Below are 57,076 nucleotides of genomic sequence, written 5' to 3'. Positions count from 1 at the left end.
CGAAAGTCAATTTGATTACAGGGTTTCTGGGTAGTGGAAAAACCACCACGATTCGTCATCTTCTGTCGCAAAAGCCTGAAGACGAAGTCTGGGCGGTGCTGGTCAATGAATTCGGTGAAGTAGGCATTGACGGTGCGCTACTGGCAGACAGCGGTGCGGTGTTGAAAGAGATTCCCGGCGGCTGCATGTGCTGCGTAAACGGCTTGCCGATGCAGGTTGGCCTGAATATGCTGCTGCAACAGAAGAAGCCCCATCGGTTACTCATCGAACCTACGGGACTCGGCCACCCAAAACAAATTCTCTCCTTGCTGACAAGTGATATCTATCAGCCCTGGCTGACATTACAGGCTACGTTGTGCCTGTTGGATGCTCGCCAGTTAAGTGAAACGCGTTACACGGAAAATGAGAATTTTCGCGATCAGCTTGCCGCCGCTGACATGATTATCGCCAACAAGCGCGATACTTATACCGCCGACGATCTCGCTGCCTTAGAGCAGTGGCAGCAGGCGAACGGCGATGGTCGACAAATTATTGAGGCCAGTCAGGGAAATGTTGACCAGCAGCTGCTCGATCAGCCTCGCCCCCCTTCCTCGCAAGAGCGTATGCGCGAACTTCCAGATGGTGCTCACCACCACGCGCATCAGCCAAAAAATAACTTGGCTGCGCTGCAATTACCGAGTGGTCAATCCTGGCGACGCTCTCTCAATCAGGGACAGGGATACCACGCCTGTGGCTGGATATTCGCCCCTGAGACCGCTTTTGATACCGCCGCACTGCTGGACTGGGTCCGCCTTTCTCCCGTGAATCGGGTTAAAGGGGTGATGCGTATAAAAGAAGGGACGCTCGTCGTGAACCGTCAGGGACACGATCTGCATATAGAAACCCGATCGATGGCACCGATTGATAGCCGTATCGAAATCATTAATGAAACACCAGCAGAATGGAATACGTTACAAGCCTCATTGTTAAAGGCTCGTTTAGCTAACGTGGACTAAACTGGAGTTTTTTCGTCTTTGTTTGGATATTTAGCCTTATGTCATTTGCCCGTTTTTCTTCTATTTTAGTGCTCAATGTGTTGGGCATCGGTCTGTTTTTATCCTGGTATCTACCGGAAAATCATGGTTTTTGGCTCACGCTCGACAGCCATATCTTTTTCTATTTTAACCGCCTCTTGGTTGATAGCCCGATGTTTTTACATCTGGTTGCCATTACCAATAACCGCGCTTTTGATGGCTTTGCGCTCGTTGCGATGGGGCTGCTGTATCTGTCGTTTTATCTAAAAGCGACCTCCACAGAGCGCCGCCGTTTGTTGATCCTCGGTTTTATCATGCTGTTAACTGCCGTCGTGCTGAATCAGGCAGGACATTTATTACCGGTGCAACACGCGAGCCCGACGCTCTATTTTAGTGACGTCAACCGCGTTTCAGACTTAACCGGTATTCCGACCAAAGATGCGTCATCGGACAGTTTCCCCGGCGACCACGGCATGATGTTGATGATCTTTGCTGCTTTTATGCTGCGCTATTTTACCCGCACCGCTTTCGCTATCGGCCTGGCAATCATGGTGATCTTCTCATTGCCTCGCATCATGATTGGTGCACATTGGTTTACCGATATTGCCGTCGGTTCTCTGTCGGTTGTTCTGGTCGGATTGAGTTGGTGGTTATTAACGCCAGCGAGCAATGCCGCTATTGCCCTGTTAAATCGACTATTACCTAAAAAATCGACAGTATAAATCCCTATGATTTCAGATTTTTTACATCGACATTTTTTAGCTGAATACATCATTAAATCTTATAAATAAAATGGTTAAAACTTCTCGCAATCCTGCTGTTGTTGCGGTAGTCTCGTTCAGGTTTGCTTTTTAGCGCACACTGAACTATCGGCGGCAAGAGAAATAATGTGCATTCCGGCACACTTTCGCCGATGAGTGTTTGGCTAAGAAGAAACTCTGATTTAGTCTGAGTCTCGTTTTCGTTTGGCATTTATACCCCAGTGAAATGGGGACACTACATAGCGATATTTATCGTTAAGGACAGCAAGGGAACATAACAATAATGGTCAAGTCTCAACCGATTCTGAGATATATCTGGCGGGCAGTGCCTGCCGTTGCGGTAGCAATCATGCTCTCCGCATGTGGAAGTAATAGTGCATACAACAATAAAGCTCAAACTGATATGCATGCAGTTAATGACAAAGATGGTCTTTTACTGCAAGCCTCTCAGGATGAATTTGAAGCACTGGTTCGTAACGTGGACATCAAGTCTAAGTTACTTAACCAATATGCCAGTTGGAAAGGTGTTCGTTACCGTTTAGGCGGTGATAGTCGCCGTGGCATTGACTGCTCAGCTTTCGTTCAGCGCACGTTCCGCGAACAGTTTGGAATGGATTTACCGCGTTCAACCTATGAACAGCAAGAGATGGGCCAGCAAATTCAGCGTAGTAAACTGCGCGTTGGCGATCTTGTTCTGTTCCGTGCAGGTTCGACCGGCCGCCACGTTGGCATTTATCTCGGCAACGATCAGTTCGTCCACGCGTCAACCAGCAGTGGTGTCATCATTTCTAAAATGACAGAAGACTACTGGAATAAGCGTTATCAGGAAGGACGTCGTGTCCTGAGTAAAGGAAAAACCAGCTAAACAATATCGCTCCCTTGCTGTGTTATTGTTTTGTTAGTAAAAGAACTTTGCTGTTAGCCAACGAAACCAGACGACATCAACGCCGCTTATCACCATAAGCGGCGTTTTTTATGCCTACTTTTCACCCGAATATCACCGTGTTCCTCCCCTTCTGCAGCGCACTGCGCAAAATATGACTGACTCAACAACCTGAAACATTAACAGGCCGTGATTAAGGTAGGTTTATCACCTGATTTCATGATAAAAAGAAAATACGCAACTTCCCGATGGGAATGTTAATTATTTCAAGAACTTTATGCCGAGGAAATCGGCATTGTTGACGTTACGATATGGCGTGTCTACATCAGACGATGCCTAGCCAGATAACGTCTACTCGCAGGAGATTGCCGTCAGATGTTAAAACGCGTTATCGCTGCCGTATTGCTTTGCACGGCCCATTTTGGGGCGCATGCAGAGACGATTGAAAACAGCACCAGCTTTGCCCTATTGGGTGAACCCAAATATGCCGAGAACTTCAGCCATTTTGATTACGTCAATCCTGATGCTCCTAAAGGCGGCAGCATCACCCTAAGTTCGCTGGGTACCTTTGACAATTTCAACCGTTACGCGCTACGTGGTGTGGCAGCGGCACGTACTGAACGCCTCTACGATTCACTCTTCACGTCTTCTGATGACGAACCCGGCAGTTATTATCCGCTGGTCGCACTGACGACACGCCACTCGGCGGATTTCCGCTGGATTGAAATCGAGATGAATCCCAAAGCCCGCTTTCATGACGGCTCACCGATCACCGCCGCTGACGTCGCGTTCACCTACAATATGTTTATGACGCAGGGCGTGCCGCAGTTCCGCATCTATTTTAAAGATGTCACTGCCAAGGCCGTTGCACCGCTGACTGTGCGCTTCGATTTTCCCGTATCCGACAAAAACCGCATGTTCAGCCTGCTGACGCTGCCAATCATGCCGGAGAAGTTCTGGAAGAATCATAAATTCAACGAACCGCTAGCGTATCCGCCCCCGGCCAGCGGGCCTTACCGCATCACCGCCTATCGTACCGGACAATATGTCACCTACTCCCGCGTGAAAGACTATTGGGGTGCCGATCTGCCGGTTAATAAAGGTCAGTACAATTTCGATAAAATCCGCTACGACTACTATCTCGACGACAGTGTTGCACTGGAAGCCTTTAAAGCCGGCGCTTTCGACCTGCGTGAGGAAGGATCGCCAAAACATTGGGCGACCCAATATCAGGGCGGCAATTTTGCACGTGGCTACATCATCAAACAGGATCAGGTCAACCAATCTGCACAAGATACACGCTGGCTGGCATTCAATATCCAGCGACCACTGTTTCAGGATCGCCGGGTGCGTCAGGCGCTAGCGCTGGCATTTGATTTCAACTGGATGAACAAGGCGCTGTATTACAACGCCTATCAACGGACCGACAGCTATTTCCAAAACACCGAGTATGCCGCTAAAGGCGAACCCAGCGCAGAAGAATTGGCCTGGCTGACGCCGCTGAAGGACAAAGTGCCCGCCGAGGTCTTTGGCCCCAGCTATCAACCGCCCTCCTCCGACGGCAGCGGCTATGACCGACAAAACTGGCTTAAGGCACTCAAACTGCTGGAAGAAGCCGGTTGGGAATTGAAAGATCAAAAGCTGGTCAATAGCAAAACCGGACAGCCGTTTACATTTGAACTGCTATTGCCAAGCGCCGGCAATTCGCAGTATGTCCTGCCCTTTCAGCAGAGCCTGAAAAAGCTCGGTATCACCATGAACGTACGCAACATCGACAGCACGCAGTTCAACAATCGCCTGCGCAAGCGTGATTTCGATATGACGGCCACGATGTACAGCGCGTCCCTCTACCCCAGTGCCGACTTGCAAATCCGCTGGAGTTCACAGTATATCGACTCAACCTATAACAGACCGGGTGTCAGCGATCCCGCTATTGATTCGCTCATCGCGGACATCGTTAAGCACCAAGGGCAGAAAGTCCCGCTGCTGTCATTAGGCCGCGCACTGGACAGGGTATTGACCTGGAATCAGCTCATGATCCCCATGTGGTATTCCAATCATGACCGTTTCGCCTATTGGAACAAGTTTGCCATGCCCGCTGTACGCCCGGCTTATTCGCTTGGCTTTGATGGCTGGTGGTTCGATACCAAACAGGCAGCCACGCTGCCCGCAGAGCGACGTTAAGGAATAAAAATGGGAACGTATCTGTTACGCCGCCTCTTGCTGGTTATTCCAACCCTGTGGGCAATCATCACGATTAATTTCTTCATTGTACAAATTGCCCCCGGCGGCCCGGTGGATCAGGCCATCGCAGCAATTGAAATGGGGCACGGCAGCGGTTATACCGCCAGTAACGGAATGGATGCCGGTATGGCTCGGACGGGCACCAGCGGCGCACCGAATATCGAGAACGCTTACCGCGGTTCACGCGGCCTCGACCCGGAAGTCATCGAAGAAATAACCAAACGCTACGGCTTCGATAAGCCGATTCATGAACGTTATTTTAAGCTGCTGTGGGATTACGTGCGCTTTGACTTCGGTGACAGCCTGTTCCGTGGTTCTTCGGTGATGCAGCTCATTAAGGAGAGCATGCCGGTTTCGATTACGCTGGGGCTGTGGAGTACGCTGATCGTCTACCTGATTTCCATTCCACTTGGCATCAAAAAAGCCGTGAAGAACGGCACACCGTTCGATACCTGGAGCAGCACGTTAATCATTATCGGCTATGCCATTCCGGCGTTTTTGTTTGCGATCATTTTGATTGTGCTATTCGCGGGCGGCAGTTACCTAGACTGGTTCCCGCTTCGAGGGCTGGTTTCCAGCAATTTTGATACCCTGCCGTGGTACAGCAAGATTACCGACTATTTGTGGCATATCGCGCTACCGGTTCTGGCTTCCGTGATTGGCGGGTTCGCCACGCTAACGATGCTCACCAAGAACTCCTTTATGGATGAGATTCGCAAGCAGTACGTTGTTACCGCGCGCGCTAAAGGGCTGGATGAAAAGAGCATTCTCTACCGCCACGTGTTCCGTAATGCCATGCTGCTGGTGATTGCCGGCTTCCCCGCCACGTTTATCAGTATGTTTTTCACCGGCTCGCTGCTGATTGAGGTGATGTTCTCGCTCAACGGGCTAGGTCTGTTGGGCTATGACGCCACGCTGCAACGTGACTACCCCGTCATGTTCGGTACGCTGTACATCTTCACGCTGATCGGCTTATTGCTGAATATCGTCAGTGACATCACCTATACGCTGGTGGATCCGCGTATCGATTTTGAGGGACGCCAATGAGCCGCTTAAGCCCGATTAATCAGGCGCGCTGGGCGCGTTTTAAAAGTAATCGTCGCGGTTACTGGTCGCTGTGGATTTTCATGGTGCTGTTTATCGTCAGCCTGTTTTCCGAACTGATCGCCAACGACAAACCGCTGCTGGTGAAGTATGACGGCCAGCTCTATACGCCAGTGCTCATTGACCACAGCGAGAGGACGTTCGGCGGACAGTTGGATACCACCGCTGACTTCCGCGATCCTTATATCGCCGAACGCATCAGCAGCCACGGCTGGGCGATCTGGCCGCTGATTCACTACAGTTACGACACCATAAACTATGCCACTACCGCATCCTTCCCCTCTGCACCAAACTGGCAGAACTGGTTGGGCACGGATAGCCAGGGGAAAGATGTGGTTGCGCAGGTGCTGTATGGCTTCCGTATCTCACTGCTGTTCGGTCTGGCGCTCACAATCCTGTCCAGCGTGATTGGTATCGCCGTCGGTGCCACACAGGGCTATTACGGCGGGCGTCTCGACCTATGGGGTCAACGCTTTATCGAAGTCTGGTCCGGTATGCCGACGCTGTTTCTGATTATCCTACTGTCCAGCGTGATTCAACCGGACTTCTGGTGGCTATTGGGTATTACCGTCCTTTTTGGCTGGATGAGTCTGGTTGGCGTGGTACGGGCAGAATTTCTGCGTACCCGCAACTTTGACTACATTCGTGCCGCGCAGGCGATGGGCGTCAGCGACCGCGCTATTATGTTCCGCTGCATGCTGCCAAACGCGATGGTCGCTACGCTGACCTATCTGCCCTTTATTCTTTGCGGCTCGATTACCACGCTGACATCGCTGGATTTTCTCGGCTTTGGTCTGCCGATGGGCTCGCCATCATTAGGCACTTTATTGCTGGAAGGGAAAAATAACCTTCAGGCACCGTGGCTGGGCATTACCGTGTTTATGGTGCTTTCCATCGTGCTTTCCTTACTCATTTTTATCGGCGAAGCGGTGCGCGACGCCTTTGACCCCAGCAAGGCGCATTAATATGTCCAGTTCACCTTTATTGCAGATAGATAATCTCAGCATTGCCTTCCGCAAAGGCGGTCAAGAGCAGCGCGTTGTCGACCAGCTTTCACTGGCGGTGAACGCGGGTGAGACGCTGGCGCTGGTCGGTGAATCAGGTTCGGGGAAAAGCGTCACCGCGCTGTCGGTTTTGCGTTTGCTCCCCTCCCCGCCCGTAGTTTATCCGCAAGGGGATATCCGCTTCGCAGGGCAGTCGCTGCTGCATGCTGATGAAAAAACACTGCGTCAGATACGTGGCAATCGGATCGCGATGATCTTTCAGGAACCGATGGTGTCGCTTAATCCCCTGCAAAGTATCGAAAAACAGCTGATTGAAGTGCTTTCGCTCCACCGTGGTATGCGTACCGAGGCAGCCCGCAGCGAAGTCATCACCTGTCTGGATCGCGTGGGTATTCAGCAGGCTAAAAGCCGATTGAATGATTTCCCACACCAGCTTTCCGGCGGGGAGCGCCAGCGTGTCATGATTGCGATGGCGCTGCTGACACAGCCGGATTTACTGATTGCCGATGAACCGACAACGGCGTTGGACGTGACCGTTCAGGCACAAATATTGAAATTGCTGAACGAGTTGAAGCAGGAACTGGGGATGAGTTTACTGTTCATCACCCATAACCTGAATATTGTCCGCCAGTTGGCAGATAACGTGTCGGTAATGAAAGCCGGTCAGGCCGTGGAGCATAATAGCTGTCAGCAGCTTTTCAGCGCACCGCAGCATCCCTACACGCGCCAATTGCTGGATGCAGAACCGTCGGGTGATCCGCTTCCGGTAACCGATGACGGTGAACCTCTTTTACGGGTGGAAAAACTGCACGTTTCGTTTCCCATCAAACGCGGCCTTTTGCGCCGTACCGTTGACGAAAAGCAGGTAGTGAGCAATATCAATTTCACCTTGCGACGCGGCGAAAGTCTGGGTCTGGTGGGGGAATCCGGCTCAGGAAAAAGCACGACTGGACTCGCGCTGCTGCGCCTGATTCAATCACGCGGCGATATCTGGTTTGACGGCCAGTCTTTGCAAGGGCTGACCCGTAAGCAAATGCTGCCTTTCCGCCACCGGATTCAGGTTGTCTTTCAGGATCCGAACTCCGCGCTGAACCCACGGCTGAATGTGGAACAAATTATTGCCGAGGGATTGACCGTCCATCATAAGCTGAGCAAAGAGGCGCTCGACCAGCGTGTGGTTGAGGCGATGCAGGAAGTCGGGCTGGATCCCACGACCCGCTACCGCTATCCCTCCGAGTTTTCCGGCGGTCAGCGTCAGCGTATCGCTATCGCTCGTGCCCTAATACTGCAACCCGAGTTACTGATCCTTGATGAACCGACATCCTCGCTGGACAGAACGGTTCAGGCACAAATTCTGGCGCTGCTGAAGTCATTACAGGAAAAGCACAAAATCGCCTACCTGTTTATCAGCCATGACTTACAGGTTATCCGTTCGCTGTGCCATCAGGTTATTGTATTGCGACAAGGCGAAGTGGTCGAACAGGGGGAATGCAAACAGGTATTCGCGCACCCTGCCGAACATTACACGCGCGAACTGCTACAGTTTTCATCCTATTCGGCGGAAACGCAGTCAGCATAAATGAGGGAATACCGCAGCGTCAGTCTGCTGACGCTGCGGTTTAAAAAGGGTATTGGGCTGATACGGACTCAGCGATAGCGACACCAACATTCTTCAGACGGCACATTGCTGTGCTTTCATCATTGCGATGTAAAAACAGACACGGCTCGCCTTCCCACTCCAGAACGGCGCATTCAACCTGTATTTCAGACAGGGATTGATTCAGCTGGCGCATGATATTCCATGCGATATCGCCATCGTGGCTCAACAGTTTGAGACCAATCAGGTTGTTGTCTTCTTCTCTGCCGCTCAGCGGAATCGGTTCAACATTGATACCTGCAAAACCCGATAACCAGCGATAACTTTGCGGCAAACGATGAACTACCGAAAGTTGGAAACTGTCCACTACTGTTTTCCTCAGGTAATAATTCACAAAATAGTAACATATTTATCATAGTAGCGTGTTCACACCATTTCCTGCCACTTTTAGCGAACAAAAAAACAACAAACACGCCTTTTCATATCGTGATAGTGGCTAACAGTTCTGATTGCAAGGACTATTAATGCCAAATTGATCACGAATTTTTCTTCTTTTCCGGCTATATGTAACCTTTTCTATTTAATATCTCAACCCTTTTCAGCCCACTTGTTCACTTTTGGGTCAAATATTTTACATTAGCAAAACAAAAAGCTATGCCTGGGTATCGCATTAAGAAGGAAAATGAGGAATCAGAGAGAACAGACTCAGATGCAGGAACATCTTTCCTGCATCTGAGAAGAAGGGAAAATCAGGATGCGGGAGAACGGTTCGCGTACAGATATAGCAGAAAAGCAGCTACCGAACAGATTGCCATCGATAACACCATCGGCCAGGCGCTATTGAATGAGGCTAGCGATAGGATAACGCCTACGATCGCACCCAGACCGAAGCGTAGCGTGCCAGCCAACGACGATGCCGTCCCTGCCATATGCGGGAAACCATCGAGAATCACCGCCATCGCATTCGACGCCACCATCGCAATACAGCCGACAAACAGTGCCACGCCAAATACCAGCGGTAAGAATCCGAGATCGAACAGACAGACAATAACCAGCCATATTCCCATCGCAAACTGGATCACCAGCCCTGCGCGGAACATCGCCAGCGCACCCAACCGCCGTACATTGCGGCTGTTAAACAACGTCACTACAAAGAGAAAGACGACGTTCAGGGCAAAGTAGTAGCCAAAATTCTGAGGAGAAACGCCATACAGATTGATATACACAAACGGCCCGGCGCTCAGGAAGGAGAACATGCCGCAAAACGACAGCCCGCTTGCCACCATATAGCTGAACACCCGCTTGTGGCGGAACAGGATAGCGAAATTCCCGATGGTGGTGCGCAGATGAAATTTCTGCCGCTTAGCGGGCGGTAAGGTTTCTTTGATAAAAAAGAAAATCAGCGCTGATGCCAGAAAAGCCGCACCAGAGATCGTCCAGAAGATGGAATGCCAGCTAAACCACAGCAGCAGCCAGCCACCAGCAATGGGCGCAATGAGCGGCGCGACGGTCATCACCAACACGACAAACGACATCATGCGAGAAAAATCATCCCGCGAGAACATATCGCGCATCAGGGCATTGATCACCACTGCAGCCGCAGCCGCGGAGACACCGTGCAGAAAACGCATGTAGATAAGCTGCTCTACCGTTTGTGCCAGCGCACAGGCCACGCCTGCAAACGCAAAAACCAGCGTACCGCCGAGAATCACAGGCTTACGTCCCAGACTGTCCGCCATCGGCCCGTAGAACATCTGGCCAATCGCAAAGCCCAGCACATAGGTACTGAGCGTCATTTGGACATGCCCGTCCCCCACGCCAAATTCGTTAGCAATGGTCGGCAACGCAGGTAAATACATATCGATAGCTAACGGCATTAGCATCGAAATCAGGCCGAGAATAAAAATCAGCCCGAAATGAGAAGAGCGGCGTAATTGCACTAATAACTCCAGATAAGAAAAAAGGTCATGCTATGCAGCATTATTTTACGCTAGCGATCTCCTCAGCACTTAACTCCCGGTATTCCCCCGGTTCCAGTTCACTATCCAGACAGATGCCACCGATACGTTCGCGATGCAGCTCAACGACCCGATTACCGATCGCCGCAAACATTCTTTTCACCTGATGGTAGCGACCTTCGCTAATCGTCAGTCGAACGACATAATCCGTTATCTTCTCAAGCGTAGCGGGTTTGGTGAGGTTCTTCTCGTTATGCAGTTGCACGCCTGCCGTAAATTGCGCGGCAGTGTCCTCGGCCAGCGGCTGTTCCAGCGTCACCAGATACGTTTTTTCACACTGGTGCTTAGGCGAAGTAATGCGATGTGACCATTGCCCGTCGTCAGTTAGCAGTACCAGTCCAGTGGTATCGATATCCAGACGCCCTGCCGCGTGCAGTTTGTACGCCACTGGGACATCCATAAAATACAGAATAGTGGGATGATCGGGATCGTCCGTTGAACAGACGTAGCCCTGAGGCTTATTCAACATGAAATAGCGCGGGCCATTCTGTTGTTTCAGCGGTTCGCCATCAAACTCAACCTGATGCTCAGGGGATAACTTGAACGCGCCGCTTTTTACCACTTCACCATCAACGGTAACACGCTCTGCATGGAGTTCACGCGCTACCAGTGAGCGGCTAATTTCCAACTGCTGGGATAAAAATTTGTCCAATCGCATTAACACTCACTACCTATCTCAAATAACTGCCAATCTCAAATCGTGAGACCCTAAATTGTGAAAGGATAGTATAACGGGGCTTTGCCCACTCGTCCTGCAATTCACTGCCCCTACATCGCTCTTTTTAGCCGACTTTCAGGCTGCACGCCCTTTGTTTATCCCTCGCACCAGATATTATCAACAGGCATAATACGGGTAATTTTTTATCTCTTGAGGGCAACCGCATGTCATCTATCCACGGTCATGAAGTTTTGCAAATGATGCTCGCGTCCGGCGAGTCGTTTACCACTGAACAGCTGATTACCACCATAGAAGATCGCTTCGGCAGCGCGGCGCGCTTTCATACCTGCTCCGCCGAAAATATGACGGCCTCAATGCTGGTGCAATTTCTGTCTGAACGCGGGAAATTCATCCCGCACGATGCAGGCTTTACCACCAGCGCCAGTAAAATCTGCCAGCACTAGTTATGTCGTTCACGCTACGGCCTTACCAGCGTGAGGCTGTTTCCGCCACACTCGACTATTTTCGCCGACACACCCAACCGGCCGTCATCGTTTTGCCTACTGGTGCGGGGAAAAGCCTGGTTATCGCCGAGCTGGCGCGGCTTGCTCGTGGTCGTGTACTGGTGCTTGCACACGTCAAGGAACTGGTCGCGCAGAACCATGCCAAATACCGTGCCTTAGATTTGGAAGCGGATATCTTCGCGGCAGGGCTACAACAGCGAGAGAGTCAGGGAAAGGTGGTCTTTGGCAGCGTGCAGTCCGTCGCGCGTAATCTTGACCAGTTCGATAGTGCCTTCTCTCTGCTGATCATTGATGAATGCCACCGCATTAGCGACGACGATAACAGCCAATATCAACAAATCATCCAGCATCTGCAAAAGACTAACCCACAGCTGCGGCTGCTCGGCTTAACGGCAACGCCCTATCGGCTTGGCAAAGGCTGGATATATCAGTATCACTATCACGGCATGATCCGTGGCGACGAACGCAGTTTGTTTCGCGACTGCATCTATGAGCTGCCGCTGCGTTATATGATCAAGCATGGCTTTCTGGTGCCGCCAGACAGACTGGATATGCCAGTGGTGCAATATGATTTCAGTAAGCTCGTCGCCCGCAGCAACGGGCTATTCAGCGAAGCCGACCTGAATCTCGAACTCAAGCGTCAGCAGCGCGTCACGCCGCATATCATCAGCCAGGTCATCGATTATGCGCAAACGCGGCGCGGCGTGATGATTTTTGCGTCCACCGTCGAGCATGCCAAAGAAATTACGACCTTGTTACCAAACGGTCAGGCTGCGCTGGTCAGCGCCGATACGCCGGCGGCCGAGCGTGATGCACTGATTGAGGCTTTTAAACAGCAGTCGCTACGCTATCTGGTCAACGTAGCGGTACTGACAACCGGGTTTGATGCCCCGCATGTCGACCTTATTGCTATCCTTCGCCCAACAGAATCCGTCAGCCTGTATCAGCAAATCGTCGGACGCGGCTTACGTTTGTATCCGGGGAAAACGGACTGCCTGATTCTGGATTACGCGGGTAACCCACACGATCTCTATACGCCAGAAGTCGGCAACAGCAAACCGCATGCTGGCAGCCAGCCGGTACAGGTCTTCTGCCCCGAATGTGGCTTTGCCAATCTGTTCTGGGGAAAACCACCCCAGACGGCGACATCATCGAACACTATGGCCGCCGCTGTCAGGGCTGGGAAATGGCGGAAAGCGGCCAACGCCAACAGTGTGATTTCCGGTTTCGGTTTAAAGTCTGTCCGCACTGCGGCGCGGAAAACGACATTGCCGCGCGGCGCTGCCATCAGTGTGACGAAGTATTGGTCGATCCTGACGATATGCTGAAAGCGGCGCTGAAGCTAAAAGATGCATTGGTTTTACGCTGTAGCGGCATGAGTTTCGAGCAGGGGCAGGATGCGAAGGGAGAATGGTTGAAGATTACCTACCATGATGAGGAAGGTGCCGACGTTAGCGAACGTTTTCGCCTGCACACTACCGCTCAGCGCCACGTCTTCCTGCAACAATTTTTGCGTGTTCACCAACGCGCACCGGGAACCCCGTTTAACTGGCAAAATGCCGCTGACGTCATCTCACAGCAACCTTTATTACGCGCGCCTGATTTTGTCGTCGCCCGCAAACACGGAAAATTCTGGCAAATACGCGAAAAGCTCTTTGATTATCAGGGACGCTTTCGCCGCGCCAACGAGCTCCGCGGCTAAGGTATACTCTAAATAATTCGAGTTTCAGGCAGGCGGCAAGTGAGGGAATCCCGATGAGCTTACTCAGGTAAGTGATTCGGGTGACAGAGCGCTGCCAACGCACATGCAACTTGAAGTATGACGAGTAATTTTGGGATTCATTTGCCCGCAGAGCCATATTCCGCTAGAATTCAGCCCGCTTTTGTTCGCAAAAGCTGAATAGTCCCACCTGTTGCTGGGTCGCCTGTAGCAGGAATACTTTATATAAGTAGAGAAGAAAATGATTACTATCAAAGCAGAAGCACGTCAAGGTCAGGGTAAGGGTGCGAGCCGCCGCCTGCGTTCAGCTGGTAAATTCCCAGCCATCGTTTACGGTGGTTCAGAAGCACCAGTATCTATCGAACTGGATCACGATTCAGTAAAAAACCAAGAAGTGAAAGATGGCTTCTACGGTGAAACACTGATCCTGTCTATCGATGGCAAAGAAGTTCAAGTTAAAGTTCAGGCTGTACAACGTCACGTTTACAAGCCAAAACTGACTCACATCGACTTCGTTCGCGTTTAGTTTGCGCTGAAGTTGTTTTCCGGGACGCCGGAAAAGAAGAGCGCCGCTTATGCGGCGTTTTTTTTGTGCCCAGAAAACCCCAGCTAGGCTGGGGGTTCAGTAAAGCTTTCAGCTTTGAGCCAGTTATAAAAACCCCTTTTGATTTGTTAAAACAGTTTGCGGTCTGGCAACTGCAAACGTTCAACAAGAAATCAAAAGGGGGTCCCAATGAGGGACGAAAAGAGCTTAGCGCACACCCGATGGAACTGTAAATATCACATAGTTTTTGCGCCGAAGTACCGAAGGCAGGTGTTCTACGGGGAAAAGCGCAGAGCGATTGGCAGCATTTTAAGAAAGCTGTGCGAATGGAAAAACGTGAATATTCTGGAAGCGGAGTGCTGTGTGGATCACATCCACATGCTTCTGGAAATCCCGCCCAAGATGAGTGTCTCGGGATTTATGGGATACCTGAAGGGAAAGAGTAGCCTGATGCTTTATGAGCAGTTTGGCGATTTGAAGTTCAAATACCGTAACAGGGAGTTTTGGTGTCGAGGGTATTATGTTGATACGGTAGGGAAAAACACGGTCAAGATACAAGAATACATAAAGCACCAACTGGACGAGGATAAAATGGGAGAGCAACTATCGATCCCGTATCCTGGTAGCCCGTTTACGGGCCGTAAGTAATCCATAGATGCAAATGTCAGATCGCGATGCGCCTGTTAGGGCGCTGCTGGTGACAGAGCCTTATAGGCGCATATGAAAAACCTCCGGCTATGCCGGAGGATAGTTTTTTATAAAAAATTTATTCATTCACAAAGGAATGTGAACATGTCTCGTGATATCTCACAGCGACTTATCGCTATCGATGCCCTGCGCGGTCTGGTTATGGTACTGATGCTACTGGACCATGTGCGGGAAACCTTTTATCTGCACCTGCAACTCGCCGATCCGATTGATGTCACCAGCACCGATCCCATGCTCTTCATCAACCGTACACTAGCGCACCTGTGTGCTCCCGTGTTCATTTTTTTAACCGGGCTTTCTGCCGCGCTTTACCACCAAAAAGTGCAAGATCGCCGACAAACGGCTCTCTTCCTGTTCCAGCGCGGCTTAATTCTCATTCTTCTGGAGCTAACGCTGGTCAATTTTGGGTGGACGTTCCAGTTCCCTGCGCAGGTTCTCTATTTACAGGTCATCTGGGCAATCGGCATGAGTATGCTCGCCCTCAGCGCGCTGATCTGGCTCCCCGCAGGGCTGATTTTGATGCTGGGCATCGTGATTGTGGCCGGACATAATCTGCTGGATCCGCTACATGCTTCCGCAGACTCCATTTGGTCTATTCCGTGGGCGATTCTGCACGATCGCGGCTGGTTAGAAATCGGTGAGACGCTCCGTGTGCGGACGTCCTATCCCGTATTGCCCTGGATTGGTGTGATCTCACTTGGCTACGTGGCGGGCGCGCTGTATCAAAAATCGGTGTCGCCACTTCAGCGCCAGAAAATCTTGTTCATGCTGGCTGGCATTACGCTAGCGCTGTTTTTCGCGCTGCGTAGCATTAATCTGTATGGCGATAGACCCTGGCAACAAGGCGAAATCATCACGCAGACGCTCATGAGCTATTTCAACATCACGAAATACCCGCCATCGCTACTGTTTCTCTGCTTAACGCTGGCAATCGGGCTTTATCTGCTCGCCGTATTTGAACGTCAGCAACAACGGCGCTGGCTCGTCATACTGGCGAGCTTCGGCGCCGCACCGATGTTTTTCTACCTACTGCATCTGTATGTTTTAAAAGGGATGTATTTAACCGCTGTCGCGATCTGGGGAAAAAATCAGGGAGAATGGTTCGGCTTTTCCGCCGTCTGGCAATTGTGGGTGTGTACTCTGGTGCTGATGGTCGTGTTATTTTCGCCAGTTCGCGCGTTTGCCCGCTTAAAAGCACGCCGCAGAGACATCCGCTGGCTTAAATACTTCTAATCACTATCATTTCAAACCATTATCAGCTACGGCCCTTTTCCTGAAGTCAGAAAAAGGGCCGTGTCGTCTTCTGGCGCGATGTCTACTGCTTACCGCTGCTCGTCCGACGCTGTAACTGATCGCGCAGATTCGGTGGCGTGCCTTTAATCGTCAACGTATCCGTCGCCGGATCCCAGAAAATTCGCTCGCCAAGCAATAACGCATCAAAATTCAGGCTGATGCCGCCGCCGCTGCCAGCAAATTTGGTCAACTGGCGCAGTGTCCCGCGATCGGCAGGGAAACTCTCTTCCAGCTCATAGCCCTGATCGGCTGAAAATTGCTGAAAGGTTTTCTCACCCAGCGGCGGCAGTTCCTGCGACAGCGATGCCAGTTCGATTTCCTCACCGGACTGCAACTGCTCATTGCAGTAGCTATACACCTGCTGACGATAATTCTGGCGCTCGTTTTTATCTAGCTGTGCCTCATCACAATACTCATCGACTGCCTTCAGCAAGCCACGGTTTTGTGCTTTGGTGTCCAGCCCTTCTGACGCTGCCAGAAAATCCATAAAGAAGTCAGAGACTTTACGCCCGACGCGGCCTTTGAGGAACGTCAGATAGCGAGTGGATTCCGGATTAACTTCCCATTCCGTCAAGTCGATACGCGCAACGATATCAGCATGATTGATATCCAGATAGTGCGTGGTACTGATATCGAGCTGTTCATTAACTCGCATACTGTTGCAGCTATTGAGCACCGATATCAGTAAATACTCAACCGCCAGATAACGATACTGGCAGAACAACACGATACCACCCTCGGCAAACGGGTACTTCGCCAGCTCGTCACGCAAGCGTCCGGTCGCAGCGCGTGAGAAACTGAGAAAATCCTCATCCCCTTTGCGACAAGCCCGCAGTGCATCCGCCAGCTCGCTTTGCTCATTAAACAGCCCATAGGCCTTACTCTTGGCGCTGTAGACGCGATGCAGTTCAGCCATCATCTCTTCTACTGCCGCATTGGTTGGCAATAGGGAATCACGCAACACCATTTCCAGCGTTTGCTCGTCACGTTTAATTAGCTGATGCAGGGCAATCTGGGCGATATCCAGACTCATGATAAACTCTCCTTTTGGCAAGGCGCGTATTCAAACACTGATACGAACGCCCCGCAACACATTAAAGCTGGCCCTTTACATCTGTACGCGCACTAAGCGTCTACACTACTTATTGACAAAAGTACGCCAGTGATAAAAGTACGTTAATGATAAAAGTGCAGAAAAGCATAAGCCTATACGGTAAGATAAGCGACTTTACCAGCTTGAGATACGCCATTTTATGCCACAATCATCCCGTTATAGTGACGAACACGTTGAACAACTGCTTTCTGAGATGGTCAATGTTCTGGAAAAGCACCACGCCCCAACCGATCTTGCTTTGATGGTGCTCGGTAACATGGTGACGAACCTGATTAACACCAGCATCGCGCCTGCACAACGTCAGGTTCTGGCGCGTTCTTTCGCTGAAGCCCTACAGGCTTCGATTAAAAAAGCCGATAAAGCTCACTAAGTTTTGACCAACGTATGGTAACCAACCGTCAGCGCTACCGCGAAAAAGTCTCCCAGATGATCAGTTGGGGACACTGGTTCGCCTTATTCAACATTTTGCTCACTTTGGGGCTGGGTAGCCGCTACCTGTTTGTTGCCGATTGGCCGACGTCCCTGTTCGGTCGACTTTACGCACTGGTTAGCTGGCTTGGTCATTTTAGCTTTATCGTCTTTGCCGCCTATCTGCTGGTCATCTTCCCGCTCACGTTTATTGTGATGTCGCAGCGCCTGCTACGGTTCCTGTCTGCGGCGCTGGCAACAGCCGGGCTGACGATACTGCTAGTGGATGTGGAAGTCTTTACACGCTTTCACTTGCACCTCAACAGCACCGTTTGGGAACTCGTCGTCAACCCCGGACAAGGTGAGATTGCCCGAGACTGGCAGTGGATGTTTATCGGCATTCCGTTGATTTTCATGGCGGAAATGCTGTTCGGCACCTGGTGTTGGCAAAAGCTCCGCAGCCTGAACCGTCGCCATTTTGGCAAACCGTTAGCGGGCGTTTTCATCTCAGCGTTCTTTGCGTCACATCTGATGTATATCTGGGCCGATGCGAATTTCTATCGCCCGATTACCATGCAGCGCGCCAACCTGCCGCTATCTTATCCGATGACGGCACGTCGTTTTCTGGAAAAACATGGCCTGCTGGATGCACAGGAATATCAGCGTCGGCTGACGCAACAAGGCAATCCTGAAGCCATGACGGTGGAGTATCCGCTCAGTAACATCACCTTCCGCGATAGCGGCAGCGGCTACAACCTGCTGATGGTGATGATCGACGATACGCAGCCCGATGCCATACAAAACCGGATGCCGAATCTATCGCGTTTCGCTGAGGAAAACGTGCGTTTTAGCGATCATTACGATTCAGGATCTCAGCCAGACGCCGCCTTGTTTAACCTGTTTTACGGCCTCTCGACGACCTATATGGACGGTATTTTGAGTGCGCGTAAACCTTCCGCCTTGATCACCGCGTTAAGCCAGCAGGGCTATCAGTTTGGGCTATTTTCGGCGAACGGCTTCAACAGCCCGCTTTATCGTCAAGCGCTGCTTTCTGATTTCTCCTTGCCTGCGCCGCAGCAGCAAGGCGGCGATGCCATCATTACGCAATGGCAGGAATGGCTCAGCCGCGATAATAATCCAGCGCCTTGGTTCTCTTACGTTGAACTGAGCAGCGCACCGAAAACCGCAGATGGCAAAGCTGAGCCTAGCGGCCGCATGAATATTCAGGACGTTGACCGTCAGATTGGGCAAATCATTAGTACTCTGCAGGAAAAAAACATTCTGAATAACACGGTCGTCATCGTGACAACTGCACAAAACCAGAATGCCAATACCAGCAACGCGACACGTTTTGCCCGTACCCAGTGGCAAACGCCGCTCATTGTTCACTGGCCGAACACGCCTGCGCAGACCATTACGAAAATGACGGACAACAAAGATGTCATGACGACACTGATGCAGCGCCTGCTCCACGTTAAAAACAGCACGGATGATTATTCGCAGGGTGAAGACCTGTTCTCTGCCCAGCGACGCTACCCGTGGTTGATTAACGGCAACGGCGGCACGCTGCTCATCACGACGCAGGATCAGCTCATCGTCTTGGAAAGCAACGGCAACTACCGAGCTTACGACATGGCAGGAAATCGGTTGAATGATGAAAAACCGCAGCTTGCCCTACTCTTGCAGGTACTAACGAACGAAAGGCGCTTCATTGCCAACTAACTGCCTAAATCTAAAGCAGTCGTTCCATCCGGCTATTGCAATAAGGTCAGGAAAAGGTAGTATAAATGCCCATAGCATCGGCACGTAGCGCAGCCTGGTAGCGCACCGTCATGGGGTGTCGGGGGTCGGAGGTTCAAATCCTCTCGTGCCGACCAAATTTCCCCCAACGTTTTGTCTACTGAAGTCCAGACAAGACTATAAAGAACAGATTAAACAGTAGGTTGCATAATCCTGCTGTTTTTCTGTTGTCTACTGAATTCCATATTGATACATTGAAATCCACACTTTTTAGGCATAGATATAGGCATACGACGCAACATGTAGCCTAAACCCTATGCCTAACAGCTTTGCGGATTTGATTGGAGAGCGATATGGCACGTCAGACAAAGCCCCTGAACAATACTGAGGTCAAAAGCGCCAAGTCCACTGACCGTGCCGTCACCCTCTACGATGGAGACGGTTTAGAATTACAGGTCACTCCGAGCGGTTCAAAACTCTGGCGTTTTCGCTACTACAAACCCTTCACTCGCAAACGTGCAATGATTAGCCTTGGCGCTTACCCTTCGGTATCTCTTGCCGAAGCTCGTAAGCTCCGCGAAGATGCACGACTTCTTCTTAGCAAAGACGTTGACCCGCAGGAGCATAAGCAAGCAGAGCAATCACGGCAAAAAAATGCTACAGAGAACACATTTGAAAAAGTTGCTGCCGAATGGTTTAAAACTAAAGAATCAGCAGGTTTGGCAACACATACGTTGAACGATATCTGGCGATCCATGAGCAAGTATGTGTTCCCACACATTGGCTCTATGCCTATTGCTAATATCACGGCTCAACGATTTATTAGAGCGTTAGAGCCCACTCATGCCGCAGGCAGACTTGAAACTGTTAAACGTCTGAGTCAGCGTATTAATGAAGTCATGGATTATGCCCTCAACTCTGGTCTGGTCTCAGTAAATCCAGCCGCCCGAATCGGACGCACTTTTCATAAGCCGAAGGTGAAGCATCGCCCTGCCCTCTTGCCAGAGCAATTACCACTTCTGATGAAAACACTGTCATTTGCAAGCATTGGGAGACAAACCCGTTGTCTTATCGAATGGCAATTACTCACCATGACTCGACCAGCGGAAGCTGCCGAATCACGCTGGGATGAAATCGATTTTGACGCAAAAGAATGGCGTATTCCTGCCGGTCGCATGAAGATGAAACGTGAGCACATTATCCCGCTCTCAGAGCAAGCGCTGGGGATTCTGGAAGTTATGAAACCCATTAGTAAGCACAGGGATTATGTTTTCCCCGGATATCGCAACCCACTTGAGCCAATGAACAGCCAGACCGCGAACATGGCACTCAAACGTATGGGCTTCAAAGATATGCTTGTCGCACATGGTATGAGAGCGATTGCCTCAACGATCCTAAATGAGAAAGGATTTCCCCCTGATGTGATTGAAGCAGCGTTAGCGCATATCGATACTAATGAAGTCAGGAGAGCCTATAACAGGGCGCAGTATCTGGAACAACGTAGGGAAATGATGGCGTGGTGGGGAGAGCATGTTGAGTCAGCTTCATATGGTAAAACGAGCATCGTTTCTGTCGCTGGCTAAGTCTGAGTTTACACAAAAAGGATAGATTTAAGGCCAAGGATGGCTAAATTGTATTATCACCTCGGTTCATTGCTTTACATTCTCAGTTTCTAAACGGCAAACTTTTTAAGTCGTTGTCCAGCTTACCACTACCTTAAAAAAACCTCTTTCGAATAAAATACTTACCAACCTATTAATGTAATAAGAATGTGTTCTGGTCACTAGCCGATTCCATTACAATGAGTCTTGTGACGCAATCATGTAATTCACGGATGGAATAACAATGACTGAAGCAGACTTGGATGAACTGGCTGATGAAATAGTTCTTCTGTTTACAGCCGGTGAGTATTACAGAGGTATAGGGTCAGGAGTGGGTGAAGTCAGCAAAAACTTTGGCTATCTCACCTACTCATTTCTTGATACGGATACCCGATATGCACGGTCACGAGAAATGGAAAGAATGATCCGTGCGATACACAGAGGAATTCTTTCACGCGATAAGATCTATGAAACTGTAAAGAGGATCTTTGATAGCTTCAACAAACACACATCTGAGTCGCAGAAACGGAACATTTACCACGGCGCTGCGGGTGCGATGACCGGAAGTGTCATTGTATCTCAGGTAGTATTGCAGTTAGCAACCCGCATTGGAAATCTGGCGAGTATACCCTCTGTTTTTTCATATTACATATTGTTAGGTGGCGGAATGGCAGAGAGATCAATATATCGCTCAAGAAGCCTGAACGCTGAGAATCCAGAGGTCTATTACGCACTAAGAAAAGACGATCTTGATTTCTTATTCTTTTTAATCGAACCAATGGTGGAGCCGATCATGGTATCACTAAAAGTGAAAAGAATATATGGCGATCATATGTTTAATGAATTGATTGATAAAGTAGGAGAAAAGATTAAATCTCATGCTTAAAATCATCAAGAAAGTTTTATTATTTTTATCCTACCAGTTAGGATTTTTACTACTAACGATTTGTTTTTTCTGGATTTGCTACATTGTATTTGTTGGGTATGCGCCATGGAGAGAGAAGGTTTATCACTTGGTTGTTGCAATCATCCTGATGTTCATCTTTGGGAAATTTTGCGACTGGTATAATCGGCGAAAATAATTCTATTGGCACGGATTTTATCTGGCAGCGTTCTATGTGTAAATTTCGGGAATAGTAGTATTCTAAACTTAATGAAAATATAAATCATCTGCTAGGAGATAAATAAAAATCAGGTCTGATCTGACAGAAATTGTATCTAAAACTTATATCCCATCAGATCAGATTAATTTAGTTAGTTAATTAACTTATACTTACTATTGTAAGTCTTAGGTAAATCTTTAACCTCAAAAGCATGTGTTAGGAAAATCATAGAATAAGATCTAAGCTGATAATCATTATGAAAATTTAAAGTTACTTCCTTAAAATCTGAAGTAACAACATCACCTTTAAGAAATCTGACAAGATCATTTTGTGTGAAAGTATTACTTTCCCACATTTTATATACATGCCCCATAACATTTACTTCGCCTGTTTCTATAAAATTCATCAATTCATTAGCATGATAAACTTTTACATTATCTTTTGTCATTCCATACAAAGCTCTATTAGCATTGATAATACCATAGTGTATATTATTTACTTTATTAAAATCTATTCCAGCATTAGATAGTAGCTGCTTTAATGATGCTTCACTACTGAGAATGCCCTTGAATTTATTTATTTGATCAAAGCCTTTTAAGATATGACCGTAGGTATTTCGTAACTCAAAAGAGTTTACAGGATGATATGGGTTTTTACATTCAAAGATAAACAGTGAGTCATCAAGAAATGCCAAAATATCTATTTCATCTTTACCATATTTAAAGTCAGACTTCACATAGAAACCCGCTTTTTGAAAACTGTTTTTTATTGAATTGACCATGGAGTCTTTATCATCGAAAGATGATAGATGAACGTTTTCATTTAATGCAAAAGCCCTGATTAAATTTGAACATGAAAATATAGTAGGAAGAATAAGACTTGAATCTCCCATTTTTACTATCGGACTATACTGCAAATCTACAATCTGATCTTCATCAGAAAAATCAATGCTAATCCTAGAAATAAAATCCAGACAATCTTCTGTTGAGTGACCACATATTTTACTAAAAGTATCTGCTAATACATTCGTTTTTATAACAGGAAGAACCGATCTTTTCCTGATTATATCTGCATCTTTATCTTTATTATTAACTAGATTATTGTAAGCATAATTATAGACATAACTAAGGTATCCGAAAAATCTTTGTATTTTTATAATATCTAATGCGTTAAAGTCCTTATATAATTTTTTATTTATAAAATCAACATTATAATTCTCTAATGATAAAGTCCATAACATAGCTCTTTCTTCAAAGAAAAGATGATCTTTAGAGAATAAATCCATATTATCTACGAAAATTGACATAACTAAAACAATACGTTCAATTGGTTTTTGAACTATTGAGTATAAATGTTCTTCAGCAAAACCATTTTCACAAAAATCTTCCATAAAATAGGAGAAACTATCTTCCTTTCTAAAAGAAGGATCATTTAATAATTTTAATAATATAGATTGCCATCTTAGATCAGATTTTGCATACCCTTGACGTAATGAATACTCAAAATCTTTGTTATGAATAACAACTCCATTATCTTTTACAAGGTCAGCATCATAGCAGAAGAAATCAACATTAATTTCAGCATCATTGAATAACTGAATCAAATAAGCATCATAAAATATTTTTAAATAAGCCTCATCCATACTACATTCTTCAACATAAATACTATCCTTATTCGCGACATCAGTCTTAACCTCCTTTAATAATTGCAAAGTATATGAAATAGAAGACACGACGGTTTCCCTACTAAGATAATATAAATCATCTCTAAAATTCCTTTTATTATCTTCGTTAAGGTTATCTATATCACGAAATTTAACTTCAGCTATAGCAAGTGCATTCTTTAGAAAGTTAGGTCTTGATTTAACAAACGACTGTATTCTATTTTTAAGTGACAAAATGTCAGAGGATAATAGTGACAACGAGATGACACTTGTTATGTATCTGTTATCTTCATCTGTAAAATCTCTCCTTTGATAAATATCAAATATAATATTTGTGAGCAAATTTTTATTATAGCCATATTTTGAAGTTCTAAATGCTCCAAGTTTTCTTACTAATCCTATCTGTCCGTCAAAATTACATAAAAATATAAATCTAGCTAATCCATATGATTCCTTGAAATCTCTTTTCCTTATTGATTCTATTAAATCAATTATACATGAAGTTAATAATTTATATTTATTTCTAACTGTAAAGCCATCAAGCAAATTATTTATTTTTAGAATATTTTCTTGAAGAACCTTTTCTTCAATTTTTTTATGTGAAATATTATCTATGTATATCAAAAACTCTTTCATAAATTTCAAATCCTTTTATCTTTACTGTTTTTCAGAATGCACTATATTTAGATTACTCAATTAAAATCTTAGACAAGTAAACATAAACAATAGTGTAAGTTACATTTTTTAATAAATCATTTAAATGTTAAGTTTAATCATTATAATCTCCCACTTAAAAATTAGCTTTAAAATAACATGCTGTATATGAAATTTGAGATACTTATCTATAATTAATTTTCTACATAATTGGCATCCTTCATTTTTGGTACAAAATTCCCTAGCTAACTAGATATGGCACTGATCCACAAAAGTGTCTGTTCATACAAATAAATACAGAATTGCCTCCGAATTTGTTTAGTTCATGAACTTAGTCATTTCCCACAATGCATAACCAGATGTTCCTGCTTTGTGGTGCGTCCATGTCACATCTTTATACCTGATAGAGATATGCTCCAATATCAGGCCAGCACCATCATCAATGATATTGGGCATGACGAGGTTGATATCTGATATGAGTCCATCATTGATCTGAATGGAGAAAAATTTCTCTTGTTTGGCATGTTGCGTGGTGCGGTAAAAGTCGAGCAGCACTTTGACCTTCTCTTGCTCGTTCAATGCCATTGCCAGTAACGGCGTTGACTTATCGATAGGTTTTACCAGGGTGATCGGATTATGGACGGCATGGCCGTCATTACTCATCATATGGTTAAAAGCCAAAATCATGATTTCATCGGTGTGCCCTGCCTGATATCGGTTGCCGATAGATTCTAATGTGGAGCAGCCCTCAGAAATCAATCCCTGAGATTTACCTTCGATAGTCATGTATGCATAATTAGCCATATAAATTTCCTTTTTAATGGTTTAAGCATTGTGGATATTATCGTTAATGCACACACAAGGCCATTGATGCAATTGTAATGATTAGGATGATATGGATATCAAAGAGCTCAGTGAATCGATTTGCTCATTCGTAAACTACGATGGGCGTTCCCCGTTGACTGAGAACGAAATAACCCTAATATACGAGTTTAAGAAGCAGCTTCTTGGTAGTGAAGTTGAACCTCGTGATGTGTTTGTTGAAATGTATTTAAAGCATTACAGACATTAGCGTTTTGGTGCCAATTAACTCTAGTAGATAGCTAAGTGACAGATATAGCCCCCCTGATAATTACACTTTTAAGTGATTCAGAGTATGGATGGCTATACTTCCCTCATAGCTGCCTGATGGTGTCTCTCTAGGCTAAAAAGGATATTGTGAGTATTATTTCGTACACACCAGTGGCGCAGGAAAAGATTAATTAAGTAGTAAAATTTTAATATTACCTCTAAGTTTAAAAATTAAGACATCCCCAACTAAACAACTTCATACATTCGTGCCATTAAGTTTTATTTCGTTGACTATATAGTATATTAAGATTTTGTTTTAGATGCTTAATATTAGTTGTACTCGGTATTGGAAAAATATTAGGCGAGTAATCTAACAGCCAAGAAATTTCATTAACTGCCGCCTGCCCACTGAGTATTTCAGTACTATTCATCGCTGTATAATCGATGCACGCTCCAATTCCAAAAGGTGCATATGGTACAAATGCCACATTCTCTTCCTCGCACCACTTTATTATACCTTCTGATTCATGTCGGTATAATCTATTAAATTTATTTTGGATAGCTGCTATTTTATCTATTTTCACTGATTCTTTTATTTGATCCAAAGTTACTTTTGATAGCCCAATGTTTTTTATTTTACCTTCTTTTTTCATATTAGATAACTCACCGACCTGTTCGGATATTGGTATTTTTTCATCAACACGGTGTAGATAATATAAATCTATAGCTTCTAATTTCAACCGGCTCAAGCTGCCTTCAATACATCGTCTAAGATAAAGTGGATCGCCATTAGGCACCCACAGCCCAGGACCATCTCTCATGAAGCCCCCTTTTGTTGCGATTAGTAAATTATCATTGTAAGGATATAACGCTTTTTTAATCAGCTCTTCTGAGATATATGGGCCATATGCATCAGCAGTATCAATATGTTGTACACCTAAATCAATTGCAAATCTAATTATGTCAATGATTTCCTGCTCATTAGATGGAGGCCCCCATATGTCTGGGCCAGTAATGCGCATAGCTCCATAGCCTATTCTACAAACACTTCTACCTATTATATTTCCTGAAAGAGAGTAGTTCATTTAAGTCCTTAATGCGGTGGTTATTTCGTCGTATAACTTTAACAAGGTATTCTCATGCTCATCAGATCTAAGAATAGTAATTTTATTAGGTAGTGATTGAGTTAATTGGTGTAAATGAAAGTCCACACTTTTACGAAATTTAACATCATCATCTCTCCCAGGAGCTAGTGGGATCAGGGGATTTAACTTCGTTGCGAAAAGGTGAGTATAGTCTTTGGTATTTTCTAGAACAAGAGACTCTATTTTTTCTCTTTCTTCTGGAATCCAGTCTTTCTTGTTATAATCTATGGCTGCTTTCCAATATGCAAAAGAATCAATTTCAGGACGTTCAACAATAACTACATCTGAATTCCTCATGGCATTTTCTTTCTCTTCCAAGGTTTTATTAATAAACCAAAGTGTCGATTCGAAAGTATGATCTCTTAATAAAGGTATTCCTAATTCCAAAGCCAACTTACCAAAAGATGGAACTTTTGAAACTTTAACACCGATAGCTAATAGATTTTTACTCAAAATATTGCAAAAAGAACTTTTACCGGTTGAGTGTGTTCCTGCTATACCTATTAAAAACTTTCTCACCATAGCTCTCCTTGAGTTGGCGAATTATGTTCTTTTTTCAGAGATAAATTAATTTGAGATACTTGGCAAACTTCACTCCAATGACTGAATTTTGCTTTATCTATCAAAAACTCCAATAGTTCTGATGTGGCCTGCACATCAAAACTTGCACGATGAAAAGAGCTTGAATCATTTGATAGCAAACCAGTATAAAACATAAGTTTTTAGATTAAGATCACCTTAGACTTATTAACTCCCTGCAAAGCCTTTAAATAAAAGGCTTCCTTATAATATGTAAAATATTTTGTAAAATATATAGCCTTTATTCACGGAAATTCTTTACACTTTCAAGATTTTTCTTTTTTCGATAGCAGTCAATATCCATTCATCAATTTCATTTTCAACAAATGCGACAGCACGACTCCCAATTTTTACAGGTCGGGGAAAACGCTCTTCACTAATAAGGCGATAGATCCAGGCTTTTCCAAAGCCGGTTTTTCTCATTACTTCGGGGTTAGAATAAGGCGATTCTGGGTATTCATAGTCTCTCCCCGCTTTTAGAAGAGACTATATGAAAAGATCAGGGGATCACAAGCGAATTTCAGCACATCCAGAATTCGCCTGTTTTTAGTCCTTGTCTGCAAGCGTTATAACATCCGAAACCCGCATTTCTTTCAAATGGTTGTTCTTGTTAAGAAAATGATGAAACTGAATGATGAATGGCTTGCAGACCGCTTTTAACGCCAGTGGTCTATCGGTATCTTTTATTTGGTTATTCGCTCTGATTCTCCCTTCTTTATCCGCATGGTCATAGAGCAGTGATGAAAGATGCTCATCTGACACACGGATATCATGGTGCTTTGCCCATATCAGTATGTCGATCATCGGGATCAGCCTGTAATTGATAATTTTCTTGATCGTTCCATAGCCAAAGCGAACAGTATTTGATAAATCTTCTTCAATGCCCCATATTTTACGCCACTGTGGGAGCATCTCTCTCAGAGATCCGATGATTTCTTCGTCAGTGCCACTGGCGAAATCTATCTCAATCATTATGCTGTTTTTAAAAAATACAGGTAATGTCTTAGCGATGGGCGTATTTGCGAATTCTTTTGTCACACGATACTCATCACTTTTTGCATCCCAGGAAAACAACGAATCATTCATACCGTGTATACAAAGATCAGCCAGTCTTCCGGTCGTTGTTATAGAGAAGTGTGGGGATGGAAAAAGCATATTGTCTATTGCAAGGAGCTCCATATAGCTATCCGTAATGAGGAAGGGTTCTCCACTAAAAAGACTTTTGGTATAAATTTCTGCCAGCCTGATTTCAACATCCCCAGGGTCAGATCTAAAAAACAATGACCGCATCACTAGCTCGTGATAAAGCCGCCCAAGAGATATGTTTTCAAACTGCCGATAGGTATCGATATTTAGCCATTCTTTGATTTCTTTAATGTCTTTGTCCGACAAGTTTTTCATTATTGCCATCCAGTGTCTTCTATTCTTCCGTCCAGAAAGGATAGTTGACTTAGACTGAATGACTAGCTACTCATCACCCTTTCCAGTTTTCCTGTCACTTGAATAGCGTTGGCCTAATGTCATACTTTATCGTCTGAAGGTTCGAAGTTTGAGCCAATGTTTTCTGTTGATGGGATGACTTCGATTTTTAGGCATAGCTATAGGCATAGCCATCATGCTAATAAAACTAATAATTATTATTTTTCAAAAACTTAAACAAACAACTTTAATCCTCTCGTGCCGACCAAATAATCCCAGAAAAACCAACCTCTTACGGTTGGTTTTTTTTCGTCTGTATTTCACTGGGGGAATAACCCGTCATAAAATAAGAGATGATTAAATAAAAGCAGATTTTACGCACATGATGAAGCGTTAATAAATAAGATCTGGCCATAGCAGCGCACAAGTTTCCATTTCACATAGGCCGTAAATCTTATACCCTAGTAACTCATCTGGCACCGCCCAGTCATTTAGCTTCGGCACCGTCTGACGCTATGCTTTTGATTCATTGTCAATCGCGAGGTTGATCATGCAGCATGATGTCAGATTTGGTCGTATAGCAACCGTGTTACCCGTCAAAAACATCTTGGTTTCTCAAGAGTTCTATATCAATGGACTGGATTTTAAGAAGGTTTTTGAAAACGGGGATCCTGTTGGCTTTATGATATTAAAGCGTGAAGAGGCTGAATTACATTTGACGCTTCAACCACAGCACAAAGCGGCTTCTCATCCTATCGCACATCTTCTGGTTGATGATGCGAATGCCTTATTCACCCTTTGTCAGGAAATTGGTGCCAAGATCGTTAAAGGTGTCCAAGATAAAGATTATGGTATTCGAGCATTTGTTTTCGCTGATCCGGATGGAAATCGTATCGATGTCGGACAGATCCTGAAGAAATAATTAAGGCGAGTGTTATACGTGAACCGGTCGCCTGTAAATGACGACCGTACTGCTGTGAAGCGAAAAATTTGTGCGCATCAGGTGACAACCGTCTCATTGGTCGTAAGAAATATATGCTGTATTGGGTTCATGATTTATCTTTTCCCCGTCACGCTTTCAGCAGTAACTCACTCAACTTTTCAACCTGAGAGAAGAAAGGTTCATGCCCTGCATCAAGGGTATAAATAGTGCCAACACCCGCTTTTCCAGCCATTTGCAGCTGAAGTTTGGGAGAAATGGCAAGGTCCTTCGTACAAACAATGTAAGCCTTTGGCAAATCGATAAATCCTTCTGTCCATGTGACTGTCTCCATCAGAGGCTGAATTGGCTGATGTTTAAACTGCGCAAGGAGCGTATCAACATCGTTTCCCCCGTAATCATGAAATAATGTAGCCGCAATTTTTTCAGGAACCAGTTCCAGAACGCCTTTATCAAAATTAGGCTGCGCAACAGGTCCTTCCGTCCCCAGCTTCTGGCTTTGCTCGGCCAGAATAGCGACAGATTCACCGTTTTGCGGAATCATAGCGCAGACATAAATAAGTTTTTCAAACAGTTCTGGTGCAATCGACGCCGCTAAAGTGATTGCTGCGCCCCCCATGCTGTGACCAACCAGAGTCACTTTGCCCTGAACAGACAGTAATCTGGCAGCATCAATAATCTTATGGGCATAAGAATCGAGTGACACGGTAATCGCAGGCGTCTGATCATCACCACTTCCAGGAAGATCAATGGCTTTTACTGTATTGCCTTCAGCCTCTAGCTTCGATTGTATTTTGTTCCAGACCCATGCACCCTGCCATGCTCCATGTATCAGTAAAAAATTTTTTGACATTTTTAATCGTCTTAACAGATATGAGTGGAACCATTAAAAGTCATAGTGATGTTAAAGAACAGGCACAGTTCATACAGATAAAGCCATAACAGTAGGTATCTGGATAAAACCAACACGGAAAAATGATTGAACTAGATATAGCCTTTGCTGCAGGCGGCACATTCTTTCAGGTCAGTCACAAGAAAAATTGCAAGGTTAGCTAAAATTGAGGGCTAATCTACTCTCCGTGATTCCGAGCTAGCCCCCTGGCATCAATCGACAACAAACAGCTTGGCACCCGTCTCGGTGTAGGAGCGATGGGCTTCTGCGTTATCCGCCACCTGATAGCTCATTCCCGGTTTGAGGACAAAAACGCGGCCGTCATCTAATTCCGTATGAAGTTCGCCTTCAAGGCACAGTAAAATATGCCCTTTTGAGCACCAGTGGTCAGCCAGATAGCCTGGCGTGTACTCAACAATACGAACTCGAATGTTATCAAAACGCTGTGTTCGCCAATAGGCGATCCCCGTGTCGCCCCGGTGCTCGGTGGGCTCTATTTGCGACCAGTCAGTCGTACCAAACGGAATGTTTTTCATGTCCATATTACTGCTCCTATTGTTTAACGTTATCGGTTAACACTCCGCTTACTCTTCCGGCAAGCCATCCCGGCACATCAGCGTTTGGTGCCACGGTTCCACGGCATTTTCATCAACAGTCTTGCCATGCCACAAAAGCCCGTGATCCCGGCAAACAACAGCCCTGCACCTACAAAGCCAGAGAGCAGGAAGAAAGCGCTGTTTACGCTGTAACCCAGTAATACACCACCCAGAATAAGTACGCCAGCGGCGATTTGGACCTGCCGCATGAGTTCAATCGGCTGCTTGCGATTCACTTCTGTCGGGAATCCTGCCTTTTTCCATGCGTTCATTCCCCCTTCAAGAAGAAATACCGTTGCGGGTGAAACCGCCTGTGCCAGCAAGTCGGCATTCTGTTCCGAACGCATGCCGGATAAACAATGGAAAATCACAACCTGTCCTTCTTTGTCATCATCAGGAAGGACATACCCAGCAGAGGAGTTCAGCGGGTGCAACCTTGCCTGTGCAATGTGCTCGCGGGCATGTTCTTCCGGCTGGCGAATATCAATGAGCACCGCCCCTTCATCTAACAATTTACGGGCCTGGGCGGGTGAGATAGCAAGTGGCGTTGGCATGATCGTGATCCTCTTTTTGCGCCGCTGAAACCCGTCATCATGCATCGTTCAACATGGTATTCAGTCAGCAAGGAAGGTGGCATCGCTGATTGTTTGCGTGCCACCATTAATTTAGATAAATCTAATTAAGTAAAATCTAAATTAAATAATGGGCACACGCAACAACTTTCCACGCGGGGAAAGCAATCCAGACTGGACATCGATTTAGCGACTGATACTCTGTAAACAGAAACGCTATTTTAAAAAACAGCCATGCTGCCGCGATCGCACAAAATGGATCAGTAACAGTATGGATAAGTCACTGTATGCATAAGTACCGTGCAAAAATAATGCTATTTGCGAGCCACCTTGTGGCTCTGTTTACCGCGCCGACTGGGAAACTTGAGATACCGCCAAGACCGTTTCATGAAAAAATTAAAAGACACAGACTGGTATAAAAAGCGTTACTCCAACCGCGTTCTCTTCTGGAGAGAAATCTCACCGCTCGCCTTCCCGATCTTTATTGAAGGCCTTTGCGTCGTGTTGATGGGGGTTTTCAGCACCTTCCTGGTCAGTTGGCTGGGGAAAGAAGCCATGGCGGCCGTCGGTCTGGCTGATAGCTTCAACATGGTCATCATCGCGTTCTTTACCGCCGTCGCATTGGGAACCGCCGTTGTTGTCGCGTTCAGTCTGGGACAGCGCAACAGAAAGCAGGCGCGATCTGCCGCTCGTCAATCGATGTCATTATTGGTTCTGTCATCGTTTCTATTGGTCGCACTGGTTGAATTCGCTGGTTCAGCGATCATCGATTTGATCGCAGGACAGGCCGACATACAGGTTAAAGAACTTGCCCTCACGTTCCTTCGCTGGACGGTGTGGGGCTATCCTGCTGTCGCCATCGCGCTGGTAGGCTGTGGAGCGTTGCGGGGCGCGGGCAATACCAAGTTGCCTATGGTTATCAACATTGGGATGAACATTCTCAATATTGGCATCAGTAGCTTGCTGATTTACGGGGCATTTTCCTGGGATGGCCTTGGCTTTGTTGGCGCGGGTATTGGTATTACCATTTCGCGCTATATCGGCGCGGTATTCGTGATTCTGACGCTGATGCACGGTTTTAACGGTGCGCTGCGCATTCCCTTCAAGTCTTACTTTGCGCCTTTTACCCTGTCGATCCTCTATGAAGTGCTCAGTATCGGTATTCCCGCCAGCATTGAATCTGTGATGTTTAACATCGGCAAGCTGATCACCCAGCGTTTTGTGGCAGATATGGGAACCGAGGTCATTGCCGGAAACTTTATTGCTTTCTCCATCGCAACGCTGATCAACCTTCCCGGTAATTCACTCGGTGCCGCTGCTACCATTATCGTTGGCACAAGGCTGGGGAAAGGCCAAATCATGCAGTCCACCCGCCAGTTGAAGCACATCTTCTGGCTGTCCAATATCGGGCTGTGCGTACTTGCCGTCCTGTCGGTGCCCAGTGCCAGCTTTTTGGCGTCGTTTTACACCAATGAGCCGGAAGTTATCGAAGTGGCAAAACATCTCCTGTGGCTCAACGCGCTATTTATGCCGATCTGGGCGGCGTCCTGGGTGCTTCCTGCCGGTCTAAAAGGCGCGAAAGACGCCAGCTACACCATGTGGGTAGCAATGGCAGGCATGTGGGGATGTAGGGTCATCGCGGGATATATCCTCGGCGTGATGCTCGGTTTTGGCGTGATCGGCGTGTGGATGGGGATGTTCTTTGACTGGATTGTACGCGGGTTCTTCTATTACCGCCGCCTGATGAGCGGACGCTGGCTATGGCGCTATCGCCCACCGACAAATTGATGATAGCGAGCGGGTTTCCGCTCGCTTACAACACAACAAACCGCTTAGCGACTCGGGCTCTTCACCGGAGCAAAACGAGTCGCCATGATAATCAACACGACTACACCAACGGTCATGATCATCCAGGCCTGCTCCAGACCTGCGGTATGCTGACGAATGAAACCAGCCAGCAGCGGCATCAGGCTAGCAAGGATGTAGCCACCACCCTGCACAAAGCCCATCAGTGAACCGGTTTTATGTGACTCGGTCACCTGATCCAACGCTACGATAAGCGACAGTGGGAACAGTGCACCAATGCCAACACCCAGCATGATAATGATGGGATACGTAAACGTCAGCGGTGCCACAATCAACCCGATCATCCCCACCAGCATCACGATCAGGATAGGAAGCAGCAGTTTGCGTCGATCGGGAAAACGGTTGATGAACGTTGACACCAGCAGGCCGGAAATCACTTCCGTCAGCGTTAATCCACCCAACATCAGGCCGCTTTGCGTCGCATCTAACCCCAGTTGAATGTAATACGGCGGCAGCCATGCCAGTACCAGCGTATACGCCCCCGTACCAATACCGAAGAACACCATCAGCAGCCAGTCCATTCCGCTTCGGCGCGTTGCTACGACAGCCACTGCATCCTGCTTCGCAGTATACGCTTTAGGAATACACCGCCAGGCCACCGCAGCCACCAGCGCCACAATTCCCCAGCAGGCCAGCGCACTTTGCCAGCCCCACGCATTTGCTAGCGGAGAAACCGATGAAGCTGCAAACGCCGCCCCGCTCATAATCGCGGTGGTATAAAAGCCCATGAGGAGACTGCTATGGCGACCAAAATGGAGCTTGATAAACGATGGCACCAGCGCCTGAATCAAAGCAATCCCGATTCCGGCAAGCGCAGCGCTAACCAGCAGCGCCATACCGCTATTCAGCCACCAGCGGGCGCTACACGCCAAAGCAATGACCACGATGCCCAGCGTGATTCCCCGATATTCACCAAGACGCGCCTGCAACTGGCCGCCATATAACGCGCACCACCCCATAGCGAACACCGGGAGCGTAGTTAACATCCCCGCCATGCTGTCATCCAGGCCCGTTGCAGCCTGAATCTGATTCAGTAATGGGCCAATCCCCGCCAGAACAGGACGTAAATTTAGTCCCAACAGGATAATTGTGAAGAACAGAAAAGCCCGCGTGCGGGCCGTTGATGTCACTACCATGTATAACCTCAATAGCTTGAGTAAATCACTACAACTTGATGAACATTATCTTCACATAAAGAATCTTAACGTCAAGATAAAATCTTATGACAGACCGATACCGCATGAACTTGATCAACCGTAGCAAGAAGGACTGGATATCGACCAACTGGAAAGTGACTGGATAAATGACTGATGATACTCATCGCTGATTTAGACAAATGGCCGTAAAAAAACGTCGCTTGCGACGGTCCTCAGGATGGCGGGCAGGAAGCTCGCCATAAAAAAATCCGCCCTAAAAAGAGCGGATTCTTTCGACACATCTAACAACCAACGCTGAGGGTAAACAACCCCTACAGGGTTAGATTAGAAGCGGTAACCTACGCCAACAGCCCAGGCACCAACATCAACACTGCGGATACGGCTTTGTTCGTAACCAACATCCAGCGCAACGTCCTGCATTGGGTTGAACTGAACACCGGCACCGTAGGTGAAGCCATAATCGTCGTTGCTGCTGTTGTTCAGACCGTTGGTAGCGTTATTCGTTACTTTACCGTGGCTGAAACCAACAACACCGTACAGGCTTGCCCAGTCATTCAGACGGTAAGCTGGACCCGCAGTAAAGCCCATGTATTGGCCTTTATTGTAGTCGCTGCCATCGCTACCATTTTTTTCCAGGTAGGTGAATGAGCTAATAACGCCCAGTGGGTTATTATCTTGCTCGTAACGATATTTCAGGTTAAAGCCTTTAACTTTATTTTGTACGCCCTGAGCATCACCTTGAGCATAGCCTGCAGTTACAGTACTTTGACCAGCAAATGCAGAACCTGCGCCAACGGCTAATACACAAGCCAGAGCGGAAAGACACGCGATTTTTTTCATATTTACAGCCTCAGATTCATTTTATGAAAGACTAACTAACGAGGTAAATATAACAAAGAAATTCGGGACTTGCCGCCTTATAAATATTTATCAATTAGGCTTTAGATGTAACAAATATTGTCAAAAACAACCTATCGCTATAATTACATTGAGTTTTTTATTGTGACAGTTAGATTAAAAATAAATTCACCACAGCGCAGTAAAACAGACAATTCCGAATTCCCCGCTCAGTTTGTATGCTAATGGTATTGCGCAAAAACACGCCAGTTAAATGATGCGTAAATAAAGGTCAATAAAAGTCAATTCATACCAGACAAATTGTTTACAATTGGATATAATAGCAACGGAATGTTATACCTGTTTTAAGGCCAAAAGAATGACCTTATTTTCCCATCGCTCGCCATCATTTCTACCTGTATTGCTCATCATTATCTCGATGCTTTCTATCCAAAGCGGAGCTGCTCTGGCTAAAAGCCTGTTTCCGCTCATTGGAGCGACTGGCGTCACGGCACTGCGTCTGGGAATTGGTACGATCATTCTGTGCATCATCTTCAAGCCGTGGCGCATGCGTTTTAGCAGTAACCGCCTGCCGCTGCTGGTGTATGGCATGACACTGGGCGGGATGAACTTTCTGTTCTACCTATCATTACAGACGGTGCCGCTCGGCATTGCTGTCGCACTGGAATTCACCGGCCCGCTTGCCGTTGCGATGTTAGCCTCACGCAGACCGATTGATTTTCTGTGGGTTTTTCTGGCCGTTGCCGGGCTGTGGTTCTTACTGCCGCTGGGCCACAATATCGGCAATGTTGACTTGACGGGTGCGGCTTGCGCCGTGGGTGCTGGTGCCTGTTGGGCTCTTTATATTCTGTTTGGGCAAAAAGCGGGGGCAAATCATGGACCGGGAACCGTCGCTATCGGCTCCTTCATTGCCGCGCTGATCTTCTGCCCTATTGGGGCGTATTACGCCGAGAGCACGCTGTTTTCGCTCTCGATACTCCCGCTCGGTATTGCCGTCGCCATCCTGTCCACCGCGCTCCCTTATTCACTGGAAATGGTGGCACTAACCCGTCTGCCCGCCAGAACGTTCAGCACGCTGATGAGTATGGAACCCGCGATTGCCGCCCTCTCCGGGATCCTTTTTCTCGGCGAACATTTATCGTTTATTCAGTGGATGGCGCTGATCTTTATTATCATTGCGTCAATCGGCGCAACGCTGACAATCAAACCGGCGGGCGCAGCCAAAGTGACGACTCAAGCAGAATGAGTGCGTATTTCCTTGGGGAAGTGTTGCAGAAAAGTTTCACATTCCCGAGGAGAACGCAAAGTAATAAAACGGATATGGCGATAGCGAGGATCGGCTAAATCCGCCAAATACCGCTTCCGGTTTCTTGAATAGGTTTTCATTGTCCAGAGGATAATTGAATTCCGACTAAGGAAACTGCGGAGAAAAGACTCTTTATTACCCGTGCCGCTCCAGAGCTCCTCTTTACGCCATGCCCGAAGAAAGGCACGCTGTACCGCCTGAAAAAGCGTACGGCTAAAGCTGTAATCGACCCAAATCACGACATCAACATTGCGCCATTTGACATCACGCGTTCGATTATAGTTGCCATCCAACACCCAGCTTCCAGGCTCCAGTGCGCTTTCAAGCCGTTGAAAAAAATCGGCATCCGTCCGTTCTTGCCAGTTTTTTAACCAAAATAACGCATCCATTTCAACGTACGGAATAGCCAGCTTTTCAGACAAGCGACGAGCCAGCGTAGATTTGCCACTTCCACTGGTGCCAATAATATTCACTCTCATTCACCACGACTCCTTTTACTCGTACACACTATATTTTAAAAAAAAGCGATGCCGTCACTCTATTTAAGCAGCAGAGAATAATAACTATTTCCATCTAACTAGTGATGATATTTATCAATATACGACATTATGTTTCAATGATAATTAAAATATTACCCTGACATCACCGCAGCCACATTATTGATATCAGATAAATCCTGACCAAAAATACCCACACCATCGTTATGCTATAGCTATCCATTTGATAGGTGATTCTTTTCAATATTAATTTTTATCACTGCTATAATTAATCACATTGAACAGCAAGACTATCAATAATTAAAGAGAGGATACTATTATGCCTACCGCTAAACTCGTGAAATCAGTACCGTCCGAACTGCTTTACACTCGTAATGATTTGGACGATAGCGTTAAAACCTCGACGATCGCGCTGTTAAACCAACTAGTTGTTGATTTCATCGACCTGTCATTGATTACCAAACAGGCGCACTGGAACATGCGCGGTGCAAACTTTATCGCCGTTCATGAAATGCTGGATGGCTTCCGCACCTCGATTATTGACCATCAAGATACCATCGCCGAGCGCGTGGTGCAGATAGGCGGTGTTGCGCTGGGTACTGTGCAAATCGTGGGTAAACAAACCTCACTGAAAAGCTATCCAACCAACATCCATAGCGTTCAGGATCATCTGAAAGCGTTGGCCGAACGCTATGCGATTGTTGCCAACAACGTACGCAAAGCCATTGGTAAAACGGAAGATGAGGCCTCTGCGGACATTCTGACTGCCGCATCACGCGATCTGGATCAGTTCCTGTGGTTCATTGAATCAAACATCGAATAGTCAGCGTTATCATCCCGCGAACGCGTTCAAGGCTGCCTAGGCAGCCTTTTTACTGTCAGTCTCCCGACTCAAACTACCCTATTTTCTGGCATAACCCGCACAAACCACGCATTTTATCCGTTAAGACGCTCAAAAAATTAGCTTTTGCCCGCATTAATTGGTCATAACGCTAATCAACGGTTGTTTCCCTTCTGTAAATCAGTTAATCATAGCAGCGCCTTGCCTGAGCGACTCGGAGGTGAAAATTTCACCGCTGGCAGGGCAATAAATAAAGCAACAGGTTAAGCACAACGCAGAGTAACTGACCCAGGTTTCACTTTCGTACGATGTACTATGCTTAAAACGCCTGTAAAACAAAAAGCTCCCACAACTGCTAATAGGAAGGGTTTGATGAAATCACTACTTAAGGCCTCTTTGGCTGCACTGACGCTAATGATGAGCGTATCTAGCTATGCTGCTGAGAAAGAACTGATTGTCGCTACAGACACCGCTTTCGTCCCTTTTGAGTTCAAACAAGGCGACAAGTACGTCGGTTTTGACATCGACCTCTGGGATGCTATCGCTAAACAGCTCGACCTGAAGTACACCCTGAAGCCAATGGACTTCGGCGGCATTATTCCCGCACTGCAAACACGTAACATCGATCTGGCGCTTGCAGGCATTACGATTACTGAAGAGCGTAAAAAAGCAATCGATTTCTCTGATGGTTACTATGACAGCGGCCTGCTAGTCATGGTCAAAGCAGACAACAACGACATCAAAGGCGAGCAGGATTTGGCGGGTAAAGTCGTTGCGGTGAAGAGCGGCACGGGTTCCGTTGATTACGCGAAAGCCAATATCAAAACCAAAGATCTGCGCCAGTTCCCGAACATCGACAATGCCTACATGGAACTGGGCACCAACCGTGCTGACGCCGTGCTGCACGATACGCCAAATATCCTCTACTTCATCAAAACCGCAGGCAACGGCCAGTTTAAAGCGGTAGGTGATTCCATTAAAGCCCAGCAATACGGCATCGCGTTCCCGAAAGGCAGCAACGAGCTGCGTGAAAAAGTGAATGGCGCCCTGAAAACACTGCGTGAAAACGGCACTTATGCTGAGATCTACAAGAAGTGGTTTGGCGTAGAACCTAAGTAATTGCCGATTTAATCTGGAGATATTCCATGCAGTTTGACTGGAGCGCCATTTGGCCTTCTCTGCCCCTCCTGATGGAAGGGGCAAAAATGACGTTGTTGATTTCTGTTCTGGGTCTGCTTGGCGGCCTGGTGATTGGCGTGGTCGCGGGTTTTGCCCGCGCCTACGGCGGCTGGTTTTCCAGCCGCATTTCGCTCGTTTTTATTGAAATTATTCGCGGCACCCCGATCGTTGTGCAGGTGATGTTTATTTACTTCGCCTTGCCGATGATTTTCACCTCCGTACGAATCGACCCTTTTGCCGCCGCCGTCGTCACCATCATGATTAACTCTGGTGCTTACATCGCGGAAATCACCCGTGGTTCGGTATTGTCGATTCATAACGGCTTCCGTGAAGCGGGTCTGGCGCTTGGGCTGTCTCGCAGCGCGACGTTACGCCATGTGATTGCCCCACTCGCCCTGCGCCGCATGCTGCCGCCGCTGGGTAACCAGTGGATTATCAGCATCAAAGATACGTCACTGTTTATTGTCATCGGCGTGGCTGAACTCACGCGTTCAGGTCAGGAAATCATCGCGGGCAACTTCCGTGCGCTGGAAATCTGGACTGCGGTTGCCATTATTTACCTGTGCATCACGCTGGTCCTCAGCTTTATTCTGCGTCGTCTGGAAAGAAGACTTAAGATTATATGATTGAATTTAAAAACGTATCCAAACACTTTGGCAAGACACAGGTCTTACACAATATCGATCTCACCATCGGTCAGGGTGAAGTGGTGGTCATCATCGGGCCTTCGGGTTCCGGTAAATCCACGCTGCTGCGCTGCATCAACAAGCTGGAAGAAATTACCAGCGGTGAATTGGTTGTAGATGGCCTCAAGGTAAACGATCCGCGCGTTGACGAGCGTTTAATCCGTCAGGAAGCCGGGATGGTATTCCAGCAGTTTTATCTGTTCCCGCATCTTACCGCGCTGGAAAACGTCGCGTTCGGCCCTATTCGGGTTCGCGGCGCGAGTAAAGCCGATGCCGATAAGTTAGCGTTGGAGTTGCTGGCGAAAGTGGGTCTGTCAGAACGCGCCCACCACTACCCTTCCGAGCTTTCCGGTGGCCAACAACAGCGTGTGGCCATCGCCCGCGCGTTAGCGGTTAAACCGAAGCTGATGCTGTTTGATGAGCCGACCTCTGCACTCGACCCGGAACTGCGTCATGAAGTGCTCACCGTCATGAAAGATCTGGCCGAAGAAGGCATGACGATGGTGATCGTCACTCACGAAGTGGGCTTTGCCCATAAAGTGGCTTCACGTCTGATCTTTATTGATAAAGGCCGCATCGCAGAAGATGGCGACCCGGAAACGCTGATTACGAATCCACCCAGCGACCGTCTGCGTGAATTCCTGCAACACGTATCTTGATCAACAAGGGGGCTTTCGCCCCCTTTCTCTTACTGCAATGTCAGCGAACGTTATGCCTGCGAACGCGGATATTCTCGTTCAATAAACGCCGAAAAATCCTGGCACATCTTCTCGTCGCTCTGTTCATTATCCGCCAGCACGCGGCTACCATCGACCACGCGAATACGCGCAGACAGATCGAAATCCGCAGCAGGCTGAGGACGACCCGCCGCCTGAGTCATCATCCCTTCTGCCTGTTGCCAGGCTTCATCAACCGTCAGATTACAGGCCTGCGCCAGATAAGCGGGATTGAAGCCCTCACCGGTCAGGCTACGCAGCGTATCGTCATGACTTACGCCATTACCCGGATGCCAGTAGTGTTGTGCCAAGTCAGGGCCGATAGCCGGGTTATCCGTCAGGTAACCGTCACGTTGCAGGAAATAGTTGCGCGTCTGCTCCACCGCCATCAATGCCAGCAGGTATCCCTGATAAGAACACGCAGACTCCATAGACAGCAGATGAGGGATCGCCAGCGTCGGGCGTGGGCTACCGCTAATACCCAAAATGCGCTGCTCAGTGTCGCGCGCCAGTTGCGTCATCGCTTCTGGCGTACGCGCTTCATCGTCCCACGAATAGAGTTGCCACTCAAAATACGGCACCAGCAGGATGTGTCGCTCACTAAAGGCGCGCATTGGCTGCTGCGTGCTGATATCCGCACGGATTAATTCATCAGGAATAGTCTCTCCCTGCGCATTCTTTGCATAGCGTTTTAGCCAGTCGGCATCACCCAGCAGGCTGTCGCAGAACATGGACTGCGTTTCCGCATAAGCCATTGAGGTTGGCGGGAACTCCTGTGAAAAACAGGGCGCGTTCTGTCGAATATTGGCAAAATGCGCGGCGTGCCCACCTTCATGAAACAGCGTATTAATGCCGCTGGCACCGCTGCCAATTTGATCTGGCTTTGCCAGACTGGTGAAATTAATCCGCGCCGGAACCCATTTTCCTTCCTGCACAAATGGCGGCACAGGGCCATGCATAAAGCCGTTCTCGTATTTACCTTTTCGCACCAGCAAATCGAGCTGCATTTCTGCACCGTTAAACCCAATGCGCAGACGCTTAAAGCTGTTGATCCAACGCTCCAGCGACGCTGAGAAAGGGAAATAAGGATCGAGCTGACGCGTCACATCGCCCGCGCTGGCATAGCGAATATTCCACGGCTGCAGAGCATCCTCACCCTTTTCATCCGCCAGATTTTTCAGGCTGCGAGTATTCGCTTCACGCGTCTGTTCTTCAAAAGGATCGAGGATGGCAAAGAGCTGCTCCGGCGTCATCCGCTCCGTCTTGTTGACCTTATAGTCAAAATAGTTGCGATAGCCCATCTGACGGGCGAAGCGGTTACGCAGTGAAATCAGCTCTGGGAAGCCATTCTGCAACAGCCACTGTTCGAGGTCGCGCAGCGCCTGCTGGGAACTTTGACGATAGGCTTCGGTATCATTGGTCGTCTGGTTGGTCAGCAGTTCTCCAAGCGAGGCGGAAACCCGTTCCCCCTTGGCATCCAGATGCGTCATTTCATAGGATTTACGCTTGGCATATAACGCACTTTCGGCGGTGATAATCTCATCCATCAACGCCTGAGCCTGCGGATCTTCAATCACATTGCAATCGAAAAACCGATACCAGCCTTGCAAACCGTGCGACAGCGCCTGCTGTTGCTCATTACGTGGGCTGTTTTCCAGTGTCGCAAGATGGGTTCTTAGCTCAGCCAGACGCTGGGGCTGCGAAATAAAACGCTTATACGCACTTTCTGCGGCGGAGAAACTCTCGGACACGTCATCGTTGCCCGTTCCCATATACAGTTGCCAAAACAGTTCTTCTTTCGCCTGATGAACCGCAAGATAGTCGCGATTCAAGGCGTTAAAATAGTCCGCTACCTGTTGCATGCTATTCCTTCTCTCTTCAAATGGCAGCCGTCTGGCTGCGTGAAGTGGCGCGATAAACCGCGTCCGAACCCGCTCCGGCAAACCAATCAGCCGAGGCGTTTCTTAATCGTGGCGACAGCCTGTTCCATTGTCGCCGCTTCGCCGGTGGCAACCAGACAGCACGCCAGTTGCAGACGAATCGCCTGCGGTATAGCAATTTCACCCGTCAGACACTGTACCGTCCAGCGCGCCGTCGTTGCGGCATCCTTCGCAATCGGCAACGCATCGGGTGCGACGCTGATATCCTGCCGAAGCTGTAGAATTTTGGTATTTTGCTGATGGATAAAATGAATTTCCGGGCAGCGCTGTGGGTTAGCGTACACCTCCCCTTCCGTGCCGTGCATCAGCAGTGCGCGCCCGTTGATGTCATTAAAAAACGTCCCCACGCGGGAAACATATTCAGGATGGGAAACGCTGGCGACGCGCAGCGCGTCGCTTTCACCAAACGGCGTCGCCACCTTAGCCAGCGTGTGGCTACTGTTACGCACCCCCATCCGCCAGCGCAGCTGTAGCTGGCGATCGATGGCCGGACATAACGTCGACACAGGGATAAATACCGGACTGCCGTTATCAAGCTCCTGCTGAGCCTGCTCGGCATTCTCCGCAATCGTCACGCCGAGATTACGCAAAATTTCGGCGCTGGTGACACGGGTCGGATCGTCGCTGACGCCGTGAACCACGACAGGGAAACCCAGTTTTGCCAACAGCAGCGCCAACAGCGGCGTCAGGTTTGCCTGCTTACGCGCCCCGTTATAGCTGGGTACCACGATGGGCATAGGAAAGCCCGCAGGCGAGGTCAGGCGCAACACATGCTCGTTCATCGCCTGATAAAAACCCAGCATCTCGGCTTCGGATTCGCCTTTGATGCGAAACGCAATCAGCAGCCCACCGAGCTCCAGCTCCGGCACGTCACCGCGCAGCATCGCGCTATACAGTTCATAAGCCGTTGCCTGATCGACATCACGCGCATGATTTTTCCCGCGCCCCACTTCTTTGATAATTTTGGTGTAATCCATGCTGGCCTCTTATTTTCGGCGACACAGTAAAGAACTTATCAATGAAAATAACATGTTTACCGGGTTTCTGGTCACTGTGGCGCAGAGGAAATTGCTATTGCGCTGCTTTTTAGCCAGCGTCAGGAACGCCATCCTTACTCCGCGCAGGAAAGTATTTATAGATGGTTTTTTCTGACACGCCGACGACATTCGCCACCTGCAGGCGCGTCGCTCCTGTCGCTAACATCGCTTCGACACGGCAAAGCACATTTTGCGTCATAAGCCGTTTTCGCCCGCCGATGCGACCCTGCACCGAGCAGCATCGAGGCCAGCCCGCGTCCGTTCGACAATCAGTTCCCGTTCCATCTCTGCCAGTGCGCTCATCACATGAAAGAAAAAACGACCCGCGGGGTAGAAGTATCAATACTATCTGTCAGGCTGCGAAAATGAATGCCTTTCGCCTGCAATGCGGATACCAGATCAATCAAATCACGCACGCTACGCCCTAGCCTGTCTAGCTTCCATACCATCAGCGTATCACCACGCCGTAATCGCCTAATTGCCTTTTTTAACCCAGGTCGTTGAGCATTCTTCCCGCTAGCGGTATCCTCAAAAATCAGCTCACATTCTGCTCGAATCAGCGCTTTTTTCTGTAATTCCGTATTTTGATCGGTAGTAGACACGCGCGCATAGCCAATCAGCATTCCATAACCCCATGAAATGGTTGATTGTATTTTTATTGTGAGGTTCTCGCAAACCTCGGTTTGGGTGAGTTTGGCCTTAGCAGTACACCACTTGGAATCGTTAATACAGAAGAATACTTTAACGCTCATACACCTGACGGTAATTACATTGTCGGCGGAGATCCTGCTGTTATAAAAATTCCGATTTCAGATGCATTTTTAAATTGGCAAAAATTTATAAACAACATCGGTATTTTGTACGGTGTTCTAACAATCATCGGGTTTTATAATCCAGAAAATGGGCAATACAGACAGTTCTATAAAATTTTTAAAGACGGTGAATGGCATCAACCTATAGAAGTGTTTAATGACTCATGTCGAATCATAAATGGTGAAGTTTCAGCACAGGCCAATCCATTTAAAGCTGGAATCGGTTTTTATAACGGAGATTATGGCAACTGGTCGAGTCCATACGGCGTTGTTTTGCAGTCTTATTTAAAGGATGGTGGTTCACTCAGCCTAATGCAAGCCGCTACAGACAATGTCAATGGCGCATACAGGTTATTTGGGAGAAATATGTATGTGCGGGGGAATGGAATAGCTGAGTACGGTACACCAGTCGAATTTTACCATACAGGTTTAAACCCACTGCAGCTGATGTTGGGGCTATAGTGAAGTCAGAGGCAGATAGCCATTATATACATCAGGGTTCATCAGGTGTCGTTTATAAAAATGATGATCTTGCATGGAACAGTCCTACTGGTGCCTATTTAAAAGAGAACGAAGGATATACGTCTCTTGTTTGGCATATGGGATTAAATACAGGTCGGCATCATCTGCACAATTTTACTTTGATTATGCGAATGGTGGATTGAAGTACCGAAGTTCCCGTGATAATTATGGTTTTGAAAAACCGTGGGCACGTATTTATAGCGACCAGGATAAACCGACGGCAGATGAAATTGGTGCAATTGCATTCCACGGCGGATTATCTCAGGATTTAAACAATGTATTTACACCTGGATCTTACTGTAATGTATATGATGCTTATGCAACACCAGAGCATAACTACCCGATAGCTTTTGCAGGATCTTTATTTATCCATTTAAATTCAGCGAATGGGAATAATGGCGTTACTCAGGAATATCGGCCGTATAATAGCAATAAGTTATTTCGTCGTTTCTATTATGCGTCATCCCCTTCATGGTCAGTATGGGTTGAGGAATATAATACTCAAAATAAACCTACCGCTGAAGACGTTGGGGCATTGCCTGCTGGCGGTATTGCAATCGCTGCAACTAAACTCGCAACAGCGAGGAAAATAAATGATGTGCTTTTCGATGGTACAGCAGATATTAACATTGCATCTGGATGGAACAAAGTGGCAAGTGGTTCAGTTAACTATCCTCTTGTCAATTCACAAACAAAGTCCTTTGTTGGAACAATTGATACAGGTGTAGCAACGACATCATGGATACATGATTTAAAAAAATATGCTGTAGTACTTTCGTCAAAAGGAAACCAAGTGGTAACGAGTAACCCTAACAACTGCAGTTGGGGGCAAGCGCAGAACTCCGGTCAATGACTCGGTTTTATGGAAACTCAACAATATTCATTGATGTTTTTACTTATGGACAAAACTTACAGTCAGGTTCTGTTTCTACATGGGAATTATGGGAGGTTGTTTAATGATTAACGAAGAAAATACTTTTTTTTACTCTAGAAATGAGAAGTTATTTTACATAGGCGGAGATCCAAAAAATTACCCTAACGATGTAATAACAGTTCCAGAGAAAGAAATGTTAGATATTGTTGATAAAAATCAAAATTAAAAAGCCAAATGACAAATAAAAAACGGCCATAAAATGGCCGTGTTCATGCTTAATTTATTTTACTGATGGTATATCAGGGAAAATATTTTCTGGCGAATTAATATCAACTCGACTGAGCTGTAAGCGGTAAGTTTTCCACGCTTTCAGCTCATTTTTTTCTTCTTCTGTTGCCAGGTTTAGCTCAACGGCATCGCTGAGTACCTGAATGCGCTCACTTGCTTGAGATAACCTGGTATTAAGTTCCACTTTTTTATTTGCGACTAATACTTGACGTTGAGCTTCCAGATCGGTTACCCATTGTTCATCCTCCCATTTATCAAATTCAGAGGTCGGTACCAATAAAGTCTGATTGGCTTGCAATTCGCCCATATCCGTAACCTTATTGGGTTGACGGGTTTCCGTATTATAAACCGTCTGACCGCGATAGTCAGATACATGCTCCCACTGCTTTCCATCTGCGCTACGCCTTAGAGCCAAACCTGCCTGAGGAAGTTCTGGAACGTCAATGTAACTACCAGCAGGTACACCTACACCAATAGGCAAATATTCATAATTAGCGCTAATATACTCTCGGCTTGTTGGATGAGCCTGATAAACAGTAATCCAACCTGCCTGAAGGCTAAAACCTGATTCATTCATTTTTGCTGAGTTAACTTCAATAGAATAACTTTTCATTATGCTGCTCTCACGATGTAGTTAAATGCGATATTTCGGGGGCGATTTTCGTTTGCCGTTGGTACAACACGGGAAACATCTAATGTCGCTGGATACCATGAATTTGCCGTTGTGCTATTGCTAAGGGTTAGGTAACTATCCCTGTCGTATAGCTTCGCACTTGTATCGTAATACATGGCCCCTGAAGAAGAGTTCTTAGTTGGTGCAGTAACATCAGCATCATGCCCATAAAGTAGGCTTCCAGTTATATTTCTGATTGCATCACTTTGCTCTGAAAATAGTCCGCGCTCAGTATCCACACCGCGCCCATCATCCCAGCCACGAATAAACTCACCACGAAGATCGGGTAGTATTCCTGATGGATAAGCTTGTGCTAAAAGTGGATAGACATTTTTATCAAATGCCTGTCCGTTACACTTTAACCAACCTGAAGGTGCTGTTCCCTGTGGCCATGGCATAGGAATACCGACAATTTCATTGAGAGATAATGCCCCAATCTCCGCAGCCGTAGGTTTATCCTGGTCGGTATAAATACGCGCCCACGGTTTTTCAAAACCGCTATTATCGCGAGAGCTTCGATATTTTATTCCGCCATTAGCAAAGTCAAAATAGAACTGTGCTGATGATGCAGAACCAGAATTTAAACCCATATGCCAAATTAGGGATGAGTGTGTACCGTTATCTTTTAAATACGCACCGGTCGGGCTATTCCATGCGAGGTCGCTGTCCTGATAGATAACACCTGATGACCCCTGATGAACATAATGACTATCGGCATCCGTTTTTGTTATAGCACCCACATCAGCAGCTGTCGGTACGCGTGACGAACTGAGTGCAATCACCCAAGGCGCATTAAGACCATCATCCCATTTCTGTCGCCAGGCATAGTCTCCACTATGATTGATATATTCTTGTGCTACGAAATTACCGTGCTGAAAAACATGAAGCACACCATATCCGTATAATTTCTGCCCTTTATAAACAGGCATGTCAGAAACGGTATTGGGATCGTTTATCGCAACAACATACTCACCCGCTTTATCGCAGTTGGCGAAGGTCATACCATCACCTAACGTGCCACGTAATGTCACATTGTTATAAAACGCAGTTTTATCAGAAATATCCGCGCCATTCTTGGCTTTTTCCAACGCCCCAGCAGCAAGATTAACCGTCTCAGTTAAACCGAGGTTTGCGGGAGTCAGCGCAATATTGGCCGTGCCATCAAACGGCACGCCGTTGATTGTCCGGGGTGTTGCAAGTTTTGTCGCCGCCTGAGCGATTGCTTTCTCAGGTAATGCACCAATATCGGCCGCAGTAGGTTTATTCTTCGTATTGTAATCACGTCTCCAGCCAGGAGAATAATCAACACCGTTATAGACATAAGTAAATTGTGCATTCGCTGAGTCGCTAAACCCAGCAGGTGTTGTTGAAGGCGTAGTGACCCTGATTGTCGTGGCATCGTGTTGCCCCATAACCTCAACAACAGAGCCAGCCAGTGGTATCTGACCACACTCTGTATCAGAGATAATTTTATTGTGGGTGTACGACCACGAACCACGACACACCCAATAGGCATGAACAAAAGCGCCCTGACTTTCTAACCAGCCAATAAACTCAGCGGTTGTCCATAAACCGGCACTTCCCCGATGGGGATCGAGGAACTGTATGCACGCGATGAACCAAGATTGCGGTTAAACAGTTCTCTATCCTGAATATCTGCACCGTTTTGGTCTTTCGCCAGTTTCGTCGCACCGACCGAGCGCACAAATGCCGTCGTCGCCACCTGCTGACTATTGCTGTCAGTTGTAGGTGTTGGCGCTTTCGGGGTGCCAGTGAAGGTGGGATTCGCCTTCGGCGCATATTGCGTATGCGGATCGGCGGCGGCGGCGTGTGTTGCCAGATCGCTGCCCGTTTTTTCCTGCTCTTTTTTCAAATAGCGGGTACGACTGGCCAATTCTTTAGCCTGTCGGTTTGAAACACCGTCCGGTCCACCTACGACCGGATCTGACGTTTCGATTTGGTAAATGCCGTCAACCCATTGTGGGTTCTCTGACAAATTCGCCATGTTTAAGCGCTCCCATGATTGTAGTTACTGTCGTATGTTGCCGTCCGGTTGTAGCGGATAGGCACTTCCCAATATTCGATGCTGGCCAGATGACACCGTGCCGGGGCAAACATCCCAATGGCATTGCGCAGCATTCTGACCTGATCGTTGGTAATCGGTTGTTTTAGCAGTACGCGATAAACCGCCCACGCTGCTTTATCGCCGTGCACGTAAAGGTTGTTGTAGGTGGCTTCGCCGTCGTAGCTCAAGCGGCCAATGTTCTCGATCAGCGTACTGTCACCGAAGCCGAAGCGGCGGATGATCTCTTTAATGCTCCAGGGTGTACCTTTGTTTCGATGCAGATCGATAGCGGCCTTGATCAGCGCACGTTTAGAATCATCCGACTCAGCCAGTTCCCAGCCGTCGCCAAACAACGAGAACTGTTCTGCCAGCCAGGGCAACGCACTGCTGTCTGCAATATCAATCAGATAAACCAGCAAGGCATTTAGGTCGATGTCATCAAAGCGGTCGGCCAATTCCGCCAGCGAACGAAAGCGGGCGTCAGCCGCCAACGGCGGTGGCAGCAGTTGCAGTGAATCAGCCATTCGACACCCCGACGACGCTGACATTGATGCCCGTACAGTTCGCCCATTCACTGTCATCAAGCACCATCAATGACGGCGAAACGAGCTCCACCTGATACACGCCGGGAATGGATAACGTGGCGATAATCTGGCTTGGTACAATGTCACGCCCTAGCGTGGCGGTACGGGTTTCAACCCAGGCCTGCACCGCTTTCTCCGCAGCGGCCTGAACGACGCCAGCCTGTTCGCCGTTAAACAGCGTCAATTTGGCGCTGATGGCGTAATCCACCTGCGTGGGGGATTTGGCGGAAACAAAATCCGTCAGTGGACGCACCTGTTCGTCAGAGCAAAAACTTTCCACCAGCGAAAGCATGCTACTGTCCGGCAGGCCAGTACTGAGCAACGGATACAACACCACTTCGCCCGGTTCGGGCGACATCACCGCCACATCGACAATGTTTTGGTGTGCCCGCATCGCATGAAAGCGATATGCCAGTTTCGATCCCGCCGTACTGAACGATTCCGGAGCCAGTTGAACACGTTCACGCAGGCGATCGTCATCTTCCTCGGCGGAACCGCCGCTGCTCTTGGTGATATTGACGACGCTTAAATCACTGTCGCCAATCTCATCCAGCAGCGTACTGATTTGGGCAGGCAGCCAGTCATTGCCCACATTGCCACTTTCGGTACAGGTCGCCAGCACGGTGACACCGCTGCCGTTCGCTCTCAGCAGCGCGTCGCTGTCGGTGGTGAAAATCACGCTGTCCGACGCACTAACGCGAGTGCCCGCAGGAATCAGCAGATCGCTGACTAACGGCGTTTCAGGGGTAAAGCGAAGTTCCGCACGCGCCGGCTGCGCCGCCAAACGGTAGACGCCAACCAGTTCCGCCAGATAATCCAGCATCGGTGCACGAGCAAACGCAACCAGGTTTTGCTTGGCGGTTTCCTGGACCGCACTACGCAATAAAGTTTCCCGGTAAGCAAAGAGGTTAATCAGCAGGCGTTCGGCCTGCGCCGGATAGAGTGTTTTCCCCGAATCAGCTTCATATTTCGCGATCATTTCGGCGGTAATCTTCGCCGCATCGCGTTCAATAAAATTGGGTTCTGTCAGCGCCATAACAACTCCGTGGTCTGTGTCGCGCCATTAGCGGTTTTCCAGCTAACGTGCAGCGTCAGGTGAGCCCCATTCACAGAAGGTTTAACCGCCAGTAACTGGCAGCGAGGTTCCCATCGTTTGATCGCTTCTACCGATTCCCTAACGACATGCGGGATCGCACGTTCGATCGGATAATCGAGATACAGATGTAGATTGCTACCAAAGTCAGGCCGATGTGGGTCGCTGCCGCAGGGTGTCCGCAGGATGATGTGAATCGCCTGCATGATATCTGCCGTTCCTTCGACGATGTCGCCAGAACGTTGCAGCGCCGGTTGCCAAAAAACAGATTGAGTTTTCATAGGGGGCTATTGTCGCCCCCGGTGAGAGGAAAGAATTGTAAAGCGGTTTAGAAAAACGTTAGTGCGAGTGGTGGTTGGAGTTGCCGCCAGCATCCATGACGCTGCCGCTGGCGCTGACGTTGCCGGAGATACTGACATCACCGCTGAGGCTGGCACCACCGGAACCGGACATCCCGCTCTCGTAAGTGAGTTGCCCTTGCACCAGTAGCTTGCCAGTCACCGTCGTTTCTGGCGCATTAATAGTGACTCGCTGGGCGTTAACCATCACGTCAGCCCCGCAGCTAATCGCAATATGCTGCACGCCGCCGTTGATCGTTAACGTATGCGTCCGGCGATCGTATTCAATATGCGCGCCGTCAGCGAACGTTACCGCCCTTTTGTCCTTATCTGCCAGCGTTGGCACATCAGCGGCGGAGTAAATTGCCCCCAACACCAGGCCATCCTCGCCGTTGCCGTCCAGCAGAACTTCGACCTGTTCGCCAATATCCGGCAACCAATAATCCTTATTATTCTGCGTATTGCGCTGTAATACCGGCAGCCAGGCCGTACGCAAATTGTCACACTCGGGTAGACGAACACGTACCATCACGCGAGCCTCATCCACCGCGCTTATCGTGCCAATTCGACGAGATAAACTCATGATACCGCCCCCTTTTTACTCTTGGCCTTCTGCGTTGTTGAGCTGCCATTCGGGTGGTAAGTCACCACCGTTTTTCCGCTCTCCGACTTTCGCTTGCCCGCCGTAATCGGCCCACGAATCAACCCAATCTCCGTGGTGTAACCACTGCCACGTTCCAGAACATGGCGAGCCGATTCGATCAACCAATGGCCAGAAAGTTGGCCGAACGACACCAGCTCAACTTTATTCCCCGCCGCCAACTGCGGGCTGCCCATCAATGTCATCGACCCCTTTTGTTGCTTTTCGTTGTGCGCATCCAATGCAGCATCCGTTTTCATCCTCGCTTCAGAAGCATCCGCTGCGCGCACATTAACTTTCAATGTATCCGCACTGGTCCCAGCACCGGCAGACTTCATTTCATTGTTCACGCCACCGTCGGCTTCACAAACCATCAGTTTCTTTTCACTCCCTTTCTGATATTTCGTCTTGGCGTTTTTATAGACGTGGCTGATCGTGTCGCTCAGTGAAAAACGCGCGACGTCCGTTGGCTTAATTTGTCGAACAGACGCCTGATTACGCAGCGTTGCCAGATGGGAAAAAATCAGCTGGTCGCTAACCACTTTCACGGCATAACCATATTCACTGGCGAGCCGCTTTAGAAAAGCGACATCGGTTTCCGCATATTGCGTAACGCGATCGATCTTGATGATCTGAATCATCCCTACGAGCATCAACTGATGCTTTTTCGCGATGCGCGTCGCAATGGCAGCTAACGTCGTATCTTCAAAACCGCAGTTTGATTTGGTTCGCAACGCACGATTGACCGATGTCGCGACGCCACGAATCACTACTTCACTCGGCGGTGCGCTAATCTCAATTTCATCAATCGAGAAAGTGCCGCAGTCAAACAGCATTTCACCGAGATAGCCCAGCTTGAGCGATAGCGTATCGCCCGTACCGGGATACCACTTATCCATCCAGCGGCCATCGGTATCATCGAGCCTAACCTCGATCGAATCCGACTCGTTCTTGATGCTGTCGGTATACGTCACGCTGGTAACATACGGTGCGATATCATTGGTGATATCCTTTTGCAGATACCACAGGGTGAACGTCGGTTGCAGTACTTCCGACACCGCAGGAGAGAGTAAGGTTAGTTCTTCCGTTAACGCAGCCATGGTGGGGTGTCCTCCGCTTTAGCGGCCTCTGCCTGTTCAATAATCGGAATCAGCACCACCACACCCGATGGCAACAGCGGCACGATGGGTACATGCGGGTTAGCCGCAATAATCCGCGGATAGCCAAGCGGATCGCCGTAATACAGGTAGGACAAGGTATCCCAGCGCTCGCCCTGTGTAGTGATATGTTCAAGGTGCATATGCTTCAACCCTCTTCACAATTTCTGCCGTCAGTTTGCTCAGCGCAGGTTCAGCGCCTTTAAATGTGTCGCTCGCGGCCTCAACATGTTTACTGATGGCTTCCAGCTTCTCGATAACATTTTTGCTGTCGACGCCCTGCAACAAGGTGGCAACTTGCTTGACCTGCTTTAGCATTTCATTCGCCGCGTTATTAACCGCTGTAATTTCAGGCATCATCTTCTCTGCCTGAACCGCCGTATCAGATATGGCCTCTGCCGCTGTTTTAAACGCCGGCACCACCTGACTTAACGGCGTCAATACATTCCCGACTTGCGTTAGCAGTCCGGGAATTTGCAACAGCGCGGTTTCGGGATTGTCCTTCATCCGTTTTACAATCTGAACGGTGGTTCTCACCGCCTTAACGGCAGATTGTGCCTTCTTGGCATACGTGACAGCCGTGCGTAGTGAAGCTGAAAAATTGCTCACTTTCTGGACCGCTATGGTGATGGCACTAACATTAGGAACAGGCGTCTCTATCGCGGGCGGTTTGAGCGGATTCTTCGGATCGCCAATGTATTCTCGCAGCGTTAGCGCGGCATTCATGGCCAATACGTTGCCCTTCGCGTCGGTATGTTCGCTGGTCGAGGTCAGTGCCGTAATCACAAACCAGCCGCGATAATCCCCATTGCCGAAGACTAACGCCATTGCCTGATGCGCCCGCATCGCCTCAACCAACCGTTTCAGCTCCACATCCGGCGTACAGTACTGCTTGTGAAACACGAGGCTAATATTAATCTCGTCCAGCTTCGCGCCGATGAACTGCAGACCGGGTTTACCTTCAATGCGGCCATGCTCGGCATAATCTGCACCGAATGACGTATTAAAGCCGTCCCAGTAGGCGGTCACTTTAAATTCAATATTTCCTAATACTGCAAACATCAGGCGTACCCCCTACGCTCACGCTGGGTGAGCAGCTTGTTCAACATATTTTCCAGTTCATTCATGCTAAGCGTCAGCGTCTTCGTCATTTCAGGCGTTGGCGCTGCCTTCTGGCCGTTGAGATAAATGGTGGGTGAGAAAGCAACCTGAACACGCTCGGAAGGGGCTGCGGAGACTAACTTACCTTTTGCTCCACCAGCAGTTGGTGTCAGTGCAACACGCTGTTGCGGGGTTGACGCAGTGTTCTCAGCATTAGGTGATTCAACAGGCAGTGTTGGCTGTAGCGACAGTGCAGATACCGACGTGGGTTTTAGAACTGGTGTAGTTACAGCGCCGGCCGCCACAGGTTGACCGCTGGTTTCTACAGACACTTTTTTCGAGCCGATACCCAGAAAGTCTTTAACGCTATCGGGAATCAATTCCCCGATTTTGTTAGAAACAATTTGCAACTTCGGAAATTCGTTTGCCAACTCGCTCACAAATTTATCGATAAGCAAACTGGCTAATCCGCTTAGACTTTCAGGTAACTTGACTTTTAACTCATTAGCACCTTTAAGCCAGGTTGAATACCATGTACCCAATGGCGACCGGTCAACCAGAACACCAAGAACACCCGCCACACCTCCAGACGCGCCATTCTTGATATCAGCCCAAAACGCGTTGTGTTTCTGACTTATATCAGACCAGTGGCGACTAAAGAATGAACTGATTTGGTCCCGATATTTGTAAACCAAAGCAACTATTCCAACTAGTGCGGCAGCCGCCGCGATCGCCCACCCCACTGGCGTCGCCAGCAGCATACCCACCAGACCCCGGGCTGCCATCATAAAGCCGCTACGCAGCACACTGCTAAATATGCGTCCTAATAATGCCCATGCACGACTACCCAGCCCGCTTAGCGCCGACCGAATGCTCGGCCATAACCCCTTCAGATTTAGCCCTTTAAGCCACTGCCAGCCCTGCTGAATGCCTTTCCAAACGCTCTGCAAGGAGGGTAACAGTATGTCCATTCCCAGCTTCGCCCCGCTCAACGCCATTCTGAACGCGAAGAAACCGGCAACGGCCATCACGATCCCGCGAACCAGTTCAGGGTTCTCTGCCGTCCAGGTCACCAATTGATCCAAAATGGGAATAAGCGCATCACTCAGAGAAACCAAGACTGGCACCAACGCTTCACCCACATTGAGCGCAATATTCAGCAACGACGTTGTCATTCGGTTCCAGCGCGCAGTCAATGTGTCATTCTGTCGGGCGAAGTCGAGATCCAGCGTTTGTGTAGCCGCCGGGCTGTTCATCACCTGCTGGTTTGCTTGATAGCTCTGCCAGTTCTGCTTCATCGACATCAAATGATTGACGGCTTCTGGCGTATGGAACACCTCCTGCAACCCGTAGCGCTGCATTAAACTTTGCTGTGCGTACACGTTACCCGCAGCCATGTCCCAGTGTTTCTGGAATTGGCTACCTTTGCTGTCGATCAACTGATTGCCAATCAGAACCGCTGCATCGTACTGTGAATAGCCATCTTTCATATGGCCTTTCAGCAATGCGTTATAATCCATGCCAGCGTTGCCGTAACGGTCAGCAATGTCGGCTCGCCCCACGGCATTCATAAAGCCACTCAGCCGAGCGACCGTGTTTGCTTCCGTATCACCCCCTTTCGTGGCGCTCAGGCTGGAAACCAATTGACTCAACGCCTGATTCCCCGTCACCCCCATCGCCGTAAACCTTAGAGCCAGCGCAGGAACATATTGCGCCATCGACGCCGTGGGAAACCCCTGTTTAGTGCCCGCCAGCATGCGTGAGAGGGACTCTTTCTGCACCTCCGCACCTTTCAGGTTAAGCACCTTGTCAAGCGTGACCGAAAGTGCAGTAAGATTGGGCATCGCCGCGCCAGAGGCCGTTGACGTTTTCCCCAGCACTGCCGCAATATCCGTTGCCTGCTGCTGCGACATCTTGTTATCAAGCAGTTGTCCGGCACTGCTGAGCAACACATCCGGCGTTTGGTTCACCTGTTGAGAATATTGACGCAGGCGCTGCCCCATCAATTTTTCCTGCTCACTCGATATATCATGAGCAATGCTGATGCCACGCAACTGCGCCTCAAATGACGCATAGTGTGTGACCGACGCCACAATTGGCTTCATGACAAAACCAAACTGGTCGCGCTTAGTCTGAAAGTCATCAGCGAGTTCACCTCGACTCTTACCTGACGTTTCCTCACTCGACTTGTTACGCGTCAGCCGTTCCTGATTAGTTTCTAATTCATGTAGCGACTTATTCAGTCGGGACGTCGCCTGTGCGATGCGAGATATCGCTTGCGAACTGACAGTGCCCAGGTGCTCCAGCGACTGACTAAATTGATGCTGCCGCTCCTGCGCCTGTTTGAGGCTATCACTAAGTGACTGTATCGATTTTTTTGTGTCATCTAGCGTGGTACCGAACGCCCTGCCCAGCATGACACCGTTTAAAAACATATCCACGGTTCACTCTCATTCAGAAAAGCCCCTTGCGGGGCGGATCGGAGACGGCGGCTTGCGCCGCTCCAGCTTGGTTTCCCCATCACAAACAGGGGATAAAACGAGGAAAAGGACGGGTGATAAGCGGGAGAAGAAGACAGGTGGTGAGGGAGAAAACGGCCAGCGTCCTTATCGCTGGCCGAGTTAGGGTGGATAGTGGGCTAATTAATCCTGTCAGTAATCAGTCTTCCTCACCGTTCTCACGTTTTATCTGTTCGCTGGCTTCATCCAGCCAGCGTTCAAAGTCGTCCAGTTCCAGCGCATCAATCTCACTCGGCTGGAAGCGAAACCACCTCGCCAGCAGAGCCTGCGCTTTCCACAGCAGCGCCGGCTGCGTTATCCAACCCAAGTAGCTGCTGAAATCGTTTTTGCAGCGCCATGTAGTCCTGCGCGTCCATCTCATCGATGTCTTCCGGCACCAGACCGGTCATGCGCGACAGCAGCGCGTCGTCCCAGTTGCTTGGGTCATCGCTGATTTTTTTCACCGCTTTGATGTCTTTGACTTTCAGACGCTTGAGCGAAATGGACTCCACGCGTTGACCGGCAGAGGTGGTGTAAGGGAATTGCAGAGAATAGGTTTCAGTGTGCATAACGGCTCCTTAGTAAATGTCGGGAGCAGTATCGCGTGCAGCGAGGAATAACGATTTTAAAGTGAATTAGAAAACGAAAATGGCAGGCATAAGAAAGGGGCCGAAGCCCCTTAAAGATTGATAATGAATATCAAATGGTCATGAAGTTAATTATGACTATTCGTAATCAGCCAACTCTGCTTCAACAAAAAATTGAACGACACAGTCACTC

56 protein-coding genes, 1 tRNA gene and 3 pseudogenes (2 of these 60 only partly in view) are annotated in these 57,076 nt (G+C 48.1%); 27 read left to right on the top strand and 33 right to left on the bottom strand.

The annotated features are described in order from the left end of the window. From BJJ97_RS13750 to yejF, 7 genes are all read left to right on the top strand, one after another. On the top strand, positions 1–995 hold the 3' portion of the coding sequence (locus BJJ97_RS13750) for a CobW family GTP-binding protein (protein ID WP_095994308.1). 7 nt of this gene lie to the left of the window's left edge; 995 of the gene's 1,002 nt are visible here — the last part of the coding sequence; its start codon lies beyond the left edge, outside the window; the stop codon is at positions 993–995. 38 nt (positions 996–1,033) lie between these two features. Next, positions 1,034–1,735, top strand: coding sequence for a phosphatase PAP2 family protein (locus BJJ97_RS13745; protein WP_095994307.1), 702 nt, complete (start codon positions 1,034–1,036; stop codon positions 1,733–1,735). A gap of 322 nt (positions 1,736–2,057) precedes the next feature. Beyond that, a complete protein-coding gene (gene mepS / locus BJJ97_RS13740; RefSeq protein WP_095699177.1) occupies positions 2,058–2,639 on the top strand; it encodes a bifunctional murein DD-endopeptidase/murein LD-carboxypeptidase in 582 nt (193 codons plus the stop codon). 393 nt (positions 2,640–3,032) lie between these two features. Then, on the top strand, positions 3,033–4,841 hold the full coding sequence (locus BJJ97_RS13735; RefSeq protein WP_095994306.1) for an extracellular solute-binding protein: 1,809 nt from the start codon (positions 3,033–3,035) through the stop codon (positions 4,839–4,841). Positions 4,842–4,850: 9 nt separating this feature from the next. Then, positions 4,851–5,948: a microcin C ABC transporter permease YejB gene (locus tag BJJ97_RS13730; RefSeq protein ID WP_095699175.1), complete on the top strand. Its 1,098-nt coding sequence runs from the start codon at positions 4,851–4,853 to the stop codon at positions 5,946–5,948. Beyond that, positions 5,945–6,970, top strand: coding sequence for an ABC transporter permease (locus tag BJJ97_RS13725; protein WP_095699174.1), 1,026 nt, complete (start codon positions 5,945–5,947; stop codon positions 6,968–6,970). The genes BJJ97_RS13730 and BJJ97_RS13725 overlap by 4 nt, the downstream gene beginning before the upstream one ends. A 1-nt stretch (position 6,971) precedes the next feature. Beyond that, positions 6,972–8,588, top strand: a complete 1,617-nt coding sequence (gene yejF / locus BJJ97_RS13720; protein WP_095994305.1) for a microcin C ABC transporter ATP-binding protein YejF — start codon at positions 6,972–6,974, stop codon at positions 8,586–8,588. 40 nt (positions 8,589–8,628) lie between these two features. On the opposite strand, the gene BJJ97_RS13715 is transcribed toward yejF, so the two are convergent. The 3 genes from BJJ97_RS13715 to rsuA form a co-directional block, all read right to left on the bottom strand. After that, positions 8,629–8,973, bottom strand: coding sequence for a YejG family protein (locus BJJ97_RS13715; RefSeq protein WP_039485625.1), 345 nt, complete (start codon positions 8,971–8,973; stop codon positions 8,629–8,631). A 382-nt stretch (positions 8,974–9,355) separates the two neighbouring features. Next, on the bottom strand, positions 9,356–10,546 hold the full coding sequence (locus BJJ97_RS13710; protein WP_095699172.1) for a Bcr/CflA family multidrug efflux MFS transporter: 1,191 nt from the start codon (positions 10,544–10,546) through the stop codon (positions 9,356–9,358). Between the two features lie 40 nt (positions 10,547–10,586). Then, positions 10,587–11,282 (bottom strand): 16S rRNA pseudouridine(516) synthase RsuA, encoded by a 696-nt coding sequence (gene rsuA / locus BJJ97_RS13705; RefSeq protein ID WP_095994304.1) that lies wholly within the window; start codon positions 11,280–11,282, stop codon positions 10,587–10,589. A 224-nt stretch (positions 11,283–11,506) separates the two neighbouring features. Here rsuA and BJJ97_RS13700 point away from each other — a divergent pair, with 224 nt between their 5' ends. From BJJ97_RS13700 to BJJ97_RS13675, 5 genes and pseudogenes are all read left to right on the top strand, one after another. Further along, entirely contained in the window at positions 11,507–11,746 is a 240-nt protein-coding gene (locus BJJ97_RS13700) for a YecH family metal-binding protein (protein WP_039485634.1), read from the top strand. A 2-nt stretch (positions 11,747–11,748) separates the two neighbouring features. Continuing rightward, positions 11,749–13,508: pseudogene (locus BJJ97_RS13695) on the top strand (DEAD/DEAH box helicase). Positions 13,509–13,767: 259 nt separating this feature from the next. After that, positions 13,768–14,052 (top strand): 50S ribosomal protein L25, encoded by a 285-nt coding sequence (gene rplY, locus BJJ97_RS13690; protein ID WP_005967246.1) that lies wholly within the window; start codon positions 13,768–13,770, stop codon positions 14,050–14,052. A 207-nt stretch (positions 14,053–14,259) separates the two neighbouring features. Next, positions 14,260–14,718, top strand: coding sequence for an IS200/IS605 family transposase (tnpA, locus tag BJJ97_RS13680; protein ID WP_107332875.1), 459 nt, complete (start codon positions 14,260–14,262; stop codon positions 14,716–14,718). 144 nt (positions 14,719–14,862) lie between these two features. Further along, positions 14,863–16,011: a DUF1624 domain-containing protein gene (locus BJJ97_RS13675; RefSeq protein WP_095994302.1), complete on the top strand. Its 1,149-nt coding sequence runs from the start codon at positions 14,863–14,865 to the stop codon at positions 16,009–16,011. A gap of 82 nt (positions 16,012–16,093) precedes the next feature. Here BJJ97_RS13675 and yejK read toward each other — a convergent pair whose 3' ends face one another. Further along, complete coding sequence (yejK, locus tag BJJ97_RS13670) at positions 16,094–17,104, bottom strand: nucleoid-associated protein YejK (protein WP_095699169.1); 1,011 nt, start codon at positions 17,102–17,104, stop codon at positions 16,094–16,096. Positions 17,105–17,324: 220 nt separating this feature from the next. Here yejK and BJJ97_RS13665 point away from each other — a divergent pair, with 220 nt between their 5' ends. The 5 genes from BJJ97_RS13665 (at position 17,325) to BJJ97_RS13645 (ending at position 21,820) form a co-directional block, all read left to right on the top strand. After that, positions 17,325–17,555 carry a YejL family protein gene (locus tag BJJ97_RS13665; protein WP_005967239.1) on the top strand — a complete coding sequence of 77 codons (231 nt, stop codon included), beginning with the start codon at positions 17,325–17,327 and terminating at the stop codon, positions 17,553–17,555. A 14-nt stretch (positions 17,556–17,569) separates the two neighbouring features. Continuing rightward, positions 17,570–19,315 (top strand): LPS biosynthesis-modulating metalloenzyme YejM, encoded by a 1,746-nt coding sequence (gene yejM, locus BJJ97_RS13660; RefSeq protein WP_095994301.1) that lies wholly within the window; start codon positions 17,570–17,572, stop codon positions 19,313–19,315. A 78-nt stretch (positions 19,316–19,393) separates the two neighbouring features. Beyond that, positions 19,394–19,470, top strand: a tRNA-Pro gene (locus tag BJJ97_RS13655). A gap of 216 nt (positions 19,471–19,686) precedes the next feature. Next, complete coding sequence (locus BJJ97_RS13650; RefSeq protein ID WP_095994300.1) at positions 19,687–20,916, top strand: integrase domain-containing protein; 1,230 nt, start codon at positions 19,687–19,689, stop codon at positions 20,914–20,916. Between the two features lie 262 nt (positions 20,917–21,178). Next, on the top strand, positions 21,179–21,820 hold the full coding sequence (locus BJJ97_RS13645; protein WP_095994299.1) for a hypothetical protein: 642 nt from the start codon (positions 21,179–21,181) through the stop codon (positions 21,818–21,820). Between the two features lie 368 nt (positions 21,821–22,188). Here BJJ97_RS13645 and BJJ97_RS13635 read toward each other — a convergent pair whose 3' ends face one another. The 6 genes from BJJ97_RS13635 to BJJ97_RS13610 form a co-directional block, all read right to left on the bottom strand. Beyond that, positions 22,189–24,336 carry a hypothetical protein gene (locus tag BJJ97_RS13635; protein ID WP_095994297.1) on the bottom strand — a complete coding sequence of 716 codons (2,148 nt, stop codon included), beginning with the start codon at positions 24,334–24,336 and terminating at the stop codon, positions 22,189–22,191. 336 nt (positions 24,337–24,672) lie between these two features. Beyond that, a complete protein-coding gene (locus BJJ97_RS13630; RefSeq protein WP_014699424.1) occupies positions 24,673–25,158 on the bottom strand; it encodes an Hcp family type VI secretion system effector in 486 nt (161 codons plus the stop codon). A gap of 539 nt (positions 25,159–25,697) precedes the next feature. Beyond that, positions 25,698–26,510, bottom strand: coding sequence for an aldo/keto reductase (locus BJJ97_RS13625; protein WP_095994296.1), 813 nt, complete (start codon positions 26,508–26,510; stop codon positions 25,698–25,700). Next, positions 26,511–27,092 (bottom strand): AAA family ATPase, encoded by a 582-nt coding sequence (locus BJJ97_RS13620; protein ID WP_095994295.1) that lies wholly within the window; start codon positions 27,090–27,092, stop codon positions 26,511–26,513. A gap of 315 nt (positions 27,093–27,407) precedes the next feature. Continuing rightward, the gene (locus BJJ97_RS13615; RefSeq protein WP_095994294.1) at positions 27,408–27,572 is read right to left on the bottom strand and encodes a helix-turn-helix transcriptional regulator; all 165 of its coding nucleotides are present in this window, start codon (positions 27,570–27,572) and stop codon (positions 27,408–27,410) included. A 123-nt stretch (positions 27,573–27,695) separates the two neighbouring features. Then, positions 27,696–28,550: a DUF6387 family protein gene (locus tag BJJ97_RS13610; RefSeq protein ID WP_095994293.1), complete on the bottom strand. Its 855-nt coding sequence runs from the start codon at positions 28,548–28,550 to the stop codon at positions 27,696–27,698. Positions 28,551–29,118: 568 nt separating this feature from the next. Here BJJ97_RS13610 and BJJ97_RS13605 point away from each other — a divergent pair. Continuing rightward, complete coding sequence (locus BJJ97_RS13605) at positions 29,119–29,490, top strand: VOC family protein (protein ID WP_095994292.1); 372 nt, start codon at positions 29,119–29,121, stop codon at positions 29,488–29,490. Positions 29,491–29,638: 148 nt separating this feature from the next. Here the strand turns inward: BJJ97_RS13605 and BJJ97_RS13600 are convergent, their stop codons facing one another. The 3 genes from BJJ97_RS13600 to BJJ97_RS13590 form a co-directional block, all read right to left on the bottom strand. Further along, the gene (locus tag BJJ97_RS13600; protein ID WP_095994291.1) at positions 29,639–30,361 is read right to left on the bottom strand and encodes an alpha/beta fold hydrolase; all 723 of its coding nucleotides are present in this window, start codon (positions 30,359–30,361) and stop codon (positions 29,639–29,641) included. A gap of 251 nt (positions 30,362–30,612) precedes the next feature. Next, positions 30,613–30,942 (bottom strand): DHCW motif cupin fold protein, encoded by a 330-nt coding sequence (locus BJJ97_RS13595; RefSeq protein ID WP_014914981.1) that lies wholly within the window; start codon positions 30,940–30,942, stop codon positions 30,613–30,615. Between the two features lie 71 nt (positions 30,943–31,013). Further along, complete coding sequence (locus BJJ97_RS13590) at positions 31,014–31,550, bottom strand: rhodanese family protein (RefSeq protein ID WP_095994290.1); 537 nt, start codon at positions 31,548–31,550, stop codon at positions 31,014–31,016. 405 nt (positions 31,551–31,955) lie between these two features. Here BJJ97_RS13590 and BJJ97_RS13585 point away from each other — a divergent pair, with 405 nt between their 5' ends. Then, positions 31,956–33,356, top strand: coding sequence for an EmmdR/YeeO family multidrug/toxin efflux MATE transporter (locus BJJ97_RS13585; RefSeq protein ID WP_095994289.1), 1,401 nt, complete (start codon positions 31,956–31,958; stop codon positions 33,354–33,356). A gap of 44 nt (positions 33,357–33,400) precedes the next feature. On the opposite strand, the gene BJJ97_RS13580 is transcribed toward BJJ97_RS13585, so the two are convergent. Both BJJ97_RS13580 and ompX read right to left on the bottom strand, forming a co-directional pair. Next, positions 33,401–34,570, bottom strand: a complete 1,170-nt coding sequence (locus tag BJJ97_RS13580; RefSeq protein ID WP_095994288.1) for an MFS transporter — start codon at positions 34,568–34,570, stop codon at positions 33,401–33,403. 345 nt (positions 34,571–34,915) lie between these two features. Then, positions 34,916–35,431: an outer membrane protein OmpX gene (ompX, locus tag BJJ97_RS13575; protein ID WP_039480180.1), complete on the bottom strand. Its 516-nt coding sequence runs from the start codon at positions 35,429–35,431 to the stop codon at positions 34,916–34,918. Positions 35,432–35,807: 376 nt separating this feature from the next. Between ompX and rhtA the strand changes: the two genes are divergently transcribed. Beyond that, positions 35,808–36,695, top strand: coding sequence for a threonine/homoserine exporter RhtA (gene rhtA / locus BJJ97_RS13570; RefSeq protein WP_095994287.1), 888 nt, complete (start codon positions 35,808–35,810; stop codon positions 36,693–36,695). Here rhtA and BJJ97_RS13565 read toward each other — a convergent pair. Continuing rightward, positions 36,683–37,234: a P-loop NTPase family protein gene (locus tag BJJ97_RS13565; RefSeq protein ID WP_095994286.1), complete on the bottom strand. Its 552-nt coding sequence runs from the start codon at positions 37,232–37,234 to the stop codon at positions 36,683–36,685. The genes rhtA and BJJ97_RS13565 overlap by 13 nt on opposite strands. Before the next feature lie 337 nt (positions 37,235–37,571). Here BJJ97_RS13565 and dps point away from each other — a divergent pair, with 337 nt between their 5' ends. The 4 genes from dps to glnQ all read left to right on the top strand — a co-directional run bounded on the left by dps (position 37,572) and on the right by glnQ (position 40,617). Beyond that, positions 37,572–38,075: a DNA starvation/stationary phase protection protein Dps gene (dps, locus tag BJJ97_RS13560; protein WP_010294859.1), complete on the top strand. Its 504-nt coding sequence runs from the start codon at positions 37,572–37,574 to the stop codon at positions 38,073–38,075. A gap of 390 nt (positions 38,076–38,465) precedes the next feature. Then, on the top strand, positions 38,466–39,212 hold the full coding sequence (glnH, locus tag BJJ97_RS13555) for a glutamine ABC transporter substrate-binding protein GlnH (protein WP_095699150.1): 747 nt from the start codon (positions 38,466–38,468) through the stop codon (positions 39,210–39,212). 26 nt (positions 39,213–39,238) lie between these two features. Beyond that, positions 39,239–39,898 (top strand): glutamine ABC transporter permease GlnP, encoded by a 660-nt coding sequence (gene glnP / locus BJJ97_RS13550; RefSeq protein ID WP_005972676.1) that lies wholly within the window; start codon positions 39,239–39,241, stop codon positions 39,896–39,898. Further along, entirely contained in the window at positions 39,895–40,617 is a 723-nt protein-coding gene (glnQ, locus tag BJJ97_RS13545) for a glutamine ABC transporter ATP-binding protein GlnQ (RefSeq protein ID WP_095994285.1), read from the top strand. The genes glnP and glnQ overlap by 4 nt, the downstream gene beginning before the upstream one ends. Before the next feature lie 50 nt (positions 40,618–40,667). Here the strand turns inward: glnQ and BJJ97_RS13540 are convergent, their stop codons facing one another. The 3 genes and pseudogenes from BJJ97_RS13540 to BJJ97_RS13530 form a co-directional block, all read right to left on the bottom strand. Continuing rightward, on the bottom strand, positions 40,668–42,536 hold the full coding sequence (locus BJJ97_RS13540; RefSeq protein ID WP_095994284.1) for a M3 family metallopeptidase: 1,869 nt from the start codon (positions 42,534–42,536) through the stop codon (positions 40,668–40,670). Positions 42,537–42,622: 86 nt separating this feature from the next. Continuing rightward, positions 42,623–43,591: a DNA-binding protein YbiB gene (gene ybiB, locus BJJ97_RS13535; RefSeq protein WP_095994283.1), complete on the bottom strand. Its 969-nt coding sequence runs from the start codon at positions 43,589–43,591 to the stop codon at positions 42,623–42,625. 109 nt (positions 43,592–43,700) lie between these two features. Then, positions 43,701–44,274 (bottom strand): annotated as a pseudogene (locus tag BJJ97_RS13530) (recombinase family protein). Positions 44,275–44,334: 60 nt separating this feature from the next. Here BJJ97_RS13530 and BJJ97_RS13525 point away from each other — a divergent pair. The 3 genes from BJJ97_RS13525 (at position 44,335) to BJJ97_RS22095 (ending at position 46,085) form a co-directional block, all read left to right on the top strand. Next, positions 44,335–44,925, top strand: coding sequence for a hypothetical protein (locus BJJ97_RS13525; RefSeq protein WP_125460905.1), 591 nt, complete (start codon positions 44,335–44,337; stop codon positions 44,923–44,925). 73 nt (positions 44,926–44,998) lie between these two features. Further along, positions 44,999–45,838, top strand: a complete 840-nt coding sequence (locus tag BJJ97_RS22205; protein ID WP_193438338.1) for a pyocin knob domain-containing protein — start codon at positions 44,999–45,001, stop codon at positions 45,836–45,838. Between the two features lie 103 nt (positions 45,839–45,941). Beyond that, positions 45,942–46,085 (top strand): hypothetical protein, encoded by a 144-nt coding sequence (locus BJJ97_RS22095; RefSeq protein ID WP_157910780.1) that lies wholly within the window; start codon positions 45,942–45,944, stop codon positions 46,083–46,085. Between the two features lie 54 nt (positions 46,086–46,139). Here the strand turns inward: BJJ97_RS22095 and BJJ97_RS13515 are convergent, their stop codons facing one another. From BJJ97_RS13515 to BJJ97_RS13455, 14 genes and pseudogenes are all read right to left on the bottom strand, one after another. Further along, positions 46,140–46,760 (bottom strand): tail fiber assembly protein, encoded by a 621-nt coding sequence (locus BJJ97_RS13515; RefSeq protein ID WP_095994280.1) that lies wholly within the window; start codon positions 46,758–46,760, stop codon positions 46,140–46,142. Further along, positions 46,760–48,232, bottom strand: a complete 1,473-nt coding sequence (locus BJJ97_RS13510; RefSeq protein WP_405083388.1) for a phage tail protein — start codon at positions 48,230–48,232, stop codon at positions 46,760–46,762. Before BJJ97_RS13510 ends, BJJ97_RS13515 begins: the two co-directional genes overlap by 1 nt. 290 nt (positions 48,233–48,522) lie before the next feature. Continuing rightward, a pseudogene (locus tag BJJ97_RS22480) lies at positions 48,523–48,825 on the bottom strand (phage tail protein); the annotation flags it as partial. 2 nt (positions 48,826–48,827) lie between these two features. Then, positions 48,828–49,409: a phage tail protein I gene (locus BJJ97_RS13505; RefSeq protein ID WP_095994279.1), complete on the bottom strand. Its 582-nt coding sequence runs from the start codon at positions 49,407–49,409 to the stop codon at positions 48,828–48,830. Further along, a complete protein-coding gene (locus BJJ97_RS13500) occupies positions 49,402–50,505 on the bottom strand; it encodes a baseplate assembly protein (protein WP_095994278.1) in 1,104 nt (367 codons plus the stop codon). Before BJJ97_RS13500 ends, BJJ97_RS13505 begins: the two co-directional genes overlap by 8 nt. Next, on the bottom strand, positions 50,496–50,843 hold the full coding sequence (locus tag BJJ97_RS13495) for a GPW/gp25 family protein (RefSeq protein ID WP_039273098.1): 348 nt from the start codon (positions 50,841–50,843) through the stop codon (positions 50,496–50,498). The genes BJJ97_RS13500 and BJJ97_RS13495 overlap by 10 nt, the downstream gene beginning before the upstream one ends. Before the next feature lie 58 nt (positions 50,844–50,901). After that, positions 50,902–51,483: a phage baseplate assembly protein V gene (locus BJJ97_RS13490; protein ID WP_095994277.1), complete on the bottom strand. Its 582-nt coding sequence runs from the start codon at positions 51,481–51,483 to the stop codon at positions 50,902–50,904. Next, positions 51,480–52,640 (bottom strand): phage late control D family protein, encoded by a 1,161-nt coding sequence (locus BJJ97_RS13485; RefSeq protein ID WP_095994276.1) that lies wholly within the window; start codon positions 52,638–52,640, stop codon positions 51,480–51,482. The genes BJJ97_RS13490 and BJJ97_RS13485 overlap by 4 nt, the downstream gene beginning before the upstream one ends. After that, positions 52,628–52,840: a tail protein X gene (locus tag BJJ97_RS13480; protein WP_095994275.1), complete on the bottom strand. Its 213-nt coding sequence runs from the start codon at positions 52,838–52,840 to the stop codon at positions 52,628–52,630. The genes BJJ97_RS13485 and BJJ97_RS13480 overlap by 13 nt, the downstream gene beginning before the upstream one ends. Then, a complete protein-coding gene (locus BJJ97_RS13475; protein ID WP_095699140.1) occupies positions 52,830–53,759 on the bottom strand; it encodes a phage tail protein in 930 nt (309 codons plus the stop codon). The genes BJJ97_RS13480 and BJJ97_RS13475 overlap by 11 nt, the downstream gene beginning before the upstream one ends. Continuing rightward, positions 53,759–56,233 (bottom strand): phage tail tape measure protein, encoded by a 2,475-nt coding sequence (locus BJJ97_RS13470; RefSeq protein ID WP_224073856.1) that lies wholly within the window; start codon positions 56,231–56,233, stop codon positions 53,759–53,761. The genes BJJ97_RS13475 and BJJ97_RS13470 overlap by 1 nt, the downstream gene beginning before the upstream one ends. Positions 56,234–56,456: 223 nt before the next feature. Then, a complete protein-coding gene (locus BJJ97_RS22415; RefSeq protein ID WP_094431851.1) occupies positions 56,457–56,600 on the bottom strand; it encodes a GpE family phage tail protein in 144 nt (47 codons plus the stop codon). Next, a complete protein-coding gene (locus tag BJJ97_RS22310; RefSeq protein ID WP_095994273.1) occupies positions 56,545–56,865 on the bottom strand; it encodes a phage tail assembly protein in 321 nt (106 codons plus the stop codon). Before BJJ97_RS22310 ends, BJJ97_RS22415 begins: the two co-directional genes overlap by 56 nt. A gap of 156 nt (positions 56,866–57,021) precedes the next feature. Next, a protein-coding gene (locus BJJ97_RS13455; RefSeq protein ID WP_095994272.1) for a 2Fe-2S iron-sulfur cluster-binding protein crosses the window boundary here: on the bottom strand, positions 57,022–57,076 show its end. It continues 242 nt past the right edge of the window; the window shows 55 of its 297 coding nt (coding positions 243–297); its start codon lies off the right edge, out of view; it ends in the stop codon at positions 57,022–57,024.

The sequence above is a fragment of the Pectobacterium polaris genome (assembly GCF_002307355.1).
Lineage (GTDB): Bacteria > Pseudomonadota > Gammaproteobacteria > Enterobacterales > Enterobacteriaceae > Pectobacterium > Pectobacterium polare.
The sequence above is the reverse complement of the archived record's forward strand: the minus strand, read 5'-3'. Positions and strand labels throughout refer to the sequence as shown.

Bases quoted from the DNA above. Each gene is read 5' to 3' on its own strand.
- BJJ97_RS13745 (WP_095994307.1), top strand. From the start codon at position 1,034: ATGTCATTTGCCCGTTTTTCTTCTATTTTAGTGCTCAATGTGTTGGGC.
- mepS (WP_095699177.1), top strand. From the start codon at position 2,058: ATGGTCAAGTCTCAACCGATTCTGAGATATATCTGGCGGGCAGTGCCT.
- BJJ97_RS13735 (WP_095994306.1), top strand. From the start codon at position 3,033: ATGTTAAAACGCGTTATCGCTGCCGTATTGCTTTGCACGGCCCATTTT.
- BJJ97_RS13730 (WP_095699175.1), top strand. From the start codon at position 4,851: ATGGGAACGTATCTGTTACGCCGCCTCTTGCTGGTTATTCCAACCCTG.
- BJJ97_RS13725 (WP_095699174.1), top strand. From the start codon at position 5,945: ATGAGCCGCTTAAGCCCGATTAATCAGGCGCGCTGGGCGCGTTTTAAA.
- yejF (WP_095994305.1), top strand. From the start codon at position 6,972: ATGTCCAGTTCACCTTTATTGCAGATAGATAATCTCAGCATTGCCTTC.
- rsuA (WP_095994304.1), bottom strand. From the start codon at position 11,282: ATGCGATTGGACAAATTTTTATCCCAGCAGTTGGAAATTAGCCGCTCA.
- BJJ97_RS13700 (WP_039485634.1), top strand. From the start codon at position 11,507: ATGTCATCTATCCACGGTCATGAAGTTTTGCAAATGATGCTCGCGTCC.
- rplY (WP_005967246.1), top strand. From the start codon at position 13,768: ATGATTACTATCAAAGCAGAAGCACGTCAAGGTCAGGGTAAGGGTGCG.
- tnpA (WP_107332875.1), top strand. From the start codon at position 14,260: ATGAGGGACGAAAAGAGCTTAGCGCACACCCGATGGAACTGTAAATAT.
- BJJ97_RS13675 (WP_095994302.1), top strand. From the start codon at position 14,863: ATGTCTCGTGATATCTCACAGCGACTTATCGCTATCGATGCCCTGCGC.
- yejK (WP_095699169.1), bottom strand. From the start codon at position 17,104: ATGAGTCTGGATATCGCCCAGATTGCCCTGCATCAGCTAATTAAACGT.
- BJJ97_RS13665 (WP_005967239.1), top strand. From the start codon at position 17,325: ATGCCACAATCATCCCGTTATAGTGACGAACACGTTGAACAACTGCTT.
- yejM (WP_095994301.1), top strand. From the start codon at position 17,570: ATGGTAACCAACCGTCAGCGCTACCGCGAAAAAGTCTCCCAGATGATC.
- BJJ97_RS13650 (WP_095994300.1), top strand. From the start codon at position 19,687: ATGGCACGTCAGACAAAGCCCCTGAACAATACTGAGGTCAAAAGCGCC.
- BJJ97_RS13645 (WP_095994299.1), top strand. From the start codon at position 21,179: ATGACTGAAGCAGACTTGGATGAACTGGCTGATGAAATAGTTCTTCTG.
- BJJ97_RS13635 (WP_095994297.1), bottom strand. From the start codon at position 24,336: ATGAAAGAGTTTTTGATATACATAGATAATATTTCACATAAAAAAATT.
- BJJ97_RS13630 (WP_014699424.1), bottom strand. From the start codon at position 25,158: ATGGCTAATTATGCATACATGACTATCGAAGGTAAATCTCAGGGATTG.
- BJJ97_RS13625 (WP_095994296.1), bottom strand. From the start codon at position 26,510: ATGAACTACTCTCTTTCAGGAAATATAATAGGTAGAAGTGTTTGTAGA.
- BJJ97_RS13620 (WP_095994295.1), bottom strand. From the start codon at position 27,092: ATGGTGAGAAAGTTTTTAATAGGTATAGCAGGAACACACTCAACCGGT.
- BJJ97_RS13615 (WP_095994294.1), bottom strand. From the start codon at position 27,572: ATGAGAAAAACCGGCTTTGGAAAAGCCTGGATCTATCGCCTTATTAGT.
- BJJ97_RS13610 (WP_095994293.1), bottom strand. From the start codon at position 28,550: ATGAAAAACTTGTCGGACAAAGACATTAAAGAAATCAAAGAATGGCTA.
- BJJ97_RS13605 (WP_095994292.1), top strand. From the start codon at position 29,119: ATGCAGCATGATGTCAGATTTGGTCGTATAGCAACCGTGTTACCCGTC.
- BJJ97_RS13600 (WP_095994291.1), bottom strand. From the start codon at position 30,361: ATGTCAAAAAATTTTTTACTGATACATGGAGCATGGCAGGGTGCATGG.
- BJJ97_RS13595 (WP_014914981.1), bottom strand. From the start codon at position 30,942: ATGGACATGAAAAACATTCCGTTTGGTACGACTGACTGGTCGCAAATA.
- BJJ97_RS13590 (WP_095994290.1), bottom strand. From the start codon at position 31,550: ATGCCAACGCCACTTGCTATCTCACCCGCCCAGGCCCGTAAATTGTTA.
- BJJ97_RS13585 (WP_095994289.1), top strand. From the start codon at position 31,956: ATGAAAAAATTAAAAGACACAGACTGGTATAAAAAGCGTTACTCCAAC.
- BJJ97_RS13580 (WP_095994288.1), bottom strand. From the start codon at position 34,570: ATGGTAGTGACATCAACGGCCCGCACGCGGGCTTTTCTGTTCTTCACA.
- ompX (WP_039480180.1), bottom strand. From the start codon at position 35,431: ATGAAAAAAATCGCGTGTCTTTCCGCTCTGGCTTGTGTATTAGCCGTT.
- rhtA (WP_095994287.1), top strand. From the start codon at position 35,808: ATGACCTTATTTTCCCATCGCTCGCCATCATTTCTACCTGTATTGCTC.
- BJJ97_RS13565 (WP_095994286.1), bottom strand. From the start codon at position 37,234: ATGAGAGTGAATATTATTGGCACCAGTGGAAGTGGCAAATCTACGCTG.
- dps (WP_010294859.1), top strand. From the start codon at position 37,572: ATGCCTACCGCTAAACTCGTGAAATCAGTACCGTCCGAACTGCTTTAC.
- glnH (WP_095699150.1), top strand. From the start codon at position 38,466: ATGAAATCACTACTTAAGGCCTCTTTGGCTGCACTGACGCTAATGATG.
- glnP (WP_005972676.1), top strand. From the start codon at position 39,239: ATGCAGTTTGACTGGAGCGCCATTTGGCCTTCTCTGCCCCTCCTGATG.
- glnQ (WP_095994285.1), top strand. From the start codon at position 39,895: ATGATTGAATTTAAAAACGTATCCAAACACTTTGGCAAGACACAGGTC.
- BJJ97_RS13540 (WP_095994284.1), bottom strand. From the start codon at position 42,536: ATGCAACAGGTAGCGGACTATTTTAACGCCTTGAATCGCGACTATCTT.
- ybiB (WP_095994283.1), bottom strand. From the start codon at position 43,591: ATGGATTACACCAAAATTATCAAAGAAGTGGGGCGCGGGAAAAATCAT.
- BJJ97_RS22205 (WP_193438338.1), top strand. From the start codon at position 44,999: ATGGAACAGTCCTACTGGTGCCTATTTAAAAGAGAACGAAGGATATAC.
- BJJ97_RS22095 (WP_157910780.1), top strand. From the start codon at position 45,942: ATGATTAACGAAGAAAATACTTTTTTTTACTCTAGAAATGAGAAGTTA.
- BJJ97_RS13515 (WP_095994280.1), bottom strand. From the start codon at position 46,760: ATGAAAAGTTATTCTATTGAAGTTAACTCAGCAAAAATGAATGAATCA.
- BJJ97_RS13510 (WP_405083388.1), bottom strand. From the start codon at position 48,232: ATGGGGCAACACGATGCCACGACAATCAGGGTCACTACGCCTTCAACA.
- BJJ97_RS13505 (WP_095994279.1), bottom strand. From the start codon at position 49,409: ATGGCTGATTCACTGCAACTGCTGCCACCGCCGTTGGCGGCTGACGCC.
- BJJ97_RS13500 (WP_095994278.1), bottom strand. From the start codon at position 50,505: ATGGCGCTGACAGAACCCAATTTTATTGAACGCGATGCGGCGAAGATT.
- BJJ97_RS13495 (WP_039273098.1), bottom strand. From the start codon at position 50,843: ATGAAAACTCAATCTGTTTTTTGGCAACCGGCGCTGCAACGTTCTGGC.
- BJJ97_RS13490 (WP_095994277.1), bottom strand. From the start codon at position 51,483: ATGAGTTTATCTCGTCGAATTGGCACGATAAGCGCGGTGGATGAGGCT.
- BJJ97_RS13485 (WP_095994276.1), bottom strand. From the start codon at position 52,640: ATGGCTGCGTTAACGGAAGAACTAACCTTACTCTCTCCTGCGGTGTCG.
- BJJ97_RS13480 (WP_095994275.1), bottom strand. From the start codon at position 52,840: ATGCACCTTGAACATATCACTACACAGGGCGAGCGCTGGGATACCTTG.
- BJJ97_RS13475 (WP_095699140.1), bottom strand. From the start codon at position 53,759: ATGTTTGCAGTATTAGGAAATATTGAATTTAAAGTGACCGCCTACTGG.
- BJJ97_RS13470 (WP_224073856.1), bottom strand. From the start codon at position 56,233: ATGTTTTTAAACGGTGTCATGCTGGGCAGGGCGTTCGGTACCACGCTA.
- BJJ97_RS22310 (WP_095994273.1), bottom strand. From the start codon at position 56,865: ATGCACACTGAAACCTATTCTCTGCAATTCCCTTACACCACCTCTGCC.